Annotated in this window: 37 protein-coding genes, 2 tRNA genes and 1 pseudogene (1 of these 40 running past the window's edge); 9 read left to right on the top strand and 31 right to left on the bottom strand. The window is 70.1% G+C overall.

The window, feature by feature from the left end:
- The 15 genes and pseudogenes from ACZ561_RS07635 to ACZ561_RS07565 form a co-directional block, all read right to left on the bottom strand.
- Positions 1 to 507, bottom strand: a pseudogene (locus ACZ561_RS07635) (ribonuclease E/G); the annotation flags it as partial.
- Positions 508 to 744: 237 nt separating this feature from the next.
- Positions 745 to 1,536 carry a TIGR03936 family radical SAM-associated protein gene (locus tag ACZ561_RS07630; protein ID WP_470990801.1) on the bottom strand — a complete coding sequence of 264 codons (792 nt, stop codon included), beginning with the start codon at positions 1,534 to 1,536 and terminating at the stop codon, positions 745 to 747.
- A 123-nt stretch (positions 1,537 to 1,659) separates the two neighbouring features.
- Positions 1,660 to 2,865 carry a hypothetical protein gene (locus ACZ561_RS07625; protein ID WP_470990799.1) on the bottom strand — a complete coding sequence of 402 codons (1,206 nt, stop codon included), beginning with the start codon at positions 2,863 to 2,865 and terminating at the stop codon, positions 1,660 to 1,662.
- 75 nt (positions 2,866 to 2,940) lie between these two features.
- Positions 2,941 to 4,869 carry a TIGR03960 family B12-binding radical SAM protein gene (locus ACZ561_RS07620; RefSeq protein WP_470990797.1) on the bottom strand — a complete coding sequence of 643 codons (1,929 nt, stop codon included), beginning with the start codon at positions 4,867 to 4,869 and terminating at the stop codon, positions 2,941 to 2,943.
- 50 nt (positions 4,870 to 4,919) lie between these two features.
- Entirely contained in the window at positions 4,920 to 6,494 is a 1,575-nt protein-coding gene (locus ACZ561_RS07615; RefSeq protein ID WP_470990795.1) for a CYTH and CHAD domain-containing protein, read from the bottom strand.
- A 48-nt stretch (positions 6,495 to 6,542) separates the two neighbouring features.
- The gene (gene rodA, locus ACZ561_RS07610) at positions 6,543 to 7,742 is read right to left on the bottom strand and encodes a rod shape-determining protein RodA (protein ID WP_470990793.1); all 1,200 of its coding nucleotides are present in this window, start codon (positions 7,740 to 7,742) and stop codon (positions 6,543 to 6,545) included.
- A gap of 4 nt (positions 7,743 to 7,746) precedes the next feature.
- Positions 7,747 to 10,008: a penicillin-binding protein 2 gene (gene mrdA / locus ACZ561_RS07605; protein ID WP_470990791.1), complete on the bottom strand. Its 2,262-nt coding sequence runs from the start codon at positions 10,006 to 10,008 to the stop codon at positions 7,747 to 7,749.
- Positions 10,009 to 10,027: 19 nt separating this feature from the next.
- Positions 10,028 to 10,693 carry a rod shape-determining protein MreD gene (gene mreD / locus ACZ561_RS07600; RefSeq protein WP_470990789.1) on the bottom strand — a complete coding sequence of 222 codons (666 nt, stop codon included), beginning with the start codon at positions 10,691 to 10,693 and terminating at the stop codon, positions 10,028 to 10,030.
- 4 nt (positions 10,694 to 10,697) lie between these two features.
- On the bottom strand, positions 10,698 to 11,738 hold the full coding sequence (mreC, locus tag ACZ561_RS07595; RefSeq protein WP_470990787.1) for a rod shape-determining protein MreC: 1,041 nt from the start codon (positions 11,736 to 11,738) through the stop codon (positions 10,698 to 10,700).
- A 136-nt stretch (positions 11,739 to 11,874) separates the two neighbouring features.
- Positions 11,875 to 12,894: a rod shape-determining protein gene (locus tag ACZ561_RS07590; protein ID WP_056640532.1), complete on the bottom strand. Its 1,020-nt coding sequence runs from the start codon at positions 12,892 to 12,894 to the stop codon at positions 11,875 to 11,877.
- Positions 12,895 to 13,178: 284 nt separating this feature from the next.
- Positions 13,179 to 13,592: a nucleoside-diphosphate kinase gene (gene ndk / locus ACZ561_RS07585; protein WP_376441937.1), complete on the bottom strand. Its 414-nt coding sequence runs from the start codon at positions 13,590 to 13,592 to the stop codon at positions 13,179 to 13,181.
- Positions 13,593 to 13,743: 151 nt separating this feature from the next.
- Positions 13,744 to 14,091, bottom strand: coding sequence for a DUF4233 domain-containing protein (locus tag ACZ561_RS07580; RefSeq protein ID WP_470990785.1), 348 nt, complete (start codon positions 14,089 to 14,091; stop codon positions 13,744 to 13,746).
- A gap of 5 nt (positions 14,092 to 14,096) precedes the next feature.
- Positions 14,097 to 15,614: a bifunctional tetrahydrofolate synthase/dihydrofolate synthase gene (folC, locus tag ACZ561_RS07575; RefSeq protein WP_470990783.1), complete on the bottom strand. Its 1,518-nt coding sequence runs from the start codon at positions 15,612 to 15,614 to the stop codon at positions 14,097 to 14,099.
- A gap of 159 nt (positions 15,615 to 15,773) precedes the next feature.
- Positions 15,774 to 16,916 carry a sensor histidine kinase gene (locus ACZ561_RS07570; RefSeq protein ID WP_470990781.1) on the bottom strand — a complete coding sequence of 381 codons (1,143 nt, stop codon included), beginning with the start codon at positions 16,914 to 16,916 and terminating at the stop codon, positions 15,774 to 15,776.
- 137 nt (positions 16,917 to 17,053) lie between these two features.
- Positions 17,054 to 19,675, bottom strand: coding sequence for a valine--tRNA ligase (locus tag ACZ561_RS07565; RefSeq protein ID WP_470990779.1), 2,622 nt, complete (start codon positions 19,673 to 19,675; stop codon positions 17,054 to 17,056).
- Between the two features lie 141 nt (positions 19,676 to 19,816).
- Between ACZ561_RS07565 and ACZ561_RS07560 the strand changes: the two genes are divergently transcribed.
- Entirely contained in the window at positions 19,817 to 20,791 is a 975-nt protein-coding gene (locus ACZ561_RS07560; RefSeq protein ID WP_470990777.1) for a hypothetical protein, read from the top strand.
- Between the two features lie 84 nt (positions 20,792 to 20,875).
- Here ACZ561_RS07560 and ACZ561_RS07555 read toward each other — a convergent pair whose 3' ends face one another.
- From ACZ561_RS07555 to ACZ561_RS07530, 6 genes are all read right to left on the bottom strand, one after another.
- Positions 20,876 to 21,127: a hypothetical protein gene (locus ACZ561_RS07555; RefSeq protein ID WP_470990775.1), complete on the bottom strand. Its 252-nt coding sequence runs from the start codon at positions 21,125 to 21,127 to the stop codon at positions 20,876 to 20,878.
- Between the two features lie 195 nt (positions 21,128 to 21,322).
- Positions 21,323 to 22,606, bottom strand: a complete 1,284-nt coding sequence (gene clpX, locus ACZ561_RS07550; RefSeq protein WP_158987286.1) for an ATP-dependent Clp protease ATP-binding subunit ClpX — start codon at positions 22,604 to 22,606, stop codon at positions 21,323 to 21,325.
- 156 nt (positions 22,607 to 22,762) lie between these two features.
- The gene (locus ACZ561_RS07545; RefSeq protein ID WP_315893324.1) at positions 22,763 to 23,425 is read right to left on the bottom strand and encodes an ATP-dependent Clp protease proteolytic subunit; all 663 of its coding nucleotides are present in this window, start codon (positions 23,423 to 23,425) and stop codon (positions 22,763 to 22,765) included.
- A 63-nt stretch (positions 23,426 to 23,488) separates the two neighbouring features.
- Positions 23,489 to 24,106 (bottom strand): ATP-dependent Clp protease proteolytic subunit, encoded by a 618-nt coding sequence (locus ACZ561_RS07540; protein WP_470990773.1) that lies wholly within the window; start codon positions 24,104 to 24,106, stop codon positions 23,489 to 23,491.
- A gap of 230 nt (positions 24,107 to 24,336) precedes the next feature.
- Positions 24,337 to 25,731, bottom strand: a complete 1,395-nt coding sequence (gene tig, locus ACZ561_RS07535; RefSeq protein WP_470990771.1) for a trigger factor — start codon at positions 25,729 to 25,731, stop codon at positions 24,337 to 24,339.
- A gap of 161 nt (positions 25,732 to 25,892) precedes the next feature.
- Positions 25,893 to 25,969: transfer RNA gene (locus ACZ561_RS07530), tRNA-Pro, on the bottom strand.
- Between the two features lie 132 nt (positions 25,970 to 26,101).
- Here ACZ561_RS07530 and ACZ561_RS07525 point away from each other — a divergent pair.
- Positions 26,102 to 26,175, top strand: a tRNA-Gly gene (locus tag ACZ561_RS07525).
- A gap of 141 nt (positions 26,176 to 26,316) precedes the next feature.
- On the opposite strand, the gene ACZ561_RS07520 is transcribed toward ACZ561_RS07525, so the two are convergent.
- The 5 genes from ACZ561_RS07520 to ACZ561_RS07500 form a co-directional block, all read right to left on the bottom strand.
- A complete protein-coding gene (locus tag ACZ561_RS07520; protein ID WP_046905580.1) occupies positions 26,317 to 26,511 on the bottom strand; it encodes a hypothetical protein in 195 nt (64 codons plus the stop codon).
- A gap of 153 nt (positions 26,512 to 26,664) precedes the next feature.
- Entirely contained in the window at positions 26,665 to 27,114 is a 450-nt protein-coding gene (locus ACZ561_RS07515; RefSeq protein WP_470990769.1) for an HD domain-containing protein, read from the bottom strand.
- Between the two features lie 32 nt (positions 27,115 to 27,146).
- Complete coding sequence (locus tag ACZ561_RS07510) at positions 27,147 to 29,576, bottom strand: ABC transporter permease (protein ID WP_470990767.1); 2,430 nt, start codon at positions 29,574 to 29,576, stop codon at positions 27,147 to 27,149.
- Positions 29,576 to 30,397, bottom strand: a complete 822-nt coding sequence (locus ACZ561_RS07505) for an ABC transporter ATP-binding protein (protein WP_470990766.1) — start codon at positions 30,395 to 30,397, stop codon at positions 29,576 to 29,578. The genes ACZ561_RS07510 and ACZ561_RS07505 overlap by 1 nt, the downstream gene beginning before the upstream one ends.
- A gap of 119 nt (positions 30,398 to 30,516) precedes the next feature.
- Positions 30,517 to 31,662 carry a PP2C family protein-serine/threonine phosphatase gene (locus ACZ561_RS07500; RefSeq protein WP_470990764.1) on the bottom strand — a complete coding sequence of 382 codons (1,146 nt, stop codon included), beginning with the start codon at positions 31,660 to 31,662 and terminating at the stop codon, positions 30,517 to 30,519.
- Positions 31,663 to 31,769: 107 nt separating this feature from the next.
- Here ACZ561_RS07500 and ACZ561_RS07495 point away from each other — a divergent pair, with 107 nt between their 5' ends.
- Positions 31,770 to 32,999, top strand: a complete 1,230-nt coding sequence (locus ACZ561_RS07495; RefSeq protein WP_470990762.1) for a GNAT family N-acetyltransferase — start codon at positions 31,770 to 31,772, stop codon at positions 32,997 to 32,999.
- A 36-nt stretch (positions 33,000 to 33,035) separates the two neighbouring features.
- Here the strand turns inward: ACZ561_RS07495 and ACZ561_RS07490 are convergent, their stop codons facing one another.
- Together ACZ561_RS07490 and ACZ561_RS07485 are read right to left on the bottom strand one after the other, a co-directional pair.
- Positions 33,036 to 33,845, bottom strand: a complete 810-nt coding sequence (locus ACZ561_RS07490; RefSeq protein WP_470990760.1) for an Fpg/Nei family DNA glycosylase — start codon at positions 33,843 to 33,845, stop codon at positions 33,036 to 33,038.
- Entirely contained in the window at positions 33,845 to 34,339 is a 495-nt protein-coding gene (locus ACZ561_RS07485; RefSeq protein WP_329120558.1) for a ribose-5-phosphate isomerase, read from the bottom strand. Before ACZ561_RS07485 ends, ACZ561_RS07490 begins: the two co-directional genes overlap by 1 nt.
- Positions 34,340 to 34,522: 183 nt before the next feature.
- On the opposite strand from ACZ561_RS07485, the gene ACZ561_RS07480 reads away from it, so the two are divergent.
- Positions 34,523 to 35,980, top strand: coding sequence for an amino acid permease (locus ACZ561_RS07480; protein ID WP_470990757.1), 1,458 nt, complete (start codon positions 34,523 to 34,525; stop codon positions 35,978 to 35,980).
- A gap of 443 nt (positions 35,981 to 36,423) precedes the next feature.
- Here ACZ561_RS07480 and ACZ561_RS07475 read toward each other — a convergent pair whose 3' ends face one another.
- Complete coding sequence (locus ACZ561_RS07475) at positions 36,424 to 37,017, bottom strand: biotin transporter BioY (protein ID WP_470990755.1); 594 nt, start codon at positions 37,015 to 37,017, stop codon at positions 36,424 to 36,426.
- A 267-nt stretch (positions 37,018 to 37,284) separates the two neighbouring features.
- On the opposite strand from ACZ561_RS07475, the gene ACZ561_RS07470 reads away from it, so the two are divergent.
- The 3 genes from ACZ561_RS07470 (at position 37,285) to ACZ561_RS07460 (ending at position 41,032) form a co-directional block, all read left to right on the top strand.
- Complete coding sequence (locus tag ACZ561_RS07470; protein ID WP_470990753.1) at positions 37,285 to 38,679, top strand: amino acid permease; 1,395 nt, start codon at positions 37,285 to 37,287, stop codon at positions 38,677 to 38,679.
- A gap of 115 nt (positions 38,680 to 38,794) precedes the next feature.
- Positions 38,795 to 40,213, top strand: a complete 1,419-nt coding sequence (locus ACZ561_RS07465; RefSeq protein ID WP_470990751.1) for an amino acid permease — start codon at positions 38,795 to 38,797, stop codon at positions 40,211 to 40,213.
- A 174-nt stretch (positions 40,214 to 40,387) separates the two neighbouring features.
- Positions 40,388 to 41,032: a superoxide dismutase gene (locus ACZ561_RS07460; RefSeq protein ID WP_470990749.1), complete on the top strand. Its 645-nt coding sequence runs from the start codon at positions 40,388 to 40,390 to the stop codon at positions 41,030 to 41,032.
- 129 nt (positions 41,033 to 41,161) lie between these two features.
- Here ACZ561_RS07460 and ACZ561_RS07455 read toward each other — a convergent pair whose 3' ends face one another.
- The gene (locus ACZ561_RS07455; protein ID WP_470990747.1) at positions 41,162 to 41,797 is read right to left on the bottom strand and encodes a mycothiol-dependent nitroreductase Rv2466c family protein; all 636 of its coding nucleotides are present in this window, start codon (positions 41,795 to 41,797) and stop codon (positions 41,162 to 41,164) included.
- 136 nt (positions 41,798 to 41,933) lie between these two features.
- Here ACZ561_RS07455 and pepN point away from each other — a divergent pair, with 136 nt between their 5' ends.
- Both pepN and ACZ561_RS07445 read left to right on the top strand, forming a co-directional pair.
- Positions 41,934 to 44,480, top strand: coding sequence for an aminopeptidase N (gene pepN, locus ACZ561_RS07450; protein ID WP_470990745.1), 2,547 nt, complete (start codon positions 41,934 to 41,936; stop codon positions 44,478 to 44,480).
- Positions 44,481 to 44,679: 199 nt separating this feature from the next.
- The gene (locus ACZ561_RS07445; RefSeq protein ID WP_470990743.1) at positions 44,680 to 45,687 is read left to right on the top strand and encodes a hypothetical protein; all 1,008 of its coding nucleotides are present in this window, start codon (positions 44,680 to 44,682) and stop codon (positions 45,685 to 45,687) included.
- A 16-nt stretch (positions 45,688 to 45,703) separates the two neighbouring features.
- On the opposite strand, the gene ACZ561_RS07440 is transcribed toward ACZ561_RS07445, so the two are convergent.
- On the bottom strand, positions 45,704 to 45,955 hold the 3' portion of the coding sequence (locus ACZ561_RS07440; RefSeq protein WP_470990741.1) for a serine hydrolase domain-containing protein. 891 nt of this gene lie beyond the right edge of the window; the window shows 252 of its 1,143 coding nt (coding positions 892-1,143); its start codon lies off the right edge, out of view; its stop codon occupies positions 45,704 to 45,706.

Genomic DNA, 45,955 nt, shown 5'->3' with positions numbered 1-45,955 from the left:
TGCGGCCTCGGTCTCGGCCGCGACGACCGGCTCCGGCGACGTGGCCTTACGGGTGGCACGGCGACGCGTACGCGCGGGCGCGGCAGGCTCCTCGACCGGGGCCTCCTCGGCCACCGGCGCGACCTCGGCGGCGGCCTCGGTCTCGGCCGCGACGACCGGCTCCGGCGACGTGGCCTTACGGGTGGCACGGCGACGCGTACGCGCGGGCGCGGCAGGCTCCTCGACGGGGGCCTCGGCCGGCGCGGCCTCTGCGGCGGCCTCGGCCACCGGCTCCGCGGACGTGGCCTTACGGGTCGCCCGACGGCGGGGACGTGCGGGGGCGGCCGGCTCCTCCGTGGGCTCCGGCGTGGCGGCCGGCGTCTCCACGACGACCTCGGCCTCGGTCTCGGCGACCTCCGCCGTCACCGGCGGACCGGCGGGGCGGGAAGCGGCGCGGCGCCGACGGCGCGGCGGCAGCTTGTCACCAGGTGCGTTGTTGTCGGTGTTTTCTTCGTGCTGCTCGAGCATGCGGGCGGTTCTCCCGTCACGCTCCCGGGCGCCGCGCCTTGTTCCGGTCCGGCGGCACTGTCGCGCGAGGTGCGCGGTGCCGCCGTCCGGGGCGCGGGCGCCGCACGGGAGCTGATGTCTGGCTCGCCGGTTCCGTACGCGTTCTGTACGCACGGCCTGGCGAAAGTCTCCTGGGTCAGTGCGCTGCCCGACCCAGGTGGCTCCCGAGTTCCAGGGCTGCGCTACAACGACCGCTCCCTACGCGGAACCTGCACCCTGCGCCGTCGCTGAGGCGGTCGCGGCGGCCGTGGGTGGAGCGGCCGTGACTGCCTCGCGGTCGGGCGCGAGCGGGTCGGTCACCGTGCCGGACTCCTCGTCGAAGAGCCCCTGCGCCAGCCTGGTCACCGCTGCGGGGACCGGCGGCGCCAGGTCGGCCACAGCTCGGAGACCGGACAGGACGTCGTCGGGTCGTACGGCAGGTGTCACGTGCCGAACAACCAGCCGCAGTATCGCACAGGCATTGTCCAGGGGCCTATCAGCTTCGGGACGTGCCTGTGGATGGTCCGCGACGAGGTCGGCGACGGCCGAGCGGGCGTCGAAGGTGCGGATGCCGTTCTTGGTCTTGCGCTGTACTTCCACGGTGTCGGCCGCGAGGAAGGCCTCGACGGCCTTCTCCGCGTCCTCGACGGTGACGCCGTCGAGCCGCAGCTCCCACACGGAGGCGGTGAGCCGGTCGGCGAGTCCCGAGGTACGGGCCTCGACGGCATCGGTGATGTCGAGGCCGTCCGGGAGCGATTCGTCGAGCAGGACTCGCAGGATCTCCGGGTCACGCGTCTCGGTGAGCGCGATCTCCAGGAACTCGGCCTCGGAGCCCGTACCCGTGGGGGCGGCGTTGGCGTACGACACCTTGGGGTGCGGGGTGAAGCCGGCCGAGTACGCCATCGGCACCTCGGCGCGGCGCAGCGCACGCTCGAAGGCGCGCTGGAAGTCACGGTGGCTGGTGAACCGGAGGCGGCCGCGCTTGGTGTAGCGCAGTCGGATGCGCTGCACCGCCGGTGCGGGCGGCGGGCCTTCGGGCTGTCGCTTGCCCAGTGGTTCTTCTCCTCGGTGCGGGGCGGGCGCGGTGGAGCGCCGCCCACGAAATACGGGTGGCCTCTGGGGAGCCCGACCGGCTCACCCCTGCTTTCGCAGGGAGATCTCGGGTGCGGGCGCCACGCCGGAGGCGGTTGTTGTACTACCCAGAGTACGCGCAGAGGCCACCACCGGTTCCCCGGGCTCGGTCGCCCGGGCTCCGCCGACCAGCGCGTGCCAGGCATCACGGCGGGCCTGCCGCACGGTCGCGCGGGCCGAGCGGAGCGCTCCCCGGGCGGCCCGGCCGGCCTCGACGGCCGCCCGTTCGGCCGGCACCCAGATCCGGTCGCGGACCCAGTGCCCGACGGGGGCGCAGACGGAGCGGTAGAACCAGGTCACGGGTCGCCCGAAGAGATTCCAGGCCACCCACTTGAGTACCCGACCGACCGCCCGGGAGATGAACCCCGCGATGCGCCAGCAGACCCGAAAGGCGTCGGCGATCTCACGCCCGAGCGGTGCGAGGACCCGCCGCCACAGCCATCCGAGGGGCAGGACGATCCCGTACCGCCACAGTGCGACCCACGGCCGGACGAACAGCGCCCCGGCCAGCCACACCAGAGCGCGGCCGAGACCGGTGAACAGCCATGTCAGCCCATGGCCGAGCGGGGTGAGCACCGACCGGTGGAGCCAGAGCGCCGGCACCACGAACCCGTACCGGGCCACGAAGGCGACGGCCTTGCCGAGCGGGGTGAGGATCCAGCGGTACATCCAGGCCGCGGGGATCCCGATCCCGTACCGGGCGACCGGCACGAGCACGTACCGCCACAGCGCGACCCAGGGCCAGACGAACAGCGCCTTGCCCACCCAGCGGCCGATGACACCGAGGCCCTCGCCCAGCCGGGTGAAGAACCACGCCAGTCCGCCGCCCACCGTGGTGAGGAACCACGCGAGGCCGTGCCCGACCGGGGTGAGCACCGACCGGTGGAGCCACCGGGCCGGCACCACGAACCCGTACCGGGCCACCGGCACCACCAGATACCGCCACAGCGCCACCCACGGCCAGACGAACAAGGCCTTGGCCAGCCAGACGACCGGCTTCGCCACCAGCGTCCGGAACACCCAGCCGAGCGCCCGCCCGACCGGCCGCAGCACCCGCAGCTCGACGGCGCGCCCGCAGACGACGAGAACGTCCCACACCAGCCGGACGGGTACGACGACCACCAGCACCACGATCCGAACCGGAATCCTGATGAACGCCGTCAGACAGCCCTCCGGCTCTCCCCCGGGCTGTGCCTTCTCCATGCTCATGCAGGAAATGACGCGACGGCCCGGCGGAGGGTTTCCCCTCGCACCGGGCCGTCGCCGGAGTGTTACCGGAATGGGCTACTTGACCACGCTCAGCGGCAGCAGCTTCTTGCCCGTCGGGCCGACCTGGATCTCGGTCTGCATCGCCGGGCACACGCCGCAGTCGAAGCACGGCGTCCAGCGGCAGTCGTCGACCTCGGTCTCGTCGAGCGCGTCCTGCCAGTCCTCCCAGAGCCAGTCCTTGTCCAGACCGGAGTCCAGGTGGTCCCAGGGCAGGACCTCCTCGTAGGTACGCTCGCGGGTCGTGTACCAGTCGACGTCCACGCCCATCTCGGGGAGCGTCTTCTCCGCGCACTGCATCCAGCGGTCGTACGAGAAGTGCTCGCGCCAGCCGTCGAAGCGGCCGCCGTCCTCGTAGACCGCGCGGATGACGGCGCCGATCCGCCGGTCACCGCGGGAGAGCAGGCCCTCGACGATGCCGGGCTTGCCGTCGTGGTAGCGGAAGCCGATGGAGCGGCCGTACTTCTTGTCGCCGCGGATCTTGTCCCGGAGCTTCGCCAGGCGCGCGTCCGTCTCCTCCGCGGAGAGCTGCGGGGCCCACTGGAAGGGGGTGTGGGGCTTCGGGACGAAGCCGCCGATGGAGACGGTGCAGCGGATGTCGTTCTGGCCGGAGACCTTGCGGCCCTCGGCGATGACGTTGACCGCCATGTCGCCGATCTGGAGGACGTCCTCGTCCGTCTCGGTCGGCAGGCCGCACATGAAGTACAGCTTCACCTGGCGCCAGCCGTTGCCGTACGCCGTGGAGACGGTCCGGATCAGGTCCTCCTCCGAGACCATCTTGTTGATGACCTTGCGCATCCGCTCGGAGCCGCCTTCGGGGGCGAAGGTGAGACCGGAGCGACGGCCGTTCCTCGTCAGCTCGTTGGCCAGGTCGACGTTGAACGCGTCGACGCGGGTCGAGGGGAGGGAGAGACCGATCTTGTCCTCGGTGTACCGGTCGGCGAGGCCCTTGGCGATGTCACCGATCTCGGTGTGGTCCGCGGAGGAGAGCGAGAGAAGGCCGACCTCCTCGAAGCCCGTCGCCTTGAGACCCTTCTCGACCATCTCGCCGATGCCGGTGATGCTTCGCTCCCGCACGGGGCGCGTGATCATGCCGGCCTGGCAGAAGCGGCAGCCGCGGGTACAGCCGCGGAAGATCTCGACGGACATCCGCTCGTGGACCGTCTCGGCGAGCGGGACCAGCGGCTGCTTCGGGTAGGGCCACTCGTCGAGGTCCATGACGGTGTGCTTGGACACGCGCCACGGAACGCCCGAGCGGTTCGGGACGACACGGGAGATCCGGCCGTCGGCCAGGTACTCGACGTCGTAGAAGCCCGGGATGTAGACCGAGCCGGTCCTGGCGAGCCGGAGGAGGACCTCCTCGCGGCCGCCGGGGCGGCCCTCGGCCTTCCAGGCGCGGATGATCTCGGTCATGTCGAGGACGGCCTGCTCGCCGTCGCCGATGATCGCCGCGTCGATGAAGTCCGCGATCGGCTCGGGGTTGAAGGCGGCGTGGCCGCCGGCGAGCACGATGGGGTGGTCGACGGTGCGGTCCTTCGACTCCAGCGGGATGCCCGCCAGGTCGAGGGCAGTGAGCATGTTGGTGTAGCCGAGCTCGGTGGAGAAGCTCAGGCCGAAGACGTCGAAGGCGCCCACGGGGCGGTGGCTGTCCACGGTGAACTGCGGGACGCCGTGCTCGCGCATCAGCTCTTCGAGGTCCGGCCACACGCTGTACGTGCGCTCGGCCAGGACGCCCTCGCGCTCGTTCAGTACCTCGTAGAGGATCATGACGCCCTGGTTGGGCAGGCCGACCTCGTACGCGTCCGGGTACATGAGCGCCCAGCGGACGTCGGCGGACTCCCACGGCTTGACCGTGGAGTTCAGCTCTCCACCGACGTACTGAATCGGCTTCTGCACGTGCGGGAGCAGAGCTTCGAGCTGCGGGAAGACAGACTCGGCAGCAGACATCTCGAACCTTCGTGAGCTGGCAGGGGGCGACTCTCAAGCGTACCCGGTGCTCAGTGGGTCAGTGCCGCCCTCGGTTCCGGGGCCGATGCCCGCTTCCAGACCTTCGGGAACTCGCGCTCGCGGTCGGCGCCGGCCGCCTCCTCCTGGCCGTACAGGAGTCCCCAGGTGAAGGCCGACTCGCCGGCCGCGTGCGCCTGGATGGCGAGGGTGCGCAGGGCGTCGCGGGCGACGACGCTGTCCTGGTGGTCGCCGAGGACGGTCTGGACGGACTTCATGCGCTTGGCGAAGCGCTTGGCGGGTTTACCGAGCGTGGGGCGGGCGGCCTCCGCGGCGTAGCGGGCGCGTTTGGCGGCCTTGCGGGCCTCGTGCATCGCGAGGTCGCGGTCGTGGCCCGCGGGGAGGGCGAGGGCGTGGTCGACACGGCGGGCGAGCCGGTCGTAGTCCTTGAGGACGGCCTTGGCGAGGACCGGCGGCGCGTCCTTCGTGGCCCCCTTCAGCAGGGGCGGGTCGGCGAGCAGCGCGTCGAGGGTGGACAGGAGCGCGAGGTGGCGGGCGGAGTCGAGGGCGGCGAGCGCGGTGCGCCGGGCGCCGCCGCCGTGTGCGGCGTTCCAGATGCGGAGCCGGGAGGGGACGGGGCCGAGGAGGAGGGTGCGGGGCAGCCCCTCGATCCGGCCGCGCAGGCGGTCGAGGAGCACCTCCTGGTCGCGGGCGACGCCGAGCTCGCCTGCGAGCCACTTGAGCTCCTCGCCGATGGGATCGGTGACGGTGCGGTCGAGGACCTTGCGGAACGTCTTGAACGCGCTGCGCAGGCGGCGGGTGGCGACCCGCATCTGGTGGACGGAGTCGGGGAGGTCGCGGCGGACGGCGGGGTCGAGGGCGATGATCGCGTCGACCTGCTCCCGTACGTAGGCGAGGACCCGGCCCCCGGCGGTGTCGCCGTCCAGCCGGTCGGCCCCGGGGGGGTCCGACGCGGATCCGTCGGAATCGGATCCGGCCGCCTCGGAGCCGTCGGATCCGTCGGCCTCCGATTCCGCCGTCTCCTCCAGCGCCCTCGCCAGTTTCGACGGCGCCGACGACGGACGGATGCCCGCCTTCTTGAGGCGCATCTCGACCGCGTCGAGGACCGCCGGGTCCACGTCGTCCGCGAGCTCGACCTCGATCTCCGTCCAGGAGGCGTCCCGGCCCTTCGGGAGACGCTCGGCGTGGACCGTGTCCACCGAGACCTCCGCCAGCAGGGCGCCGGACTCGTCCATGAGGTGATGGACCTTCCGGGAGGAGCGGAGGCGGACGACGGGGACGACGTCCTCGTAGCGGATGCGGGAGCGCAGGAGTCGGGCGAGGGGCGTCGGGAGGGTGTCGGCGAGCGGGGCTCTGATCTCGTCGCGGATCCCGGACGCGACGGGGAACTTGAGGTGCCAGCCCGCGTCCTCGCCCCCCGTGCGGCGGCGCAGGGTGAGGGAGTCGGCGGCCAGCCGCAGATCGGCCGTGTCGTAGTAGACGGCGTCGAGTTCGGCGACGCCCCGGTCGAGGACGGCCGAGACTCCCTGGGCCCTGGTGAGGTCCGGGAGCCCCGTCTTCTCGGTGGCTTCGTACTTCCGCTCGATCTCGCGCTTCGTCTCCGCCATGAATCGAATCTAGACGCGAAGTGAACGGAAGGGCAGACCCTCTTGAGCCTAAGCGGTTATCGGCCTCTGCACGCGGATCGACTGGAGCAGCCCGATCGCCACCCACACGGCGAACATGGACGAACCTCCGTAGGAGACGAACGGGAGTGGGAGACCCGCCACGGGCATGATCCCGAGGGCCATGCCGATGTTCTCGAAGGACTGGAAGGCGAACCAGGCGATGATGCCCGCGGCGACGATCGTGCCGTACAGCTCGGTCGTTTCGCGTGCGATCCGGCAGGCGCGCCAGAGGATCACGCCGAGCAGCGCGATGATCAGTCCGCCGCCGAGGAAGCCGAGCTCTTCGCCGGCGACGCTGAAGATGAAGTCGGTCTGCTGTTCGGGCACGAACTGGCCGCTGGTCTGGTGGCCGTTGAAGAGTCCCGCGCCGTACAGGCCGCCGGAGCCGATCGCGATGCGCGCCTGGTTGGTGTTGTAGCCGACGCCCGCCGGGTCGAGCTCGGGGTTGGCGAAGGCGGCGAAGCGGTTGATCTGGTACTCGTCCAGCACGCCGAGGGCGGCAACGAGTGCGGCACCGCCGATGCCCGCGACGATGAGTCCGAGAACCCAGCGGTTGGAGGCGCCGGAGGCGAGGAGCACGCCGAGCACGATCACCGCCATGACCATCACCGAGCCGAGGTCCGGCATCAGCATGACGATCCCCATGGGGAGCGCGGCGAGAGCCAGGGCCTTGGCGACGGTCCGGTGGTCGGGGTGGACCTGGTCGCCGGCGTCGACCTTGGCGGCCAGCAGCATCGCCATGATCAGGACGATCGTGATCTTCACGAACTCGCTGGGCTGGAGCGAGAAGCCGCCGCCGATCACGATCCACGCGTGGGCGCCGTTGATGGTGGCGCCGAGCGGGGTGAGGACGGCGAGGATCAGCAGGATCGAGATGCCGTAGAGGACCGGCACCGCGCCGCGCAGGGTGCGGTGGCCGAGCCAGATGGTGCCGATCATCAGGGTGAGCCCGATGCCGGTGTTGAGGACGTGGCGGAAGAGGAAGTAGTACGGGTCGCCGTTGTTGAGCTCGGTGCGGCCGCGGGTGGCGGACCAGACGAGCAGCGCCCCGAGGAAGGACAGGGCGAGCGAGGACAGCAGGATCGGCCAGTCGAGCCGGCGCAGCACCGAGTCGCGGGCGGTGAGTTTCGCGAGCGACCCGCGCTCGGGTGCGTACCGGGCGACGGAGAATCCGTGGCGGGCGGTCATCGCGTCAGTCCCTCCAGAGGTGCGGGGTACCCGCGAGCGGCGGCTTTCCGTCGTCCGGCTTGACCGGATCGCCCTGACCTGCCGGATCGCCCTGGCCCGCCGGATCGACCAGAGCCGCCGCGTCGCCCTGCCCGGCCGGCTTGACGAGCTGCGAGGCGGGGTCGTACGGCTTGATGTCGGGCGCGTCGATGGAGCCGTCGGGGTGGACCTTCGGCAGCGTCTTCTGGGGCTGGGGCAGCAGGGCGCGCTTGAGGTCCTGGTTGCCCTCGTCGTCGAGGCCGTAGAGGGCGTCGTAGATGTTGCGCACGGCGGGGCCGGAGGCGCCGGAGCCCGTACCACCCTGGGAGATCGTCATGACGATCGTGTAGTCGTCGGTGTACGTGGCGAACCAGGAGGTGGTCTGCTTGCCGTAGACCTGGGCGGTACCGGTCTTGGCCCGCATCGGGATCTTGTCCTGGGGCCAGCCGCCGAACCGCCAGGCGGCGGTGCCGCCGGGCTCGACGACGGAGCGCAGGCCCTTGTCGAGGTCGGCAATGGTCTGGGCGTCGACCGGCAGCTTGCCGTGGGCCTTCGGCTTGATCTCCTGGATCTGCTTGCCGTCGGGGCTGATCACGGCCTTGCCGATGGTCGGGTTGTAGAGGGTGCCGCCGTTGCTGATCGCCGCGTAGGCGGTGGCCAGCTGGACGGGCGTGATGAGGACGTCGCCCTGACCGATGGAGAAGTTGATGCTGTCGTAGGCCTTCAGCTGGTTGCCCTCGAGGCAGCTCTCATAGGCGATCTGCTCGACGTAGGTGCCCCCCTTCTTGCCCTGCTTGCACCAGGCGTCCTTGTTGGCCTCCCAGAACTTCTGCTTCCACTGGCGGTCCGGGATACGGCCCTTGACCTCGTTCGGCACGTCGATGCCGGTCTCGGAGCCGAAGCCGTAGTCACGGGCGGTCCGGTAGAACCAGTCGTGGGCGTCCTTCTTGGGCTTGAGGCCGCCGTCGCGGCTCCACTCCTGGTGGCCGAGACGGTAGAAGACCGTGTTGCAGGAGTACTTGAGGGCGTCCCCGAGGGTGATGGGGCCGTGCCCCTGCGACTCGAAGTTCGCGAAGCTCCGGTTGCCCATGCTGTAGGAGCTGCTGCAGAGGTACTTGTCGTTGAAGTCGTATCCGGCCCGTACGGCCGCGCTCGCCGAGACCACCTTGAAGACGGAGCCGGCGGGCGCCTGTCCCTGGATGGCCCGGTTGAGCAGCGGGTAGTTGGAGTCCTTGCTGGTGAGCCGGGCGTAGTCCTTGCCGGAGATTCCGCCGACCCAGGCGTTGGGGTCGTAGTCGGGCTGGGACGCCATCGCGACGACGCGGCCGGTCCTGGACTCCATGACGACGACGGCACCCGCGTCGGCCTCGTACTTACGGCCGGTGATCTTGTCGGTCTCGCCCCGGACCAGCTTCATCGCCTGGTGGAGCTCGTACTCGGCGACCGACTGGACGCGGGCGTCGATGCTGGTGACGAGAGTGGAGCCGGGCACGCCCGGATCGGACTGGGTCTGGCCCATGACCCGGCCGATCTTGTCGACCTCGTACGACGTGACACCGGCCTTGCCGCGCAGCTCCTTGTCGTAGGTGCGTTCGATGCCGGAGCGGCCGACCTGGTCGGAGCGCAGGTACGGCGAGTCGGTGTCCTTGGCCTTCTGGATCTCCTCGTCGGTGACCGGCGAGAGGTAACCGAGCACCTGCGCGGTGCGGGCGTTGCCGGGCGCCGTGTAGCGGCGTACGGCGGCGAGTTCGGCAGTGATGCCGGGGAAGTCCTCGGTGCTCTCCCGGATCCGCAGGGCCTGCTGCGTGGTGGCCTCGTCGGTGATCGGGATCGGCTGGTAGGGGGAACCGTTCCAGCACGGCTGCGGCGTCTGGGAGTCGCAGAGCCGGACCTTGTCCATGACCTCCTTGGGCTTCATGCCCAGGACGCCTGCGAGACGGGTGAGGACGGCCTTGCCGTCGTCCTTCATCTTCATCAGCTCGGTGCGGGACGCGGAGACCACGAGCCGGGTCTCGTTGTCGGCGAGCGGGACGCCACGGGCGTCGAGGATCGATCCGCGGACGGCGGGCTGGACGACCCGCTGGACGTGGTTGCTCTTCGCCTCGTCGGTGTACTCCTTGCCGTTGCGGATCTGGAGGTACCAGAGGCGTCCGCCGAGGGTGAGGAGGAGGGAGAAGACGAGGACCTGGATGACGACGAGACGGATCTGGACCCTGGGAGTCCGCCCGGTCTCCGGGATGTTGCTCATACTGCCGGTACCCCCTCGGTCACAGTCGCTTGACTCCCTTGATGCGTCCGGCGCGTGAGGCTCTGGTGCGGGCTGCCTTGACGAGCATGCCGCCGCGTTGGCTCCCGATCCGCAGGCCGGTGCCGGAGGAGAGCCAGCCGGAGGCGACGTCGGTGCCGCCTCCGGAGGTGTCGGCTAGCGGGTCGTTCTCCGCGCGCCGGGCCAGCGCCATGATCAGCGGCACGGTGAAGGGCGCGAGGAGGAGGTCGTAGATCGCCGCGGTGAACAGCAGGAAGCCGAGGCCCACATGGCGGGCGGCGGTGTCGCCGACGAGGGCACCGACCCCCGCGTACAGAAGGGTGGAGCCGAGCGCCGCGGCGACGACCACGGCCATCGGGCCGGTGGCGGACTTCAGCTTGCCGTTGTCGGGGCGGGCGAGTCCGGCGAGGTAGCCGATGACGCAGAGGACCAGGGCGTAGCGGCCCGCGGCGTGGTCGGCGGGTGGGGCGAGGTCGGAGAGGAGCCCGGCTCCGAAGCCGATGAGGGAGCCGCTGACCGGCCCGTACACGAGCGCGAGGCCGAGGACGGTCAACAGGACGAGGTCGGGCACCGCGCCGGGGAGCTGGAGGCGGCCGAGGACGGAGACCTGGATGACCAGGGCGACGACCACGAGGGTGGCGGAGAGGAGAATGCGGTTGAACTTCACGGCCTCAGTCCCCCTGCTCCTGCTGCTGGTTCTGCTGTTGATCCTGCTGCTGGTCCTCGGGCTTGCGGGCCTGGTCCTGGGTGGCGTCTCGCACCGGCTGCTCTCCGTTCCCGGTCCCGGCTTGCCGCTCCCCCTCCGGTGGCGGCGGCGGCGTGACCGTGACGGTGACGGTCGGGGCCGGCTTGGGCTTGGGCGGCAGGACCATGTCCCGGGGGTTCGTACGCGGGGCCTGGACGACGACGCCGACGATGTCGAGCTTGGAGAAGCCGACGTACGGGCGGACGTAGACGTTGCGGGTCAGGCCGCCGCCCAGCGGGTCGACGCGGACGATCTCACCGACCGGCACGCCGGGCACGAAGGGCTTGTTGGCCTGCGAGCCGAAGGTGACGAGCCGGTCGCCGGGCTTCACCTTCGCCTTGCCGTTGAGGAGCTGCACGAGGAGCGGGCCGTTGCCCTGGCCGGTGGCGAAGCCGAGCTCGTCCGAGTTCTCCATGCGGGTGCCGACGGTGAAGTCCGGGTCGTTGGCGAGGAGCACGGTCGCGGTGGAGGGCCCGACCGTGGTGACGCGGCCGACGAGGCCGGCGCCGTTGAGCACGGTCATGTCCCGCTCGATGCCGTCGTTGGCGCCGGCGTCGATGGTGACGGTCCAGGAGAAGCCCTGGGCCGCCCCTATGGCGATGACCTCGGCACCCTTGATGCCGTACTGCCCGGCGCCCGCGGTCCTGAGAAGGGTGTCGAGCTCACGGACGCGGCTGCGGTTGCGATCGTCGCTGCCGAGCTTGGCCTTGAGAGCGGCGTTCTCGCGTTCGAGGGCGGCGATCCGGGTGTGGCGCTCACCGGAGTCGCGTACGGCTCCTATGGCGTTGCCGATGGGGTCGACGGCTGACGCGACCCCGTTCTCGACCGGTCCGAAGACCGCGGCGGCTGCCTGCCGGGCGCCGTCGACCGGTGACTCCTCGCCGCCGCGGATGTCCACCGTGATCAGTGCGAACGCGATGGCGATCAGCAGCACCAGGAGCAGCCGGCTCTCTCGTGTGTCCCTCACGTGCGGCGGCCGTGCCTTTCCTCTTGGTTCGGTTGTTCCGTACGGTTCGTGCCGGTTTTACCGCTATATCAACGATCGGCCGTACGGGGGTTCTTGCCACCCGTACAGCCGATCGTCGCGGATCGTCGCCGATCCGTTATCGGCGGGGCTGGGCGTCCAGGACCTGCTGGAGCGCCTCGAACTCCTCCACGCACTTGCCGGAACCGAGCGCCACCGAGTCCAGCGGATCCTCGGCGATGTGGATCGGCATCCCGGTCTCGCGGCGCAGCCGCTCGTCCAGGCCGCGCAGCAGGGCGCCACCACCCGTGAGAACGATGCCGCGGTCCATCACGTCACCGGAGAGCTCGGGCGGGCACTTGTCGAGCGTCGTCTTCACGGCGTCGACGATGGCGTTGACCGGCTCCTCGATGGCCTTGCGGACCTCGGCGGCCGAGATGACCACGGTCTTGGGCAGACCGGAGACGAGGTCACGGCCGCGGATCTCGGTGTGTTCGTCGTTGTCGAGGTCGTACGCCGAGCCGATGGTGATCTTGATCTGCTCGGCGGTGCGCTCACCGAGGAGGAGCGAGTACTCCTTCTTGATGTGCTGAATGATCGCGTTGTCGAGCTCGTCGCCGGCCACCCGGATCGACTGTGCCGTGACGATTCCGCCCAGCGAGATCACGGCGACCTCGGTGGTGCCACCGCCGATGTCGACGACCATGTTGCCGGTGGCCTCGTGGACCGGGAGGCCCGAGCCGATGGCCGCGGCCATGGGCTCCTCGATGATGTGCACCTGTCGGGCGCCGGCCTGGGTGGACGCCTCGATGACGGCGCGGCGCTCCACTCCGGTGATACCGGAGGGCACGCACACGACGACCCGGGGACGAGCCAGGTAGCGGCGCTTGTGGATCTTGAGGATGAAGTAGCGGAGCATGCGCTCGGTGATCTCGAAGTCGGCGATCACACCGTCCTTCAGGGGCCGGACGGCGACGATGTTGCCGGGCGTCCGGCCGATCATCTTCTTCGCCTCGGCGCCGACCGCCAGGATTCCGCCGGTGTTGGTGTTGATCGCGACGACGGACGGCTCGTTCAGAACGATGCCTCGACCCCTGACGTACACCAGCGTGTTGGCGGTCCCGAGGTCGACAGCCATGTCACGGCCGATGAACGACATTGAGTTCCCCTTGTTTCCCATGAGGATGCGTCGGGCCTTCCCAATTGGAGCGTTGACGGCTTCTCAGGTCGGCGAGGTGGTGGGTTTTCGGGTGCTGCGGCGTGGAGTTTTCCATCGTAGTGCCGCCCACCCGGATACCGCGCGGTGGTCCACCTCTGTATAGGTGACGGTAGGACGCTGCGATGCGTTCCCGGCCCAACGGTTCATATGCCCGGGGGCGACCGAAATTCCTTCGGTCGCCCCAGGTTGTTGGGTTGGATGGCTGACACCGGGTCAGCCCCGGATCACGCCAGACCGGGGAAGAAAAGCTTCATTTCCCGAATGGCGGACTCCTCCGAGTCCGAGGCGTGGATGAGGTTCTCCCGGACGATGGTGCCGAAATCCCCGCGAATGGAGCCGGGGGCTGCGGCGATCGGGTCGGTCGGCCCGGCGAGGGTCCGCAGGCCCTCGATGACACGCTCGCCCTCGACGACCAGGGCGACGACGGGGCCGGACTGCATGAAGCCCATCAGCGGCTCGTAGAAGGGCTTGCCCTTGTGCTCGCCGTAGTGCTGCTCCAGCGTGTCCTGGCTCAGCTCACGCAGTTCGAGCGCGGAGATGGTCCAGCCCGCCTTGCGCTCGATACGGCCGATGATCTCGCCGATCAGGCCACGGCGGACGGCGTCGGGCTTGAGCAGGACGAGCGTGCGCTGGCTCACGGTAGAGACTCCTTCAAAAACGGTGTGCGGGACTCAGAGGCTACAGGGCCACCACAGCCGCCGATTACGCAGCGTCAGCCTCAGGAGGGGGCTGCTCCGCTTCCTGGGTGCCACCCAGTCCCGGGAGCGGGCCACCGGGTCTCCGCAGCTGCTACGCCGTCTCCGCCTCGGCCTGCGCGGCCCAGCGGGCCTTCGCCTCGTCGATCTTGCGGCCGTAGTGGATCGAGGCCCACCACAGCACCGCGAAGGTCGCGCCCAGGAAGAACATCACCGGCACCACGAAGCCGCTCGCGACAAGAGCGATCTGCAGCGCCCAGCCGAGCTGGAGCCCGCCCGGGCGCGTGATCATCCCGCACAGCAGCACCGACACCAGCATCGCGATGCCGCAGACCCACCAGACCGCGGCCATCGACAGGCTCGCGTCCTTCATGGCGACGAGCCCGGCGAACCCGATCACGAAGAACTCGCCGATCAGCGTCGAGGCACAGAGCGTACGCATCGGATTCAGCGCCTTCCGAGGAGCAGTCGGGCGTCCCCGACCGTGAAGATCGAACCGGTCACCAGGACGCCCGCTCCCGCGTACTCGTCCTCTTCCTCCGCCAGGGTGATCGCCGCCTCGATGGCGTCGTCCAGCCGCGGCTCGACGACCACCCGGTCGTCGCCGAAGACCTCCACGGCGATCGCCGCGAGCGTGTCCACGTCCGTCGCACGGGGGTTGGAGTTCGCCGTGACGACGATCTCCGCGAAGATCGGCTCGAAGGCTTCGAGCAACCCCTTGGCGTCCTTGTCGGAGCTGGTGGAGACGACGCCGATGAGCCGCGAGAAGCCGAACGACTCGCTGATGCCGTCGGCCGTCGCACGCGCGCCGTGCGGGTTGTGCGCGGCGTCCAGGATCACCGTCGGGGAGCTGCGGACGACCTCGAGGCGGCCCGGGGAGGCCACCGAGGCGAAGGCACGGCGGACGGTGTCGAGGTCCAGGGTGCGGGCGTGCTCGGCGCCGATGCCGAAGAACGCCTCGACCGCCGCGAGGGCGACCGCCGCGTTGTGCGCCTGGTGCGCGCCGTACAGCGGCAGGAAGACCTCTTCGTACTCGCCGCCGAGCCCGCGCAGGGTGAGCAGCTGGCCGCCGACCGCGATCTCGCGGGAGACGACGCCGAACTCCATGCCCTCGCGGGCGACCGTCGCATCGACCTCGACGGCCTTCTTCAGCATGACCTGGGCGGCGTCCACCGGCTGCTGGGCCAGGATCACCGTCGCGCCCTGCTTGATGATCCCGGACTTCTCACCGGCGATCTCGCCGGGCGTCCCGCCGAGGCGGTCGGTGTGGTCGAGGTCGATCGGAGTAACGACGGCGACCGAGGCGTCGATGACGTTGGTCGCGTCCCAGGTGCCGCCCATGCCGACCTCGACGACCGCCACGTCCACCGGTGCGTCGGCGAAGGCCGCGTACGCCATTCCGGTGAGAACCTCGAAGAAGGAGAGCCGGATCTCCTCGCGGGCGTCCACCAGCTCCACGTACGGCTTGATGTCCTGGTACGTCTCGATGAAGCCCTCGGCGGAGATCGGGGCGCCGTCCAGGCTGATCCGCTCGGTGATCGTCTGCACGTGCGGCGAGGTGTACCGCCCGGTGCGCAGGTCGAACGCGGTCAGCAGGGCCTCGACGATGCGGGCCGTGGACGTCTTGCCGTTCGTACCCGTGATGTGGATCGAAGGGTACGCGCGCTGGGGCTCGCCGAGCACGTCCATCAGCGCCGCGATCCGCGTCACCGAGGGCTCCAGCTTGGTCTCGCCCCAGCGGGTCGCCAGCTCGGTCTCGACCTCACGCAGCGCCCTGTCCACCTCAGGGTCGGCGGGCCGGGCGGGCACGGGGTCGCCCTGGGGCGGGCCGGCCTGCGCGCGCAGCGTGCGGCTGCCGGCCTCGATCACCGCCAGGTCGGGGTCCCGGTTGGTCTCTGTGTCGACGATCTCGTCGAACGGGTCGGACGGGTCGGACGCGTCGAACTGGTCGCGGGGCTCACTCACGGACCCAGTCTACGGAGGGGGACCGACAGACCGATGGACGCACCCCTTTCGGGACTTTCCCGACCCACCCGGCCCTCCCGCATGCGCCCCGAGGCCCGTCAGTGCACCCCGAAAGCCGTGGGCGCACCCCGAGGGCCCGCCGGCGCACCCCGAGGCCCGTCAGTGCACCCCGAAGCCCGTCGGCAGCAGCGCGGTCACCGCGTATGTGTCACCATCCGGCCCGGCCGAGAGGCTGCCGCCCATGCTGGTGACGCGCTCCCCCATGGAGAACAGCCCCGTACCCGTCGAGACCGGGGCGCGGTCCGGCGGGGTCGTGGGGAGCGGGTTGCGAACCTCGACGCGCAGGTCGGGGCCGGTCACCGAGATCGTCACAGCCACCGGCAGCCCCGGCGCGTGCTTGGCCGCGTTCGTCAGACACTCCTGGACGACCCGGTGGACGGCCGTCTGGCGCAACGGGGAGAGCGCCTTCGCCTCCCCGGCGACCGCGAGCTCGACCGGGCTCCCCATCCGCTCGCTCTCCTCCGCGAGCTCGGAGAGCCCGTCGAGACCAGGCGTGGCGGTGCCGTGGTCGGCCCGGCGCACGATCGTCTCGTTCAGCATGTGGTGGGCGCGCCGCGCGGTGTCCGCGAGCTCCTCGAAGTCCTTCATGTGCGCCTCGCCCCTGGCCCGGAGGGCGAGCACCTCGGCCCGGACGGCGAGCACGGTCAGTTCCCGGCCCACCAGGTCGTGGACGTCCCTGCCCACCGAGATCCGCTCCTCCTGCACCGCCTGCCGTGCCGCGGCGTCGGCACGCTGGCACTCCAGGGCGCGGACCAGGTCCTGCCGGTACGCGGCGATGCCGACGCCCGCCGCGAGCACGCCGATGGGGACGACGAGGCTGAGGAAGTCACTGAGCGTCTCGCCGTGCCGGGCGGGCCAGCCGGGTGTCTGGAACAGCGCGTACGCCACGCCCACGTAGAGCACGGTCGAGACGACGGCGATCCTGCGGCCCCGGAAGCGGCCCAGCGAGTACAGAGCGAACTGAATCATCGTCAGCTCGTGCAGCCAGCCCAGCAGGGCGAGCGCCACCAGGTACGGGATCCAGGGCAGCCGGCGCCGCAGCACCAGCGTGGCCGCGCCGGCCGCCAGGACGAGGGTCGCGGTGACGCCGGTCAGCGAGTTGTCGGCGCGCGCGAGCCCCGGCACGTCCAGGACCATCAGGGCGAAGGCGCTGACGGCGGCGATGACGTCGAGGGCGTGCGGTGAACCGGCCCACCGGTCCACGCGGCGGCGCAGCGCGGGCAGGGTGGGGAGACCGGACATGCCCTCCATCATCCAAGGTCCCTGGACCTGAACGGCATGACCTAGCTCACAAGTGGCGTGATATCACGCACTCCGGACAAAAGAGAAGGGCCCGGAACCATGTCGGTCCCGGGCCCTTCATCAGCTCTTACAAGCTCCTACGCCTGCGGCAACCGCTCCAGCTGCGCCTGGATACGGGCGATGTCCTCGTCCGCCTTGGCGAGCCGCGTGCGGATCTTCTCGACCACATTGTCCGGCGCCTTCGCCAGGAACGCCTCGTTGCCGAGCTTCCCGTTGGCCTGCGCCTTCTCCTTCTCCGCGGCCGCGAGGTCCTTGGCGAGACGCTTGCGCTCCGCCGCCACGTCGATCGTGCCCGAGAGGTCGAGCGCGACCGTGGCGCCGGCGACCGGCAGGGAGGCGGTGGCGGAGAAGCCCTCGCCCTCCGGCTGGAGACGGAGCAGCTGACGGATGGCCGCCTCGTGCTGGGCGAGCGCGGTGCCGGCCAGGTCGAGACGGGCCGGCACCTTCTGACCGGGCTGCAGACCCTGGTCGGAACGGAAGCGACGGACCTCGGTGACGACCCGCTGGACGAGCTCGATCTCCTTCTCGGCGGCGTCGTCGCGGAAGCCGGAGTCGGCGGGCCAGTCGGCGATGACGACGGACTCCTTGCCGGTGAGCGTGGTCCAGAGCGTCTCGGTGACGAACGGGACGATCGGGTGGAGCAGTCGCAGCATCACGTCCAGGACCTCGCCGAGGACCCGGCCGGAGACCTTGGCACCCTCGCCGCCGGCGAAGAACGTGGTCTTCGACAGCTCGACGTACCAGTCGAAGACCTCGTCCCACGCGAAGTGGTAGAGCGTGTCGGCGAGCTTCGCGAACTGGTAGTCGTCGTAGAACGCGTCGGCCTCGGCGACCGTCTTGTTGAGCCGCGAGAGGATCCAGCGGTCCGTCGCCGACATCTCCGACGGGTCCGGCAGCGGGCCCTCGACGGTCGCGCCGTTCATCAGCGCGAAGCGGGTGGCGTTCCAGATCTTGTTGGCGAAGTTGCGGGACGCCTTGACCCAGTCCTCGCCGATCGGGACGTCGACGCCCGGGTTGGCGCCGTTGACCAGGGTGAAGCGGACGGCGTCGGAGCCGTACTCGTCCATCCAGTCCAGCGGGTTGACCGCATTGCCGAAGGACTTCGACATCTTCTTGCCGAACTGGTCACGGACCATGCCGTGCAGGGCGATGGTGTGGAACGGCGGGGTGCCGTCCATCGCGTACAGGCCGAACATCATCATCCGGGCGACCCAGAAGAAGAGGATGTCGTAGCCGGTGACCAGGACCGAGTTCGGGTAGAACTTCGCGAGGCTGTCGGTCCGCTCCGGCCAGCCGAGCGTGGAGAACGGCCACAGGCCGGAGGAGAACCAGGTGTCCAGGACGTCCGTGTCCTGGTGCCAGCCCTCGCCCGTCGGCGGCTGCTCGTCCGGTCCGACGCAGACGATCTCGCCGTTCGGGCCGTACCAGACCGGGATGCGGTGCCCCCACCACAGCTGGCGCGAGATGCACCAGTCGTGCAGGTTGTCGACCCAGTCGAAGTACCGCTTCTCCATCTCCTGCGGGTGGATCTTGACCTTGCCGTCGCGGACCGCGTCACCGGCGGCCTCGGCGAGCGGGCCGACCTTGACCCACCACTGCATCGACAGGCGCGGCTCGATGGTGGTCTTGCAGCGCGAGCAGTGGCCGACGGAGTGGACGTAGGGACGCTTCTCGGCGACGATCCGGCCCTCGGCGCGCAGCGCGGCGACGATGGCGGAGCGGGCCTCGAGGCGGTCCAGGCCCTGGAAGGGGCCGTGGGCGGTGATGACCGCGCGCTCGTCCATGACGGCGAGGTTCGGCAGGCCGTGGCGCTGACCGATCTCGAAGTCGTTCGGGTCGTGCGCGGGGGTCACCTTGACGGCGCCGGTGCCGAACTCGGGGTCGACGTGCTCGTCGGCGACGACCGGGATCCGGCGGCCGGTCAGCGGCAGCTCGATCTCGGTGCCGACCAGGTGCTTGTAGCGCTCGTCCTCCGGGTGGACGGCGACGGCCGTGTCGCCGAGCATCGTCTCGGCGCGGGTGGTGGCGACGACGATGGACGCGTCACCCTCGCCGTAACGGATGGAGACGAGCTCGCCGTCGTCGTCCTGGTACTCGACCTCGATGTCCGAGATGGCCGTGAGACAGCGCGGGCACCAGTTGATGATGCGCTCGGCGCGGTAGATCAGCTCGTCGTCGTAGAGCTTCTTGAAGATGGTCTGGACGGCCTGGGAGAGGCCCTCGTCCATGGTGAAGCGCTCACGGGACCAGGCGACGCCGTCACCCAGGCGCTTCATCTGCCCGGAGATCTGACCACCGGACTCGGCCTTCCACTGCCAGACTCGCTCGACGAACGCCTCTCGACCCAGGTCGTGGCGGGACTTGCCCTCCTTGGCGAGCTCGCGCTCGACGACGTTCTGGGTGGCGATACCGGCGTGGTCCATGCCCGGCTGCCACAGCGTCTCGTACCCCTGCATCCGCTTGCGGCGGGTGAGGGCGTCGATGAGCGTGTGCTCGAAGGCGTGGCCCAGGTGGAGCGAACCGGTGACGTTCGGCGGCGGGATGACGATGGTGTACGGCGGCTTGTCGCTGTTCTCGTCGGCTTCGAAGTAGCCCCGCTCTACCCAGCGCTCGTACAGCTTCCCCTCTACTTCGGCCGGCGCGTACTGGGTCGGCAGTTCGGGGTTGGCTGCTGGCTGCTGCTGAGTGTTCTCGGTCACGGGGTCAGTTTAGGGGTGCGGCACGGTTGTCCTGAAACTCGATTGTTCCGTAACGGTGTGCCCCCCGGCGCCCCTGCGGGGCCGGGCTTCCGCCAGGATGTTGTTCGCTACGCATAAACATCCTGTGAGGGGAACCTGTCCATGAGCTACAACCAGCCGGGCCCGTACGGCGGTCAGCCTCAGCAGCCCGGGCCTTACGGTCAGCCGGGCCAGCCCGGGCCGTACGGCCAGCCGCCGCAAGCGCCGCAGCCCGGCTATGGGTACCCGCAGCAGGCACCTCAGGGCGTGCCGCCGCAGCAGCCCTACGGCTACCCGCAGCAGCAGCCCGGCCCGTACGGTCAGCCTCCTCAGCAGCCGGGTCCCTACGGTCAGCCTCCTCAGCAGCCCCCGTACGGCGCCCCCCAGGGCCCCGGCGGCTACATGCCGCCTCCGCCGGCCCCGAAGAAGTCCAAGACGGGCCTGATCGTCGGCGCGACGGTCATGGCACTCGCCCTGGTGGCGGGCGGCGCCTGGTACTTCACCGCCGGTGGCGGTGGCTCCTCGGTGGCGAACGACGGCCCGCACAAGCTGATCACGCCGGACACCGTGCTCACCGAGTACAAGAAGGACACCAAGGACGACGGCGGGGCCGGCAAGGAGTCCATGGAGGAGGCCGAGAAGAACGGCGTCAAGAATGCCAAGCAGGTTAGCGCCTCGTACAAGGTCGAGGACAAGGCCAACCCTCTTGCCGGCAAGCTGATCTCGTTCAGCGGTCTCTACGGCGAGATCGACGACCCGGAGAAGGTCGTCGACGGCGTCTTCGCCACCATGAAGACGGAGGCGGAGAAGGACAAGGGCAAGTCCGGCGAGCCGCAGCTCGAAGGCAGCCCGCAGGAGTACGAGCCGGCGGAGCTCGACGGCGCGGTCCTCAAGTGCCAGCAGGCCAAGGCGGAGGCCAACGCCTCTGAGGGCACTCCGGCATTCGCGATGACGATCTGCGTATGGGCCGACCACAGCACGGTCGGCTTCGTGGTGCCGCTCGACATGGCCTCCATGATGACCGGCAAGGCGGGCTCCGCCGAGGACGCCGCCACCCTCACCGCCAAGTTCCGCAAGGAAGTCCGCGTCAAGGCGTGATCTCAGCGCCTGCCAACGGTGTCCGTCCACCCGCGAATCGGCCGGACACCGTGGGAGGTCGTACGCTGCCCAACAGGGCGTTGCCTACGAAATGGCAAGCCTGCATGCCGTCGACGCGTGACGATCCTTTACGCCGATGTTCACCAGGACCGGATGGCAGAGTACGCCGTGGGTCATGTCTCCTGCATAGCTACACGCCTGCGTTATCTTCGGGCCGACCTTGTAACCCACGTCGTGCAGGTACGTCTGGCACGCGGTGACCGACGCCTGGGCAGGCGCGGCAGTCACCATGGGCACAATGGTCGCGGCACCAGCCACGCACAGCGTGGCGATCATGCGCTGGACCTTCGATCGAAGCATCTGTTTCCCCCAGAACTAGGTGGAACTGACAGCTGGTCGAAAGCCAGCAGATCATGATCGAATCGCCATCACAAGAACAGACATTCGATGTGGCTGGAATGGGGCACCCTGCACACAGGGGCGCCCGGCCGGTTGTCGTCAACCGGCCGGGCGCCCCTGTGTGTTCTCGTACTACGCCGACTTCTCGTGCCGCCCGTCGTTCTTCACGATCCGCGGAACCAGCGTCGGGTTCACGTTGTTGCGCACGACGTCCGCCGTGATGACCACGCGGGCCACGTCCTTGCGGGACGGGACCTCGTACATCACCGACATCAGGACCTCTTCCATGATGGCCCGCAGGCCACGCGCGCCCGTGCCGCGCAGGATCGCCTGGTCGGCGATGGCCTCCAGGGCCGGGCGGTCGAAGTCCAGCTCCACGCCGTCGAGTTCGAAGAGGCGCTGGTACTGCTTCACCAGCGCGTTGCGCGGCTCGACGAGGATCTTGAGCAGGGCCTCGCGGTCGAGGTTGTGGACCGAGGTGATGACGGGGAGACGGCCGATGAACTCCGGGATCATCCCGAACTTCACCAGGTCCTCCGGCATGACCTCCTGGAACTGGTCGCTCGCCTCGATCTCGCGCTTGGAGCGGATCGTCGCTCCGAAGCCGATGCCCTTGGCGCCCGCCCGCGACTCGATGATCTTCTCCAGGCCGGCGAAGGCGCCGCCCACGATGAAGAGCACGTTCGTCGTGTCGATCTGGATGAACTCCTGGTGCGGGTGCTTCCGGCCGCCCTGCGGCGGTACGGACGCGGTGGTGCCCTCAAGGATCTTGAGGAGCGCCTGCTGCACGCCCTCACCGCTCACGTCACGCGTGATCGACGGGTTTTCGCTCTTCCGGGCGACCTTGTCGATCTCGTCGATGTAGATGATCCCGGTCTCGGCCTTCTTGACGTCGTAGTCGGCCGCCTGGATCAGCTTGAGAAGGATGTTCTCGACGTCCTCGCCGACATACCCGGCCTCCGTCAGCGCCGTCGCGTCGGCGATGGCGAACGGGACATTGAGCATGCGGGCGAGCGTCTGCGCCAGGAGTGTCTTGCCGGAGCCCGTGGGGCCCAGCAGCAGAATGTTGGACTTCGCCAGCTCGATGGCGTCGTCACGTCCCGCGCCGCCGCCGTTCTCGCCGGCCTGGACGCGCTTGTAGTGGTTGTACACCGCGACCGAGAGGGCCTTCTTCGCGGGCTCCTGCCCGACGACGTACCCCTCGAGGAACTCGTAGATCTCGCGAGGCTTGGGGAGCTCCTCCCACCGCACCTCGCTCGTCTCCGCGAGTTCTTCCTCGATGATCTCGTTGCAGAGGTCGATGCACTCATCGCAGATGTACACACCGGGTCCCGCGATGAGCTTCTTCACCTGCTTCTGGCTCTTTCCGCAGAACGAGCACTTGAGCAGATCGCCGCCATCACCGATGCGTGCCACGAGGTGCTTCCCCTTCGCCTGGGAGCGCCTGGTTCAGCGACTCCTGGTGCCTCATATTCGACGGTACCTTGCCGGGCCCCCCGTTCGGGCCCCCCTTGGCACGGTTCACATGGTCGTGATTCGGCCACACGGGCCGTGCCAGGGGAAGGCCGAGCGTCAGGCTGCCGCGGCGGCCGTGGTCTTGCGGGTCGAGACGATCTGGTCGACCAGGCCGTACGCGAGGGCGTCCTCGGCGGTCAGGATCTTGTCGCGCTCGATGTCGTCGCGGATCTTCTCGATCGGCGTCGAGGAGTGCTTGGCCAGCATCTCCTCGAGCTGGGTCCGCATCCGCAGGATCTCGTTGGCCGCGATCTCCAGGTCGGAGAGCTGCTCACGGCCGGTGCCGCCGGAGGGCTGGTGGATCAGCACACGGGCGTTCGGCAGGGCCATCCGCTTGCCGGGCGTACCGGCGGCGAGCAGCACGGCCGCGGCGGAGGCCGCCTGGCCCATGCAGACCGTCTGGATGTCCGGCTTGACGAACTGCATCGTGTCGTAGATGGCCGTCAGCGCGGTGAAGGAGCCACCGGGGCTGTTGATGTAGATCGAGATGTCGCGGTCCGGGTCCATCGACTCCAGGCACAGCAGCTGGGCCATGACGTCGTTGGCGGAGGCGTCGTCGATCTGCACGCCGAGGAAGATCACACGCTCTTCGAAGAGCTTCGCGTACGGGTCGTACTCGCGGATGCCCTGCGAGGTGCGCTCGACGAAGCGCGGGACGACGTACCGGTTGTCCATCGGCGCGCCGGTGTAGAGGCCGCTCGGGGAGAGGTTGTTCTGCATCTGGAAGTTCACCGTCCTGGTGGCGTTCGGCGGGTGCTGGGGCTCTTCAGCGGTCTGCCGGGCTCAGGCGCCCGTGCCGCCGCCGCCGGGAACGCCCGCGGCGTGGGTGATGATGTCGTCGATGAGGCCGTAGTTCTTGGCCTCGTCCGCGGTGAACCAGCGGTCGCGGTCGCCGTCGCGGATGATCGTCTCGACGGTCTGGCCGGAGTGGTGCGCGGTGATCTCGGCCATGCGCTTCTTCGTGCGAAGGAGGTACTCGGCCTGGATCTTGATGTCCGAGGCGGTGCCGCCGATGCCGGCGGAGCCCTGGTGCATCAGGATGTCGGTGTTCGGCAGCGCGAAGCGCTTGCCGGGGGTGCCGGCGGTGAGCAGGAACTGGCCCATGGAGGCCGCCATGCCCATACCGATGGTGACGACGTCGTTCGGGATGAACTGCATGGTGTCGTAGACGGCCATGCCGGCGGTCACCGAGCCACCGGGGCTGTTGATGTACAGGAAGATGTCCTTCTGCGGCTCGGCGGCGAGGAGGAGCATCTGCGCGGTGATCTTGTTGGCGATCTCGTCGTCGACCTGCTGGCCGAGGAAGATGATGCGCTCGCCGAGCAGCCGGTTGTAGACATGGTCGCCGAGGCCACCACCGATGGACGGCTCACCCGCGGCGTAAGGCTTCAGATTCGTCACGTATCCACCTGCTCGTCTCCGACGGCGACGGCCGTCTCAGCGTCTCGTTCTGAGGGCAGTGCCCTCGTATTCATGGACCCTAACGCGCAGGTCGGACAACGCCATCCCGGTTCTCTAACTGTTCGCTGGGAGCGCAAGGTTGTCGGGCTCCCGCGAGAGCCGGAATACGGGCACGGGCCCGGCGCACAGCAGTGCGTCCGGGCCCGTGGACCTGCGGTTCGAAGCGAGGCTCAGGCCTCGTTCTTCTCCTCGGCGACCTCGGTCTCGCCGGTGACGGCCTCGACGGCCTCGGCGGCGGTCTCGGCCTCGTCCTCGTCGTCCTCGAGGTCCACGACCTCACCGTTGGTGTCGACGACCTTGGCGGCCTCGACGACGACCGCGAGGGCCTTGCCGCGGGCGACCTCGCCGACGAGCATCGGCACCTGGCCACCCTCGACGACGGCCTGGGCGAACTGGTCGGGGGACATGCCGGAGGAGGCGGCGCGGCGCATGAGGTGCTCGGTGAGCTCCTCCTGGCTGACGTTCAGCTTCTCCTTGTTGACGAGCTCATCGAGGATGAACTGCGTCTTGATGCCCTTCTCGGCCTGCTCCTTGGTCTCCGCCAGGAACTCTTCCTCGGTCTTGCCCTGGATCTCCAGGTACTTCTCGAGGGTCAGGCCCATCTGGCCGAGCTGGTGGTGCTCCAGGTTGTGCTTGCGGGTGTTGATCTCGTCCTCGAGCAGCTTCTCGGGCATCGGGACGTCCGCCAGCTTCAGCAGCTCGTCGAGGACGCGCTCCTGGGCCTGGGTGGCCTGGTCGAACTGCTTCATGTTCTCGAGGCGCTTGCGGCTGTCGGCCTTGAGCTCGTCGAGGGTGTCGAACTCCGACGCGAGCTGCGCGAAGTCGTCGTCCAGCTCGGGGAGCTCACGGGCGGAGACGGCGGTGACCTTGACGGTGACCTCGGCGTCCTTGCCCTCGGCGGAGCCGCCCTTCAGCTGCGAGGTGAAGGTGGCCTCGCCGCCGGCCTCGAGGCCGGTGACGGCCTCGTCGATGCCGTCGAGGAGCTCGCCGGAACCAATGGTGTACGAGACGCCCTGGGCGACACCGTCGGGCAGGACCTCGCCGTCGACCTTGGCCTCGAGGTCGATGGTGACGACGTCACCCTCGGCGGCGGCGCGCTCGACCGGGTTCGTGGAGGCGAAGCGCTCGCGCAGCTGCTCCACGGACTTCTCGACGTCCTCGTCGGTGACCTCGACCGCGTCGACGGTGACCTCGATGCCGGAGTAGTCCGGGATCTCGATCGTCGGGCGGATGTCGACCTCGGCGGTGAAGGCCAGCAGCTCGCCGTCCTTCAGCTCGGTGATGTCGACCTCGGGCTGACCCAGCGGGTTGACCTCGGCCTCGTTGACGGCCTCGGTGTAGAACTTCGGGAGGGCGTCGTTGACGGCCTCCTCCAGCACCGCACCACGCCCGAACCGCTGGTCGATCACACGAGCCGGGATCTTGCCCTTGCGGAAGCCCTTGACCGTGACCTGCTGGTTGATCTTCTTGTACGCCGCGTCGAGGCTGTCCTTGAGCTCCTCGAAGGGCACCTCGACAGTGAGCCGAACCCGGGTCGGGTTCAGGGTCTCCACGGCGCTCTTCACGGTTCGGTCTCCTTGGTGGCTGATTCTTGGATTCTGCCGATGCCGCTTGGTGGCGGTTCCGGCCGATCGGCCCGGTCAGAGAGACACACGGGCACGCAGCTTGCATAGTAACCGCAAGCGGGATGAGGCCCACAACGCGATCTTGTGATCCGTGATCTTGGTGGTCGGGGTGGCGGGATTTGAACCCACGGCCTTCCGCTCCCAAAGCGGACGCGCTACCAAGCTGCGCCACACCCCGTCGGTGCGACACGTAGGGTACATGCACGGAGACAGTGCGACGCCCGCTCTTTAATGGGGTGTGCGGGGACCGCCAGGAACCCGCTACGATGCTGTCCGTGCCGCGGCCCTCGTGACCTGCGGCGCGTCCTTTGCGGGCGTAGCTCAATGGTAGAGCCCTAGTCTTCCAAACTAGCTACGCGGGTTCGATTCCCGTCGCCCGCTCCATACGGCTCCGGCCCGGCCCCCTTTTCGAGGGGCCGGGCCGGAGCCGTTTCCACGTGCGGAGATCCCGATGCCGGACGCCACAGGGCCCGGACGGGTTCGCCAGAGGCCCCCGCCGGGGTCGGCGGGGGCCTCTGGTCCGTTTCAGAACTTGATGGAGCCCACGGTCTGCGTTATCGAGTCCAGGAAGCGCTGGATGTCGTCGGCCATGCCCGTGGAGGCAAGGAAGAAGCCGAAGAGCACCGCGACCACGGCCGGGCCGGCCTTGAGGTTTCCGCCGCGGATCAGCACCACCAGGATGATCGCCAACAGCAGCACCACAGACAGTGAAATGGCCACAACTGATCACACCCTCGGTCGGTCCCACCTTGCCGCCCGGGAGCGCACGTCACAGAACACCCCCGCTGCATCCATCGTGCCACCAACTACTTGCCCACCGACGCCGGGTGACGAATCGTGGACGCCGGAATCGAGCCAACCCGCGCGATCTCGTCAGCCCTCGGTGAGCCCTAGCAGCCCTCGTACGGTGGCGTACTTCACGGTCAGGCGGGCCCGCGTCGGCTCGTCGAGCACCGCGAGTCGGGCCGGGTCCGCGTTGTGCGCGAGGTCTGCTTCCTTGACGAGGAGGGCGCCGGGGACGGCGAGGATCCGGCGGGTGTACGACTCCGGTTCCTCGCCCGGTCGCTTGGTGAGCGCGAGGACCATGTCCTTGACCGCGCGCGGGAGTTCGGCCGAATCCAGCCACTCCGCCGACAGTGCGTCGTCCTCGACGGAGTCGTGCAGCCAGGCGGCGGCGATCTGTTCGTAGCTCCCGCCCCGCGCCCGTACCCCCTCGGCCACCGCCCGCAGGTGTTCGGCGTAGGGGCGTCCCGCCTTGTCGGTCTGGCCCTCGTGGGCCGCCACGGCGAGGGACTCGACCTGGGTGAGGGTGAGGTGCGGCATGAGCCGACTGTACGGGCCGGGGCCGGGCCGCGTCAGCGGCTGCGCAGGACGGCACGGGCGGGGAGGGCCGTGGACATCAGGCCCAGGACCACGACCGCGCCCGCGAAGGTGCCGTAGAGAAGCGGTGGAATGTACGGGCCTTCGCCGGTCAGGCCGTTCGTCATCGGGACGAGGGTGGCCAGGGCGATGCCGGTGCCGAGGGCGAGGCCGGCCAGGGTGACCAGGAGCGCCTCCCAGCGGATCATGCGCAGGACCTGGCGGCGGGTGGTGCCGATCAGACGGAGGGTGCCGAGCTCCCGGCGCCGGTCGAGGACGGTCATCACCAGGGTGTTGGCGGCGGCGATCGCGGCGAAGCCGCCGAGGACGGCCGCCATCGTGGTGTTGGCCCAGGCGTTCAGCTCGCGCTCGGTGCTCCGGGCGGTGGTCCAGCCCTCGGGTCCGGTGACCGTGCCCAGGCCGGTCAGGCCGGCCGCCGTGCCGCCGCGGACGAAGAGCTCGGTGGCGTACGGGGAGGTGACATGGCCGGTGAGGGCGGAGGCGGGCAGGGTGATCTCGGCCAGGCCGAGCCCCCGGGTGTAGGTGGCGACGACGCGCGGTTCGGCGGTGGAGCCGTCGGGCAGCAGGAGTGCGAGGCGCTCCCCCGTCGCCACGTCCGCGGCGTCGGCGAGCCGGCTGTCCACGGCGACCGTGCCGGGAGCGAGCGCGGCCAGTGATCCCGTACGGACTCCGAGGTCGAGGACCCGGGACGGGTCGGCGGAGACGGCCTGCGCCGATGCGGTGCGGAAGCCCTGGGCGCCGTCCGGCAGCAGGACCGAGGTCCGCTGGACCGCGACCGCGGCGGTGACGCCCGGGGCGCGCCCGGCTCGCTCGGCGGCGTCGGCGGGCAGCCCGGCCGGCGCGGTGACGACGTGGTCGGCGACGACGGCGGCACGCTGCTGTTCGGCGGTTGCCCGGTCGGTGCTGGTGTGCAGGAAGACGAGGGTGGAGGAGAAGGCCATCGCGAGCACGATCGGGGTGAGGGCGGAGGCGAGCCTGCGCGCGTTGGTCCGGGAGTTCGCGGCGGCGAGGTAGCCGGAGGCGCCGGAGCCGCGCAGCGGCAGCCCGACGAGGCTCGCGCAGAGCCGGGCGAGCAGCGGTCCGAGCAGCGCCACGGCCAGCATGAAGAGCATGACGACGCCGAGGGCCGTGTTGGCCGCGTCCTCGCCGGACAGGGAGGCGGCGACGCCCGCGAGGGCGGCTCCCCCGGCGAGGGCCGCGAGACCCAGCGGCGTACGGATCCGGCCGAAGGAACGACGCTCCACGGCCGCCTCCGCGAGCGCCTGGCCCGGCTTGGTCCGGGAGGGGCGGCGGGCAGCCAGAAGGCCGGCGAAGAGCGCGGTGGCGACGACGGCGAGGAGCGCGGCGGCGAACGGGATGGGACCGAGGTCGAGGGCGACGGCCTCGGGGACGGCGCCCTTCTCCTTCAGCTGTCCGAGCCACCAGACGGCGAGGGCGGCGCCGGGCAGGCAGCCGAGAGCGCCCGCGAGGGGGGCCACGAGGAGTGCCTCGGTGGCGATGGAGCGGCGGATCTGGCGCGGGGTCGCGCCGATGGCCCGGAGCAGGGCGAACTCGCGGGCGCGCTGCCCGACGGAGAGCGCGACGGTTCCGGCGGCGGTGAAGATCGCGACGAGGGTGGCGGTGCCGCCGAAGGAGCCGCCGAGCGCGGTGAGGAGTTCCTTGGCGGCGGGGAGCGCGGCCCCTTCGGCGAGCGCCCGGTCGTTCCCGGTGTGGACCTGGGCCCGGTCGCCGAGGAGGTGGCCGACCTGCGCGGCCAGGGCGTCGGGTGTGGTGCCCGGTGTGGGCAGTACGGCGATGGCGTCGACCCTGCCGGGGTGACCGGAGAGGGCGAGGGCCTGCGCGTCGGAGAGCCAGACGCCTGGGGACGCGGTGACGCCCGAGACCGTGAACGCGCGCTCGCCCGCCGGGGTCCGGAGGGTGATCCGGTCGCCGACGTGGGCGGTCCCGGCGGCGACGACGGCCTCGTCCGGGCCGGGGGCGGTACCCGAGGTGAGCGTCACCGGGGTGAAGGCGGTGGAGGACCAGCCGTGGGCGGAGAGCGACGCCTTCTCTGTACGTACGGGGAAGGTGACGTCGCCGATGGCGCGGGCCGCGCCCGGGGCCTCGGCCGCCTCGCGGACGAGGGAGGCGTCGAGCCGGGCGCGGTCCGGGACGGCGGCCGACTCCACCTCCTTCTCGGCGCCGACGGTCACCGTCCGGTGGACCTCCTGGTCGGCCGCGGCGACGACCGGCGCGCCGGCGTACCGGTCGGGCGGGACGGTGGCGGTCAGGCCGGTCTGGAGGAGGAGACCGCAGCCGGAGACGACGGCGGCGGCGAGGAGCAGCGCGACGAAGGTGCCGGCGAAAGAGGAAGGCTTGAAACGGACGGAGGCGCGGGCGAGGCCGTTGGGTCGGAGGAGGCTCATCAGGCTGCCGCCCCGGCGTACGCGGGGGCGGTGAGGGCGCGCATGCGGTCGGCGATCCGCTCGGGGCTCGACCGGGGCAGGGTGTCGGCGATGGCCCCGTCGGCGAGGAAGAGGACGCGGTCCGCGTAGGCGGCGGCGACCGGGTCGTGGGTGACCATGACGACCGTCGCTCTCATGGGGGTATCCCCGGCGAAGCGAGGGGAGGAGTCGACGGCGCCGCGGAGCAGGCCGAGGACCTCGGCGGCGGTCGTGGTGTCGAGGGCGCCGGTCGGTTCGTCGGCGAAGACGACGTCGGGCCGGGTGACCAGGGCGCGGGCGATGGCCACACGCTGCTGCTGACCGCCGGAGAGTTCGGAGGGGCGGCGTCCGCCCTTGTCGCCGAGGCCGACCTGGGTGAGGACCTCGGCCGCCCGGTGCCGGTCGGGACGCTGTCCGGCCAGTCGCATCGGCAGCAGGACGTTCTGCTCGACGGTCAGTGCGGGCAGCAGGTTGAACGCCTGGAAGACGAACCCGAGTCGGCTGCGGCGCAGTTCGGTGAGCCGGTTCTCGCTCATTCCGCCGATCTCGGTGCCGCCGAGGCGTACCGAGCCGGCAGTGGGGCGGTCGAGGCCCGCCGCGCATTGCAGGAACGTGGACTTGCCGGAGCCGGAGGGGCCCATGACGGCGGTGAAGCTCCCGTGTGGCAGCACGAGGTCGATGCCGCGCAGCGCGTGGACGGCGCCCGCGCCCCGGCCGTACTGGCGCCGCACTCCGGACAGCTCGACGGCGGCGCCGTTCGGCGGGGTGGGGTGCTCGTGGCGCTTGCCGCGGCGCAGGGCCATGGTCGTTCCTCCGTGGGTTCGTGACGATGTCTCGAACGTACGGATCAGGGCAGGTCAGGGGCTATGGCGGCTGCCGGTCGATCGAGGGTGGGGAAAGCCCCACCCCGCTCCTGGGGATCTCAGGTCTGGCGGCTGATGAGCAGCAGGGCGCGGTCGTCGTTGACGTCCTTCGCGCAGGCCTCGATGAGGTGCCAGGCCGCGCCCTCGAAACCCGAGGCGACGTAGCGGTCGGCCTCGCCGGTGAGGCGGTCGATGCCCTCGGCGATGTCCCGGTCGGCCGCCTCGACGAGGCCGTCGGTGAAGAGCATCAGGACGTCGCCGGGCTGGAGCGAGCCCTTGACCGGGTGGAACTCGGCGCCGTCGTAGACGCCGAGGAGGGGGCCCTCGCCCGACTTCTCCTCCCAGCGTCCGGTGCCCGCGTGGAGCTGGAGCGCGGGAAGGTGGCCGGCGGAGAGGAGTTCGTAGTCCCCCGACTCCAGGTCGAGTACCAGGTGGATCGAGGTGGCGAAGCCCTCGTCCCAGTCCTGGCGCAGGAGATAGCCGTTGGCGGCCGGCAGGAAGCCGTGCGGCGGCAGCGAGCCGAGCAGTCCGCCGAAGGCACCGGACAGCAGCAGGGCGCGCGATCCGGCGTCCATGCCCTTGCCGGAGACGTCCGTCAGCAGGACCTCCAGGGTCCGTCCGCCGTGCGTGCGGGCCGCGACGACGAAGTCTCCGGAGAACGACTGGCCGCCCGCCGGGCGCAGCGCCATCTCGCGGTGCCAGCCCTTGGGGAGCCGTGGGAGGGCGCTCTGGGCCCGGATGCGTTCGCGCAGGTCGAAGAGCATGGTGCCGCCGCGGCGCCAGGGCACGCCGACCCGAGCCCTGAACTGGGCGATGAGCAGCCCGAAGAGTCCACAGGCCGCGACCACGAGGACGGTTCCGGGCGTGACCCGCGCCGGGCCCTGCGTGTACGGGCCGAGTACGACCGACTCGACGATCAGGGCTCCGGCGGCCGCCGCGTACAGCGCGAGCAGGCTCGCGGGGCGCAGCAGCAGTCCCCCCGCGACGATCGGCAGGACGAGCGCGGCGGGCGCGCACCACACGGGATTGGCGAGGGTGCCGAGGGTGATGGCCGGGATGGTCAGCAGCAGCCCGGCGAACGCGACCCAGTCGGAGCCCTCGCCCCGGAAGTAGTCGACGCCGGACTTGCGCAGGGCGATGCGGACCCGGTGTGCGCTCCTGCGCATCCGGGCCGAGTACGAGGCGACACCCACGCGACTTCCCATTGGCCTGGACCCTATCCACCCGGTCGGACCTCGCGCAGGGGGACCCCTGAGACATTGCACGTGAAATCGGGTCGCGTCGGGCCGGTGGGCGCTGATATCGATGGCATATGACGACTGAACTGCGCGTGCTGGACCCGGCCGAGTGGGACGAGTGGTACGAGAGCCTGGTGCTCGCCTTCGGGGGCGTCGCGGAGGCTCCGGAGGAACGGCAGCTCTGGCGGGACGTGACCGAATTCGATCGCTCGCTCGGCGTCTGGGACGGCGAGAGCTGTGTCGGCACGGCGGGCGCGTTCACGTTCCGGATGTCCGTACCCGGTGGCGCGCTCGTGCCGACGGCGGGCGTCACGATGGTGAGCGTGGCCGCGACGCACCGGCGGCGCGGGATCCTCAGCTCGATGATGCGGCGTCAGCTCGACGACGTACGGGCGTGGGGAGAGCCGCTGGCCGCGCTGACGGCCTCGGAGCCGGAGATCTACGGGCGCTTCGGCTACGGCATCGCCACCTATCAGACGCGAGCGGAGATCGATACGACCCGGGTGCGGCTCACCGTGCCGGAGGGTACGGACGAGGTGGTGCTGCGGCAGGCCGATCCGGCGAAGGCGTCCGCGGCGTGCGAGGCGGTCTACGCACGGCTGGTGCCGCGCCGGCCCGGAATGCTGGCCCGCAGGCCGGAGTGGGAGCGGCTGCCGCTGCTCGACCCGGAGAGCGAGCGGGGCGGGGCCTCGCCGAAGCAGTGCGTGCTGGCGGAGCGGGACGGGGAGGTCGTCGGGTACGCGCTGTACGCGATCAAGCCGAAGTGGTCGCAGAGCGGGCCCGACGGCAGTGTGCTGCTGAAGGATCTGGGGGCGCTGGATCCAGCGGCGGAGGCGGCGCTGTGGCGGTTCCTCTGCTCGATCGACCTGACGTCCTCGGTGACGGTCCACAGCCGGCCGGTGGACGACGCGTGGCGGCACCTGGTGAGCGACATCCGGCGCTGCGCGCCGCGGACGCGGGACTCGCTGCATCTGCGTCTGGTGGACGTGGGCGCGGCGTTGGCCGCGCGGACGTATCAGGTGGGGGTGGATGTGGTGTTCGAGGTCGCCGACGCGTTCTGTCCCTGGAACGAGGGGCGGTGGCGGTTGACCGGGGGCCCGGAGGGGGCGGTGTGTGTGCGGACGGAGGATCCGGCGGATCTTGCGTTGTCCGTACGGGAGTTGGGGGCGGCGTATCTGGGGGGCGTGAGGTTGACGTCGCTGGCCGCGGCCGGGCGGGTGCGGGAGCTTCGCGACGGGGCCCTCGTGGAGGCGTCCCTCGCCTTCGGGTCGTCCGTGGCGCCGTGGTTGCCGCACGGGTTCTAGCAGTGCTTCGTGGTGCGGTGGGTGTTCCTCCGCGCGTCAGCGCGTCTGGCAGCCCGGGCACCAGAAGAGGTTGCGGGCCGACAGGTCCGCCGTGCGGATTTCCGTGCCGCAGATGTGGCAGGGCTGGAGGGCGCGGCGGTAGACGTAGACCTCGCCGCCGTGGTCGTCCACGCGGGGCGGGCGGCCCATCGCCTCGGGGGTGTGCTCGGGGCGGACCGTGTCGATGCGGTTCAGGCGGACGCCCTCGCGCATCAGTTCCACCAGGTCGGCCCAGATCGCGCTCCATTCACGGCGCGTCAGATCCCTGCCCGCCCGGTACGGGTCGATGCCGTGCCGGAACAGGACCTCCGCGCGGTACACGTTCCCGACGCCCGCGATGACCTTCTGGTCCATGAGCAAGGCCGCGATCGTGTTGCGGGACCTGGAGATCCGGTTCCACGCCTTGGCGGGGTCGTCGCCCTCCCGGAGCGGGTCCGGGCCCAGGCGGTCGTGTATCGCGCCCTTCTCGGCGTCCGTGATCAGGGCGCACGTGGTGGGACCGCGCAGGTCGACGTACGCCTCGGGGTTGGCGAGCCGCAGCCGCACGGTGTCCGTGGGCGGCGGGGCCGGGGCGTCACCGAAGTTCACCTTGCCGAACAGGCCCAGGTGGATGTGGACCCACTCCTCCCCGGGGAAGCCGAGGAAGAGGTGCTTGCCGTGGGCCTCGGTGGAGTCCAGGACCGCGCCGTCGAGCAGCGCCGCCGAGTCGCTGAACTTGCCCTGCGGGCTGGTCACCCGCACGGACCGGCCGCCGAACCGTTCCCGGTAGTCGGCGGCCAGTCGGTGGATCGTGTGCCCCTCGGGCATCAGGCGGTCGGCTCCTGCGGGTGGTGGGCCGGGATCGCGGGGAGCTCGCCGGTCGTCTCGTACGCGGAGAGCATGTCGATCCGGCGGGTGTGACGCTCGTCACCGGAGTACGGGGTACTCAGGAAGATCTCGACGAACTTCGTCGCCTCTTCCTGGGTGTGCATCCGGCCGCCGATGGAGACGACGTTGGCGTTGTTGTGCTCGCGGCCGAGGGCGGCGGTCTGCTCGCTCCAGGCGAGGGCGGCGCGCACCCCCTTCACCTTGTTCGCGGCGATCTGCTCGCCGTTGCCGGAGCCGCCGATGACGATGCCCAGGCTGTCCGGGTCCGCGGCCGTCTTCTCGGCGGCGCGCAGGCAGAACGGCGGGTAGTCGTCCAGGGCGTCGTAGATGTGGGGACCGCAGTCGACGGGCTCGTGGCCATGGGCCTTCAGCCACTCGACGAGGTGGTTCTTGAGTTCGAAGCCGGCATGGTCGGAGCCGAGGTACACGCGCATGATCCGAGTGTGGCACGGCCCACCCTGGGTAGCGGTCAGCGGGGTCGGGGCCTTGGTCCGCGTCGGTATGGACCTTCGCCCCTTACGCAACGAATCGGAATCACCCCTTCCGATACCCCCTCCCCCCGGTGTTCAATGCTCGGGCTCGCGACCCGAGCGACCCCCACACGAAGGAAAGCGTTCATGAACACGCAGCCGACCCTCACGAAGGAAGGCGGGACCATCGGAAACACCGGTGATTCGCAGCAGTCCGACGGGCTCAAGGCCGGTCTCAAGAACCGCCACCTCTCGATGATCGCCATCGGCGGCGTCATCGGCGCCGGCCTCTTCGGCGGCTCCGCGGCCGGCATCAAGGCCGCAGGCCCCGGCATCCTGCTCTCCTACGCGCTCGTGGGCACGATGGTCGTCTTCGTCATGCGGATGCTCGGCGAGATGTCCGTGGCCAACCCGACCTCCGGCTCCTTCTCGGCCCACGCCGACCGGGCGCTCGGGCGCTGGGCCGGCTTCTCGATCGGCTGGCTGTACTGGTTCTTCTGGGTCGTCGTGCTCGCCGTCGAGGCGACCATGGGCGCGGACATCCTCAACGGCTGGATACCGGCCGTCCCGCAGTGGGCCTGGGCGCTGATCGTGATGGTCGTCCTGACCGTCACCAACCTCGGCTCGGTCGCCTCCTACGGCGAGTTCGAGTTCTGGTTCGCGGGCATCAAGGTCGTCGCCATCGCCGCCTTCATCGTGGTCGGCGGGCTCGCGATCTTCGGTGTCCTGCCCGGCGCGGACACCTCGTCCGCCGGGCTGAGCAACCTCACCGAGCACGGCGGCTTCCTGCCCAACGGCTACGGCGCGATCCTCACGGGCATCCTGATGGTCGTCTTCTCCTTCATGGGCAGCGAGATCGTCACCCTCGCCGCCGGCGAGTCGTCGGACCCGCGCCGCGCGGTCGCCAAGGCCACCAACAGCGTGATCTGGCGGGTCGGCATCTTCTACCTCGGTTCGATCCTGGTGGTCGTCTCGCTGCTGCCGTGGAACGACCCGTCGCTGCAGAAGGACGGCTCTTACGTCGCGGCGCTCGACTCGATCGGCATCCCGCACGCCGGTCAGATCATGAACGTCATCATCCTGACCGCGGTGCTCTCCTGCCTGAACTCGGGCCTCTACACCGCCTCCCGCATGGCCCACTCGCTCGGCCGCCGCGGTGACGCTCCGAAGGCCTTCGGCCGGACGAACGCGAAGGGCGTGCCGACGGCCGCCATCATCGGATCGGTGATCTTCGGCTTCGTCGCCGTCTTCTTCAACTACAAGTGGCCCGACACGGTCTTCGCCTTCCTGCTGAACGCGTCCGGCGCCATCGCGCTCTTCGTCTGGCTGGTCATCTGCTTCTCGCAGCTGCGGATGCGGAAGATCATCCTGCGGGAGGCCCCGGAGAAGCTGCTCGTCAAGATGTGGCTCTTCCCGTACCTCACCTGGGCGACGATCGCGATGATCGTCTTCGTCCTCGGCTACATGCTCTACAACGGCGGCTCCGCCCGTGAGCAGGTCCTGCTGTCGCTGCTGGTGGCCGGTCTCGTGATCGCCATCTCGCTGGTCCGTGACCGCTTCGGGGCGAAGCCCGTGGCGCCCGCGGAGCCGGCCACGAAGGACTGAATCCCTACCTGACGGGTTCTGTCAGGTAGACCCGAGAAGCTCTCCGTATCCAGGGAAACCCCCGTGGAACGGAGAGCTTTCTCATGTCCGTCTCAGCGCGGTACGTCTTCCGTCCCGGCGGTTCCGGGTACGCCGAGGAGCTCGCGGGCTTCCGGTTGCCGTCCGGGCCACGGGGCACGGGGGGCGCTGGGGGCAGGACGTCGAGGTCGCCGCCCCGCACGGCCTCGCCCCGCTGGACGACGACGGCACGGAGCCGGTCCGCGCGTTCCACGCGCGCGTGGAGGCGGCGTTGGCGCCCCGGGCGGTCGGCCGGGCGGTCGGCTTCGCCTTTCGGGATGGTGGGCGCGGGGGAAGGGCTCTGCGACCCGGAAACGCGGAAGAGGCTCGCCGGGCTGAAGTCGAACCTCGACCCGGCGAACCTCTTCAGGCGGTACTGAGCGGTATCAGCCCTTCCGGCCGACGAGCTTCCACGTGGCCGGCAGCACGCCCATCGCCAGCGCGGCCTTGAGCGCGTCGCCGATCAGGAACGGGGTCAGACCGGCGGCGACCGCCTGCGGGAAGGACATGCCGGTGGCGAGGGCCAGGTACGGCACGCCGACCGCGTAGATGATCACGGAGCCGAGCACCATCGTGCCCGCGGTGCGGAGCACGGAGCGGTCGGCTCCGCGGCGCGCGAGGGCGCCGACGACGGTGGTGGCGAGCAGCATGCCGAGGACGTAGCCGAAGGACGGCATCGCCCAGCCCGAGGACGCCTGCGCGAACCACGGCACACCCGCCATGCCGACGAGCGCGTACAGCGCCAGAGAGAGGAAGCCGCGGCGGGCGCCGAGCGCGGTGCCGACGAGGAGGGCCGCGAAGGTCTGGCCGGAGACGGGGACCGGGGAGCCGGGGACCGGGAGGGCGATCTGCGCGGCGATGCCGGTGAGGGCGGCGCCGCCGACGACGAGCGCGATGTCACGGGCGCGGCTGGACGGCAGCAGGTCGGCGAGAACCGTCCCGGAGCGGAGGGAACGGACAGGGGCGACGGCGGTGCTCATCGGGTACTCCGCGGGGTGAGGGTGTACGGGGACGGATCGACCGTAGTCGAGGAGTGAACGCTCGATCACCATCAGTCGCCCACAAAGGGGAGGTTGAGCCCTTCGTGGGGATCGGACAAAGAACGGGATCCCCGCCTGACGCCACGTGACGCTTGTCACGTGGCAGAGCTGGACATAGGTCCTTTTTGCGCCAGGGGCCGCCCACCAGCGAGACTGTGGGTTCTCCATAAACGCTCCACAGACGCTTCCCGAAGGCACGAGCCCCTCATGCACGACGCACCGCCTGCCGCCGCGGCCCCTCTCGCCCCCGAACCGGAGCCGCTCTCCCACGGCCTGAAGCAGCGTCATCTGACGATGCTCGGGCTCGGCGGAGTGATCGGGGCCGGGCTCTTCGTCGGCTCGGGCGCGGGCATCGCGGTCGCCGGGCCCGGCATCGTCCTGTCGTATCTGATCGCGGGCACGCTCGCGATGCTGGTCATGCGGATGCTCGGCGAGATGTCGGCGGCCATGCCGGCCTCGGGCGCCTTCTCGGTCCACGCCGAGCGGGCGCTCGGCCGCTGGGCGGGCTTCTCGGTGGGCTGGCTGTACTGGTTCCTGCTGGTCGTCGTCCTCGCGGTGGAGGCGACGGGCGCGGCGCGGATCGCCCACGGCTGGGTGCCGGGAGTCCCGCAGTGGGGCTGGGTCCTGATCTTCATGATCGTGTTCACCGTCGCCAACCTCGCGGCGGTGAAGAACTTCGGCGAGTTCGAGTTCTGGTTCGCCGCGCTCAAGGTCGGCGCGATCGTCCTCTTCCTGATCCTGGGGACCCTGGCGATCGTCGGCCTGCTGCCGGACACGGATCCCGTGGGGATGACCCATCTGACCGGCCAGGGCGGGTTCCTGCCGAACGGCTGGGAGGGTGTGGTCTCCGGTGTCCTCGCCGTCGTCTTCGCCTTCGGCGGCCTGGAGGTCGTGACGATCGCCGCCGCCGAGTCGGACGACCCGGCGCGCAACGTGGCGCGGGCGGTACGGAGCGCCGTGTGGCGGATCCTCTTGTTCTACGTCGGCTCGATGCTGGTCGTCGTGACGCTGCTGCCCTGGAACTCCATGGTCCCGGGCCAGTCGCCGTACGTCGCGGTGCTCGACTCCATCGGGGTGCCGTCGGCCGGCCAGATCATGAACGTCGTGGTCTTCGTGGCGCTGCTCTCGGCCCTCAACGCCAACCTCTACGGCTCCTCGCGAATGATCTTCTCGCTCGCCGAACGCGGCGAAGCACCGAAGGGCCTGCTGAAGGTCTCGGGCGGAGGCGTGCCGCGCCGGGCGGTGCTCGCGTCGGTGGCCTTCGGCTTCGTCTCCGTACTGCTGAATCTGAAGTGGCCGGATTCGGTCTTCCTCTACATGCTCAACGCGGTCGGCGCCGTGCTTCTCTTCGTCTGGGCCCTGATCGCGGTCTCCCAGCTGAAGCTGCGCCGCCGGATCGAGCGCGAGGCGCCGGAGACCCTGATGCTGAAGATGTGGGGCTTCCCGTGGCTGACCTGGACGGCGCTGGCCGCGATGGCGGCGGTCCTGATGCTGATGCTCACCGACGACGCGGCCCGGCCGCAGGTGCTGTGGTCGGCCGGGGCCACCGGGGCCGTCCTGCTGGTGGCGTGGCTGCGGGAGCTGCGTACGGCTCGGTCATGATCCTTCACTTTGTGTGAAGATCGTGACCGTATAGCGGACATCTGTTCCCTGTAAGCGGGGCACCCGCCCAGACTGTGGGCCGTTCCCCCGTCTCAGCCAATGAACAGGGCGGCCCATGTCACGGACCACCGCGCCCGAGCCCGTCGACCGCAAGGACGATCAGGCACCCCCCTCACAGGGACTCACGCACGGCCTCAAGCAGCGCCATCTCTCGATGATCGCCCTCGGTGGCGTCATCGGCGCCGGCCTCTTCGTCGGCTCCGGAGCCGGTATCGCCGCCGCCGGTCCCTCGATCGTGGTCGCCTATGCCATCTCCGGACTGCTCGTCATGCTCGTCATGCGGATGCTCGGCGAGATGTCGGCGGCGAACCCGGCGTCCGGTTCGTTCTCCGTCCACGCCGAGCGTGCGATCGGTCCGTGGGCAGGCTTCACCGCGGGCTGGGCCTTCTGGTTCCTGCTCTGCGTGGCCGTCGGCCTGGAGGGCATCGGCGCGGCGAAGATCATGACCGGGTGGTTCCCGGGCACCCCGGAGTGGGCCTGGGTGGCCCTCTTCATGCTGGTGTTCTGCGGCACCAACCTGGCGGCGGTGAAGAACTTCGGCGAGTTCGAGTTCTGGTTCGCCGCGCTCAAGGTCGGCGCGATCGTCCTCTTCCTGGGCATCGGTGTGCTCGCCATCGTCGGCGTGCTGCCCGGCACGGACGCCCCCGGCACCGCGAACCTCACCGGTGACGGCGGGTTCTTCCCCAACGGCTCCGAGGGGCTGATCGTCGGACTGCTCGCCTCGGTGTTCGCGTACGGCGGTCTGGAGACCGTCACCATCGCCGCCGCCGAGTCCGAGCACCCCGTCCAGGGCGTCGCCAAGGCCGTCCGTACGGCGATGTGGCGCATCGCGCTCTTCTACATCGGCTCGATGGCCGTCATCGTGACCCTGGTCCCGTGGGGTGACAAGGCCGTCGTCGAGAAGGGCCCGTACGTCGCCACCCTGGACCACCTGGGCATCCCGGCCGCCGGCCAGATCATGAACGTGGTCGTGCTGGTCGCCCTGCTGTCGGCCATGAACGCCAACATCTACGGCGCCTCCCGGATGGCCACCTCGCTGGTCGCCCGCGGCCAGGGCCCGAAGGCGCTGGGCCGTACGTTCGGCGGCGTGCCGCGACCCGCGGTGCTCGTCTCCTCCGTCTTCGGCTTCCTCTGCGTGCTGCTGAGCTACTGGCGGCCGAACGACATCTTCATCTGGCTCCTGAACACCATCGGCGCCATCATCCTCGTCGTCTGGTTCTTCATCGCCGTCTCGCAGCTGCTGCTGCGCCGCAGGACCGAGCGCGAGGCGCCCGAGAAGCTGGTCGTGAAGATGTGGGCGTTCCCGGTGCTGACCTGGGTGGCGCTGGCCGGCATGGCCGCGATCTTCTTCCTGATGGCTCGCGAGGAGGGCACTCGGGTCCAGCTGTACTGGACCGGCGCCCTCACGGTGCTGCTCGCGGTGATCGGCTTCATCCTGCAGTTGGTCCGCGGTCCGGTGTCGCAGGACGCCTGACCACGGCTTGGACGTACGAGAACCCCCGGACCTGTCGGTCCGGGGGTTCCGTGCTTTCCGGGTGCCACGCCACGGGTCCTAGGCCCAAGGGCTGATCAACTTCGGGGCACTCCTGCTGTTAACCTGCACTTGCATATAGATTGCAATAAGGACCAGCAGCGAGAGGCTCGGCACATGGCGATCTACACCCTTCCGGAACTGCCGTACGACTACGCGGCGCTGGAGCCGGTGATCAATCCGCAGATCATCGAGTTGCACCACGACAAGCACCACGCCGCGTACGTCAAGGGCGCGAACGACACGCTCGAGCAGCTGGAAGAGGCCCGCGAGAAGGACCAGTGGGGCTCGATCAACGGCCTGGAGAAGAACCTCGCGTTCCACCTCTCCGGCCACATCCTGCACAGCATCTACTGGAACAACATGGACAGCCCGAAGGACGGCGGCGGCGGCGAGCCGCTCGCGGCCGACGGCGTGGGCGACCTCGCGGACGCCATCACCGAGTCCTTCGGCTCCTTCGCCAAGTTCAAGGCCCAGCTGACCAAGGCCTCCGCGACCACCCAGGGCTCCGGCTGGGGTGTCCTCGCGTACGAGCCGATCAGCGGCCGGCTGATCGTCGAGCAGGTCTACGACCACCAGGGCAACGTCGGCCAGGGCTCCGTCCCGGTCCTCGTCTTCGACGCCTGGGAGCACGCCTTCTACCTGCAGTACAAGAACCAGAAGGTCGACTTCATCGAGGCCATGTGGCAGGTCGTCAACTGGCAGGACGTGAACAAGCGCTACCAGGCCGCCAAGGCCTCCGTCCCGCTGATCTCCTTCTGACCCGCTGAAGGATCTGCCCCGCTCGTCCTGCTCGTGATCGTCTTCTCAACCTTCACCTGCGGGCGGATGAAAGAAGAACCCCCGTGATGACGTGAATCACGGGGGTTCTTCCATGGCCGGGCCGGGGTCCTACTCGAAGCTCGGCGCCGCCGTCCGGGTGCGCTTGATCTCGTAGAAGCCGGGCGTCGAGGCCACGAGCAGGGTGCCGTCCCACAGCCGGGCCGCCGCCTCGCCGCGCGGGGTCGGCGTCACGACCGGGCCGAAGAAGGCGACGTGCTCGCCGTCCGCGTCCGGGACGGAGATGACCGGCGTGCCGACGTCCTGGCCGACCTTGTCGATGCCCTCCTTGTGGGAGGCGCGCAGCTCGGTGTCGTAGGTGTCCTTGTCCGCGTAGTCCACCAGCTCGGCCGGCAGGCCGACGTCCGCGAGGGCCGCCGAGATCGCCTCGCGCGTGGGGCCCTCGCCGTTGTTGTGGAAGCGGGTGCCGAGCGCGGTGTAGAGCTTGCCGAGGACCTCGTCGCCGTGCAGCTGCTGGGCCGCCACGACCACACGGACCGGGCCCCAGGCCTTGGTCTCCAGCATCTCCCGGTACTCGGGGGAGACCTCGTCGAGCTTGTTCTCGTTGAGGACGGCCAGGCTCATGACCTTCCAGCGCACGTCGACCGGGCGCACCTTCTCGACCTCCAGCATCCAGCGGGAGGTCATCCAGGCCCACGGGCACAGCGGATCGAACCAGAAGTCGGCGGTGGTCCTGTTCTCGGGCATGTCACTCCTCAGTCACGGCTGTCTATGCGCCAGACGGGGCAACACCACCGGTCGGCGGAGACATTCCCCGAGTGCCGTCCGTCAGTGGCACATGGGAGGATCGGTGCTGTTTCGAAGGCGCCACGAAGGAGTGACCGTGCCCGGTGAGAATCTGTCCCGCGACGAGGCCCGCGAGCGGGCCGCGCTGCTGTCCGTCGACGGGTACGAGGTCGCCCTCGATCTGCGGTCGGCGGTCGGCGAGTCCGGAGAAGAGCTGCGCACCTTCCGCTCGGTGACGACGATCCGCTTCCGCCGTACCGGCGCGGGCTCCGCCACCTTCGTGGACCTGATCGCCCCGGCCGTGACCTCCGTCGAGCTGAACGGGCGCGCGCTCGACCCGGCCGTCGTCTTCGACGGTGCGCGGATCGCGCTGGACGGCCTCGCCGACGAGAACGTTCTGGTGGTGGACGCGCAGTGCGCCTACAGCCGGACCGGCGAGGGCATGCACCGCTTCGTCGACCCGGAGGACGGCGAGGTCTACCTCTACACGCAGTACGAGCCGGCCGACGCCCGCCGGGTCTTCGCCAATTTCGAGCAGCCCGACCTCAAGGCCCCGTACCGCTTCGAGGTGACCGCGCCGGAGGGCTGGACGGTCTGGTCGAACGGCGTGGGCGAGCAGGACGCCGAGGGGGTGTGGCGGTTCGCCGAGACGGCGGCGATCTCCACGTACATCACCTGCGTCGTGGCCGGGCCGTACCACTACGTCACGGACACGTACAAGCGCGGGGACATCGAGATCCCGCTCGGCGCGATGTGCCGCAAGGGGCTCGCCAAGCACTTCGACGCGGACGACGTCTTCCTGATCACCAAGCAGGGCTTCGACTTCTTCCACGACAACTTCGACTATCCGTACCCCTTCGGGAAGTACGACCAGGCCTTCGTCCCCGAGTACAACCTCGGCGCGATGGAGAACCCGGGCATGGTGACCTTCCGCGAGGAGTACATCTACCGCGGCAAGGTGACGCAGGCGGCGTACGAGCGCCGGGCGAACGTCATCCTGCACGAGATGGCGCACATGTGGTTCGGCGACCTGGTCACCATGGTGTGGTGGGACGACCTGTGGCTGAAGGAGTCCTTCGCCGACTTCATGGGCTCGTTCTCGCTCGCGGAGGCGACCCGCTTCACCAACAGCTGGGTGACCTTCGCCAACAACCGCAAGTCGTGGGCGTACCGCGCCGACCAGCTGCCGTCCACGCACCCGATCACGGCCGACATCCATGACCTGGAGGACGCCAAGCTGAACTTCGACGGCATCACGTACGCCAAGGGCGCCTCGGTCCTGAAGCAGCTGGTGGCGTACGCGGGCCGGGACGCGTTCCTCGAGGGCGCGCGCCGCTACTTCAAGCGGCACGCGTACGGGAACACCCGTCTCGCCGATCTGCTGTCGGTCCTGGAGGAGACCTCCGGGCGCGACATGAGGGCGTGGTCGCGGGCCTGGCTGCAGACCTCGGGCGTCAACACCCTGACGCCGGTCGTCACGTACGACGCGGAGGGACGCGTCACGGAGCTGGCCGTCGTCCAGGAGGGCGACGAGCTTCGCCCGCACCGGGCGGCGGTGGGTCTGTACCGGCTGTCGCCCGAGGGCGAGCTGGTCCGCTACGCGCGGGCGGAGGCGGACATCACCGGGGCGCGGACGGCCGTCGCCGAGCTGGCGGGCGAGGAGCGGCCCGACCTCGTGCTCGTCAACGACGACGACCTGACCTACTGCAAGATCCGTTTCGACGACGGCTCGCTGACCACGCTGCGGGCGCACCTCGGCGACATCACCGACCCCCTGGCCCGCGCCCTGTGCTGGTCGGCGCTGTGGAACCTGACGCGGGACGGTCTGATGCCGGCCCGGGACTTCGTCGCGGTGGCGCTGGAGTTCGCCGGCCGTGAGACGGACATCGGCGTGCTCCAGATGGTGCATGCCTGGGCGCGCTCGGCGGTCACGCACTACGCGGCGCCCGAGTGGCGTGCGGAGGGCGGCCGGCTGCTCGCCGAGGGTGGGCTGCGCGAGCTGCGCGTTGCCGAGCCGGGCAGTGAGCACCAGCTGACCTGGGCGCGGTTCTTCGCGGCGACGGCCGCCTCCGACGCGGACTTCCAGCTCCTGGGGGGTCTGCTCGACGGTACGGCGAGGATCGACGGCCTCGAGGTCGACCAGGAGCTGCGCTGGTCGTTCCTGGAGCCGCTGGCCACGCACGGCCGGGCGGACGAGACCCGGATCGGCGAGGAGCTGGCCCTCGACGACACGGCGACCGGCAAGCGCCACCAGGTGCGCTGTCTGGCGGCCCGGCCCTCGGCGGCGGTCAAGGCGCAGGCGTGGGCTCAGGTCGTCGAGTCGGACACGCTGTCGAACGCGCTGGTGGAGGCGACGATCGCGGGCTTCGCACAGCCCTCGCAGCGGGAGCTGATCGCGCCGTACGCGGAGAAGTACTTCGCCGCGATCGAGCGGGTGTGGGCCGAGCGGTCGATCCAGATCGGCATGGACGTGGTCCGGGGGCTGTTCCCCGGCCTGCAGGACGACGCGTCCACGCTCGCGGCGACGGACGCGTGGCTGTCCGCGCACGAGGACGCGGCGCCCGCGCTGCGCCGGCTGGTCCTGGAGTCGCGGGACGACCTGGCGAGGGCGCTGCGGGCGCAGGCGTGTGACGGGGCGAACTGACGCACCCTGAGGGCAGGCGTTCCGCGGGGGTGTGAGGTCAGCCCCTGCGGAACGTCTGCCATGACGGGATGGGGGAGCGCGGCGGCGGTGGCGCCTTTTCGGCACTCGAACGCGCGTACTTTAGGGCGAGCTTGTCCCGGTTTGGTGACGCGCTTGTAACAGCGGTTAGCGGAGGTCCGGGAAGCGGAAGACCCCCGTCATGAACCACAACACCCCCATCAGCCCCCGCCCGCTCCCCCTCCCCCCTCACACGGAGAACCACCAACGCGTCCTGTCCGCCTCCCAGTTGCGCGCCCGAGGGATGTCCGGCGCCGAGGTCGCCGCACGCTGCAAGCCGGGCGGCGGATGGCAGCAGATCCTGCCCGGCGTCTTCCTGCCGCACCCGGGGCAGCCCACCAGCGAGGAGCGGCTGCAGGCCGCGCTCCTCTATGCCCGCCGCTCCGGCATGGTGCCCTCCCAGAGCCCCGACGCGATGATCACCGGGCTCGCCGCGCTCGCCCTGCAGCGCTTCTCGTCCGCTCCCCCACTGCTCTCGCTGGACCGGATCGACGTCCTGGTGCCGCGCACCCGCCGCTTGCGGTCCACCGCCTGGGTCCGGGTGGAGCGCGCCCAGGACATGCCCGAGCCGCTGGAGCTCACCGGGGTGCCGGTCGCCCCGGTCGCCCGGGCCCTCGCCGACGCCGTGTCCCACCTGACCGACGCGGGCGAGGTGCGCCGGCTGCTCACCGAGGCGGTGCGCGGCGGGCACTGCGAACCGGGTGCGGTGGTCAGGGAGTTGAACCGGGCACGGCTGCTCACCCGACCGCATGTGGTGGACGCCGTGGACTCGCTGCTCGCGGAGGGCCGGAGCATCGCCGAGGAGCGGCTGTACGAGATGGTGCGGGAGTTCGCGCTGCCCGACCCGCTGTGGAACGTGGATCTGCGGCTGCCCGGCGGGCCGCACCTCGGCGGTCTCGACGCGTACTGGCCGGACCAGGCGGTGGCGGTGGAGCTGGACACCCGGGCGCCGCGGCAGGACGACGACGCGCTGTGGTCCGAGTACACCCGTAAGCGCGAACACCTGGAGCGGCTCGGCATCACGGTCGTCCACATCACCCCGCGCAAGCTGCGCGAGGCGATGGACCAGCAGGCCACCGTGGTCCGTACGGCCCTGATGGCCGCGTCGGACCGACAGCCCGCCGCCTATGTCGTCGTCCTGCCCCGGTGACACGCCGGGACGGGGATCAGCCGCAGAACTCGGCCTCGACGACGGTCTGACTGTCGCCCGCCCAGTCGGCGTTGAAGTTCATGGCGAGCGAGTGCTCGCCGTCCCTGGTGACGACGGCCTGCGACGAGGAACCGTGAATGCCACCACCGTGGCCCCACACCTCCTTGCCGCAGCTCAACTTCGTCTGCATCAGCCCGAGGCCGTAGAAGAACTCCGGAGCCTCGGCGCTGACGGGCACGGCCTTCGTCATCTCCCGCATCTCGGCCTT

This window comes from Streptomyces sp. NPDC039609, assembly GCF_055596705.1.
The sequence above is the reverse complement of the archived record's forward strand: the minus strand, read 5'-3'. Positions and strand labels throughout refer to the sequence as shown.

Coding starts and splice junctions, on each gene's coding strand:
- ACZ561_RS07625 (WP_470990799.1), bottom strand. CDS start 2,865: ATGAGCATGGAGAAGGCACAGCCCGGGGGAGAGCCGGAGGGCTGTCTG.
- ACZ561_RS07620 (WP_470990797.1), bottom strand. CDS start 4,869: ATGTCTGCTGCCGAGTCTGTCTTCCCGCAGCTCGAAGCTCTGCTCCCG.
- ACZ561_RS07615 (WP_470990795.1), bottom strand. CDS start 6,494: ATGGCGGAGACGAAGCGCGAGATCGAGCGGAAGTACGAAGCCACCGAG.
- rodA (WP_470990793.1), bottom strand. CDS start 7,742: ATGACCGCCCGCCACGGATTCTCCGTCGCCCGGTACGCACCCGAGCGC.
- mrdA (WP_470990791.1), bottom strand. CDS start 10,008: ATGAGCAACATCCCGGAGACCGGGCGGACTCCCAGGGTCCAGATCCGT.
- ACZ561_RS07590 (WP_056640532.1), bottom strand. CDS start 12,894: ATGTCGTTCATCGGCCGTGACATGGCTGTCGACCTCGGGACCGCCAAC.
- ACZ561_RS07580 (WP_470990785.1), bottom strand. CDS start 14,091: ATGCGTACGCTCTGTGCCTCGACGCTGATCGGCGAGTTCTTCGTGATC.
- ACZ561_RS07570 (WP_470990781.1), bottom strand. CDS start 16,916: ATGTCCGGTCTCCCCACCCTGCCCGCGCTGCGCCGCCGCGTGGACCGG.
- ACZ561_RS07560 (WP_470990777.1), top strand. CDS start 19,817: ATGAGCTACAACCAGCCGGGCCCGTACGGCGGTCAGCCTCAGCAGCCC.
- ACZ561_RS07555 (WP_470990775.1), bottom strand. CDS start 21,127: ATGATCGCCACGCTGTGCGTGGCTGGTGCCGCGACCATTGTGCCCATG.
- ACZ561_RS07545 (WP_315893324.1), bottom strand. CDS start 23,425: ATGCAGAACAACCTCTCCCCGAGCGGCCTCTACACCGGCGCGCCGATG.
- ACZ561_RS07515 (WP_470990769.1), bottom strand. CDS start 27,114: ATGCCGCACCTCACCCTCACCCAGGTCGAGTCCCTCGCCGTGGCGGCC.
- ACZ561_RS07510 (WP_470990767.1), bottom strand. CDS start 29,576: ATGAGCCTCCTCCGACCCAACGGCCTCGCCCGCGCCTCCGTCCGTTTC.
- ACZ561_RS07505 (WP_470990766.1), bottom strand. CDS start 30,397: ATGGCCCTGCGCCGCGGCAAGCGCCACGAGCACCCCACCCCGCCGAAC.
- ACZ561_RS07500 (WP_470990764.1), bottom strand. CDS start 31,662: ATGGGAAGTCGCGTGGGTGTCGCCTCGTACTCGGCCCGGATGCGCAGG.
- ACZ561_RS07495 (WP_470990762.1), top strand. CDS start 31,770: ATGACGACTGAACTGCGCGTGCTGGACCCGGCCGAGTGGGACGAGTGG.
- ACZ561_RS07490 (WP_470990760.1), bottom strand. CDS start 33,845: ATGCCCGAGGGGCACACGATCCACCGACTGGCCGCCGACTACCGGGAA.
- ACZ561_RS07485 (WP_329120558.1), bottom strand. CDS start 34,339: ATGCGCGTGTACCTCGGCTCCGACCATGCCGGCTTCGAACTCAAGAAC.
- ACZ561_RS07480 (WP_470990757.1), top strand. CDS start 34,523: ATGAACACGCAGCCGACCCTCACGAAGGAAGGCGGGACCATCGGAAAC.
- ACZ561_RS07475 (WP_470990755.1), bottom strand. CDS start 37,017: ATGAGCACCGCCGTCGCCCCTGTCCGTTCCCTCCGCTCCGGGACGGTT.
- ACZ561_RS07470 (WP_470990753.1), top strand. CDS start 37,285: ATGCACGACGCACCGCCTGCCGCCGCGGCCCCTCTCGCCCCCGAACCG.
- ACZ561_RS07465 (WP_470990751.1), top strand. CDS start 38,795: ATGTCACGGACCACCGCGCCCGAGCCCGTCGACCGCAAGGACGATCAG.
- ACZ561_RS07460 (WP_470990749.1), top strand. CDS start 40,388: ATGGCGATCTACACCCTTCCGGAACTGCCGTACGACTACGCGGCGCTG.
- ACZ561_RS07455 (WP_470990747.1), bottom strand. CDS start 41,797: ATGCCCGAGAACAGGACCACCGCCGACTTCTGGTTCGATCCGCTGTGC.
- ACZ561_RS07445 (WP_470990743.1), top strand. CDS start 44,680: ATGAACCACAACACCCCCATCAGCCCCCGCCCGCTCCCCCTCCCCCCT.